64 protein-coding genes (1 of these 64 only partly in view) are annotated in these 57,671 nt (G+C 35.8%); 42 read left to right on the top strand and 22 right to left on the bottom strand.

Translation table 11 applies throughout. From position 1 onward, the window contains the following. Window positions 1-33 precede the first annotated feature (33 nt). The 6 genes from CGC58_RS08405 to CGC58_RS08380 form a co-directional block, all read right to left on the bottom strand. Window positions 34-243, bottom strand: coding sequence for a helix-turn-helix domain-containing protein (locus tag CGC58_RS08405; protein WP_095896319.1), 210 nt, complete (start codon window positions 241-243; stop codon window positions 34-36). A 4-nt stretch (window positions 244-247) separates the two neighbouring features. Beyond that, complete coding sequence (locus CGC58_RS08400) at window positions 248-727, bottom strand: DUF2975 domain-containing protein (protein WP_095896318.1); 480 nt, start codon at window positions 725-727, stop codon at window positions 248-250. A 265-nt stretch (window positions 728-992) separates the two neighbouring features. Next, window positions 993-3,734, bottom strand: coding sequence for a calcium-translocating P-type ATPase, PMCA-type (locus CGC58_RS08395; RefSeq protein ID WP_095896317.1), 2,742 nt, complete (start codon window positions 3,732-3,734; stop codon window positions 993-995). 82 nt (window positions 3,735-3,816) lie between these two features. Then, on the bottom strand, window positions 3,817-5,577 hold the full coding sequence (locus CGC58_RS08390; RefSeq protein WP_157909236.1) for a protein kinase domain-containing protein: 1,761 nt from the start codon (window positions 5,575-5,577) through the stop codon (window positions 3,817-3,819). A gap of 15 nt (window positions 5,578-5,592) precedes the next feature. Continuing rightward, a complete protein-coding gene (locus CGC58_RS08385) occupies window positions 5,593-6,468 on the bottom strand; it encodes a hypothetical protein (RefSeq protein WP_095896315.1) in 876 nt (291 codons plus the stop codon). A 15-nt stretch (window positions 6,469-6,483) separates the two neighbouring features. After that, window positions 6,484-7,323, bottom strand: coding sequence for a hypothetical protein (locus CGC58_RS08380; RefSeq protein ID WP_095896314.1), 840 nt, complete (start codon window positions 7,321-7,323; stop codon window positions 6,484-6,486). A 231-nt stretch (window positions 7,324-7,554) separates the two neighbouring features. Here CGC58_RS08380 and CGC58_RS08375 point away from each other — a divergent pair, with 231 nt between their 5' ends. From CGC58_RS08375 to dprA, 7 genes are all read left to right on the top strand, one after another. After that, window positions 7,555-8,337 carry a DUF4476 domain-containing protein gene (locus tag CGC58_RS08375; protein ID WP_095896313.1) on the top strand — a complete coding sequence of 261 codons (783 nt, stop codon included), beginning with the start codon at window positions 7,555-7,557 and terminating at the stop codon, window positions 8,335-8,337. A gap of 156 nt (window positions 8,338-8,493) precedes the next feature. Further along, on the top strand, window positions 8,494-8,916 hold the full coding sequence (locus CGC58_RS08370) for a SufE family protein (RefSeq protein ID WP_095896312.1): 423 nt from the start codon (window positions 8,494-8,496) through the stop codon (window positions 8,914-8,916). A 4-nt stretch (window positions 8,917-8,920) separates the two neighbouring features. Beyond that, entirely contained in the window at window positions 8,921-9,244 is a 324-nt protein-coding gene (locus tag CGC58_RS08365; protein WP_095896311.1) for a DUF59 domain-containing protein, read from the top strand. An 11-nt stretch (window positions 9,245-9,255) separates the two neighbouring features. Beyond that, window positions 9,256-9,762 carry a DUF2480 family protein gene (locus tag CGC58_RS08360; protein WP_095896310.1) on the top strand — a complete coding sequence of 169 codons (507 nt, stop codon included), beginning with the start codon at window positions 9,256-9,258 and terminating at the stop codon, window positions 9,760-9,762. Between the two features lie 31 nt (window positions 9,763-9,793). Next, window positions 9,794-10,663 carry a DUF3078 domain-containing protein gene (locus tag CGC58_RS08355; RefSeq protein WP_095896309.1) on the top strand — a complete coding sequence of 290 codons (870 nt, stop codon included), beginning with the start codon at window positions 9,794-9,796 and terminating at the stop codon, window positions 10,661-10,663. A gap of 152 nt (window positions 10,664-10,815) precedes the next feature. Further along, the gene (locus CGC58_RS08350) at window positions 10,816-12,198 is read left to right on the top strand and encodes a dipeptidase (protein ID WP_095896308.1); all 1,383 of its coding nucleotides are present in this window, start codon (window positions 10,816-10,818) and stop codon (window positions 12,196-12,198) included. Between the two features lie 113 nt (window positions 12,199-12,311). Beyond that, window positions 12,312-13,409 (top strand): DNA-processing protein DprA, encoded by a 1,098-nt coding sequence (gene dprA / locus CGC58_RS08345; RefSeq protein WP_095896307.1) that lies wholly within the window; start codon window positions 12,312-12,314, stop codon window positions 13,407-13,409. A gap of 72 nt (window positions 13,410-13,481) precedes the next feature. Here dprA and galE read toward each other — a convergent pair whose 3' ends face one another. The 15 genes from galE to CGC58_RS08265 form a co-directional block, all read right to left on the bottom strand. Then, on the bottom strand, window positions 13,482-14,504 hold the full coding sequence (galE, locus tag CGC58_RS08340; protein WP_095896306.1) for a UDP-glucose 4-epimerase GalE: 1,023 nt from the start codon (window positions 14,502-14,504) through the stop codon (window positions 13,482-13,484). A 27-nt stretch (window positions 14,505-14,531) separates the two neighbouring features. After that, complete coding sequence (locus CGC58_RS08335; protein WP_095896305.1) at window positions 14,532-15,374, bottom strand: mechanosensitive ion channel family protein; 843 nt, start codon at window positions 15,372-15,374, stop codon at window positions 14,532-14,534. 407 nt (window positions 15,375-15,781) lie between these two features. After that, window positions 15,782-16,705 (bottom strand): SPFH domain-containing protein, encoded by a 924-nt coding sequence (locus CGC58_RS08325; protein WP_095896303.1) that lies wholly within the window; start codon window positions 16,703-16,705, stop codon window positions 15,782-15,784. Window positions 16,706-16,839: 134 nt separating this feature from the next. Continuing rightward, a complete protein-coding gene (locus CGC58_RS08320; RefSeq protein ID WP_095896302.1) occupies window positions 16,840-18,264 on the bottom strand; it encodes a leucyl aminopeptidase family protein in 1,425 nt (474 codons plus the stop codon). Between the two features lie 58 nt (window positions 18,265-18,322). Next, entirely contained in the window at window positions 18,323-18,760 is a 438-nt protein-coding gene (locus tag CGC58_RS08315; protein ID WP_095896301.1) for a DUF5606 family protein, read from the bottom strand. Window positions 18,761-18,831: 71 nt separating this feature from the next. Further along, window positions 18,832-19,419: a peptide deformylase gene (def, locus tag CGC58_RS08310; RefSeq protein ID WP_095896300.1), complete on the bottom strand. Its 588-nt coding sequence runs from the start codon at window positions 19,417-19,419 to the stop codon at window positions 18,832-18,834. Between the two features lie 82 nt (window positions 19,420-19,501). Beyond that, on the bottom strand, window positions 19,502-20,779 hold the full coding sequence (locus CGC58_RS08305) for an efflux RND transporter periplasmic adaptor subunit (RefSeq protein WP_095896299.1): 1,278 nt from the start codon (window positions 20,777-20,779) through the stop codon (window positions 19,502-19,504). 64 nt (window positions 20,780-20,843) lie between these two features. Continuing rightward, complete coding sequence (locus CGC58_RS08300) at window positions 20,844-22,157, bottom strand: TolC family protein (protein WP_095896298.1); 1,314 nt, start codon at window positions 22,155-22,157, stop codon at window positions 20,844-20,846. Window positions 22,158-22,394: 237 nt separating this feature from the next. After that, complete coding sequence (rpmF, locus tag CGC58_RS08295; protein ID WP_018280292.1) at window positions 22,395-22,589, bottom strand: 50S ribosomal protein L32; 195 nt, start codon at window positions 22,587-22,589, stop codon at window positions 22,395-22,397. Window positions 22,590-22,592: 3 nt separating this feature from the next. Then, window positions 22,593-23,135 (bottom strand): YceD family protein, encoded by a 543-nt coding sequence (locus CGC58_RS08290; RefSeq protein WP_095896297.1) that lies wholly within the window; start codon window positions 23,133-23,135, stop codon window positions 22,593-22,595. A gap of 120 nt (window positions 23,136-23,255) precedes the next feature. Further along, window positions 23,256-25,853: a TlpA family protein disulfide reductase gene (locus tag CGC58_RS08285; protein WP_095896296.1), complete on the bottom strand. Its 2,598-nt coding sequence runs from the start codon at window positions 25,851-25,853 to the stop codon at window positions 23,256-23,258. 43 nt (window positions 25,854-25,896) lie between these two features. Further along, the gene (locus CGC58_RS08280) at window positions 25,897-26,640 is read right to left on the bottom strand and encodes a hypothetical protein (RefSeq protein WP_095896295.1); all 744 of its coding nucleotides are present in this window, start codon (window positions 26,638-26,640) and stop codon (window positions 25,897-25,899) included. Continuing rightward, window positions 26,627-27,019, bottom strand: coding sequence for a GntR family transcriptional regulator (locus tag CGC58_RS08275; protein ID WP_095896294.1), 393 nt, complete (start codon window positions 27,017-27,019; stop codon window positions 26,627-26,629). The genes CGC58_RS08280 and CGC58_RS08275 overlap by 14 nt, the downstream gene beginning before the upstream one ends. Before the next feature lie 2 nt (window positions 27,020-27,021). Beyond that, entirely contained in the window at window positions 27,022-27,801 is a 780-nt protein-coding gene (locus tag CGC58_RS08270; protein WP_157909235.1) for a hypothetical protein, read from the bottom strand. Continuing rightward, window positions 27,798-28,640 carry an ABC transporter ATP-binding protein gene (locus tag CGC58_RS08265; protein ID WP_095896292.1) on the bottom strand — a complete coding sequence of 281 codons (843 nt, stop codon included), beginning with the start codon at window positions 28,638-28,640 and terminating at the stop codon, window positions 27,798-27,800. The genes CGC58_RS08270 and CGC58_RS08265 overlap by 4 nt, the downstream gene beginning before the upstream one ends. Window positions 28,641-29,069: 429 nt before the next feature. Here CGC58_RS08265 and mraZ point away from each other — a divergent pair, with 429 nt between their 5' ends. From mraZ to CGC58_RS08125, 28 genes are all read left to right on the top strand, one after another. Next, window positions 29,070-29,525 carry a division/cell wall cluster transcriptional repressor MraZ gene (gene mraZ, locus CGC58_RS08260; protein WP_095896291.1) on the top strand — a complete coding sequence of 152 codons (456 nt, stop codon included), beginning with the start codon at window positions 29,070-29,072 and terminating at the stop codon, window positions 29,523-29,525. Continuing rightward, window positions 29,518-30,426 (top strand): 16S rRNA (cytosine(1402)-N(4))-methyltransferase RsmH, encoded by a 909-nt coding sequence (rsmH, locus tag CGC58_RS08255; protein WP_095896290.1) that lies wholly within the window; start codon window positions 29,518-29,520, stop codon window positions 30,424-30,426. The genes mraZ and rsmH overlap by 8 nt, the downstream gene beginning before the upstream one ends. A gap of 21 nt (window positions 30,427-30,447) precedes the next feature. After that, the gene (locus tag CGC58_RS08250; protein WP_095896289.1) at window positions 30,448-30,777 is read left to right on the top strand and encodes an FtsL-like putative cell division protein; all 330 of its coding nucleotides are present in this window, start codon (window positions 30,448-30,450) and stop codon (window positions 30,775-30,777) included. A 35-nt stretch (window positions 30,778-30,812) separates the two neighbouring features. Further along, window positions 30,813-32,825, top strand: coding sequence for a penicillin-binding protein (locus CGC58_RS08245; RefSeq protein ID WP_095896288.1), 2,013 nt, complete (start codon window positions 30,813-30,815; stop codon window positions 32,823-32,825). Window positions 32,826-33,116: 291 nt separating this feature from the next. Then, window positions 33,117-33,428 carry a DUF4298 domain-containing protein gene (locus CGC58_RS08240; RefSeq protein WP_095896287.1) on the top strand — a complete coding sequence of 104 codons (312 nt, stop codon included), beginning with the start codon at window positions 33,117-33,119 and terminating at the stop codon, window positions 33,426-33,428. Between the two features lie 3 nt (window positions 33,429-33,431). Continuing rightward, entirely contained in the window at window positions 33,432-34,352 is a 921-nt protein-coding gene (locus CGC58_RS08235; protein WP_095896286.1) for a hypothetical protein, read from the top strand. Window positions 34,353-34,386: 34 nt separating this feature from the next. Continuing rightward, window positions 34,387-34,740: a VOC family protein gene (locus tag CGC58_RS08230; protein ID WP_095896285.1), complete on the top strand. Its 354-nt coding sequence runs from the start codon at window positions 34,387-34,389 to the stop codon at window positions 34,738-34,740. A 50-nt stretch (window positions 34,741-34,790) separates the two neighbouring features. Then, the gene (locus CGC58_RS08225) at window positions 34,791-35,711 is read left to right on the top strand and encodes a hypothetical protein (protein ID WP_095896284.1); all 921 of its coding nucleotides are present in this window, start codon (window positions 34,791-34,793) and stop codon (window positions 35,709-35,711) included. 203 nt (window positions 35,712-35,914) lie between these two features. Further along, a complete protein-coding gene (locus CGC58_RS12950; RefSeq protein WP_111970139.1) occupies window positions 35,915-36,007 on the top strand; it encodes a YdeI/OmpD-associated family protein in 93 nt (30 codons plus the stop codon). After that, the gene (locus CGC58_RS08215) at window positions 36,004-36,357 is read left to right on the top strand and encodes a DUF4260 domain-containing protein (protein ID WP_095896282.1); all 354 of its coding nucleotides are present in this window, start codon (window positions 36,004-36,006) and stop codon (window positions 36,355-36,357) included. Before CGC58_RS12950 ends, CGC58_RS08215 begins: the two co-directional genes overlap by 4 nt. Before the next feature lie 112 nt (window positions 36,358-36,469). Then, on the top strand, window positions 36,470-37,195 hold the full coding sequence (locus tag CGC58_RS08210; protein ID WP_095896281.1) for a nitroreductase family protein: 726 nt from the start codon (window positions 36,470-36,472) through the stop codon (window positions 37,193-37,195). A gap of 17 nt (window positions 37,196-37,212) precedes the next feature. Further along, window positions 37,213-37,740, top strand: a complete 528-nt coding sequence (locus tag CGC58_RS08205; protein WP_095896280.1) for a dihydrofolate reductase family protein — start codon at window positions 37,213-37,215, stop codon at window positions 37,738-37,740. A 91-nt stretch (window positions 37,741-37,831) separates the two neighbouring features. Further along, window positions 37,832-38,248: an SRPBCC family protein gene (locus CGC58_RS08200; RefSeq protein ID WP_095896279.1), complete on the top strand. Its 417-nt coding sequence runs from the start codon at window positions 37,832-37,834 to the stop codon at window positions 38,246-38,248. Next, window positions 38,248-38,670: an EVE domain-containing protein gene (locus CGC58_RS08195; RefSeq protein WP_095896278.1), complete on the top strand. Its 423-nt coding sequence runs from the start codon at window positions 38,248-38,250 to the stop codon at window positions 38,668-38,670. Before CGC58_RS08200 ends, CGC58_RS08195 begins: the two co-directional genes overlap by 1 nt. Further along, on the top strand, window positions 38,663-39,100 hold the full coding sequence (locus CGC58_RS08190; protein WP_095896277.1) for a MarR family winged helix-turn-helix transcriptional regulator: 438 nt from the start codon (window positions 38,663-38,665) through the stop codon (window positions 39,098-39,100). Before CGC58_RS08195 ends, CGC58_RS08190 begins: the two co-directional genes overlap by 8 nt. Window positions 39,101-39,236: 136 nt before the next feature. Continuing rightward, entirely contained in the window at window positions 39,237-39,683 is a 447-nt protein-coding gene (locus tag CGC58_RS08185; protein WP_095896276.1) for a GNAT family N-acetyltransferase, read from the top strand. Between the two features lie 11 nt (window positions 39,684-39,694). Then, window positions 39,695-40,141 (top strand): GyrI-like domain-containing protein, encoded by a 447-nt coding sequence (locus CGC58_RS08180; protein ID WP_095896275.1) that lies wholly within the window; start codon window positions 39,695-39,697, stop codon window positions 40,139-40,141. Window positions 40,142-40,247: 106 nt separating this feature from the next. Beyond that, window positions 40,248-41,063, top strand: coding sequence for a DNA alkylation repair protein (locus CGC58_RS08175; RefSeq protein ID WP_095896274.1), 816 nt, complete (start codon window positions 40,248-40,250; stop codon window positions 41,061-41,063). 102 nt (window positions 41,064-41,165) lie between these two features. Beyond that, the gene (locus CGC58_RS08170) at window positions 41,166-41,699 is read left to right on the top strand and encodes a DUF1697 domain-containing protein (protein ID WP_095897170.1); all 534 of its coding nucleotides are present in this window, start codon (window positions 41,166-41,168) and stop codon (window positions 41,697-41,699) included. A 21-nt stretch (window positions 41,700-41,720) separates the two neighbouring features. Further along, window positions 41,721-43,172, top strand: coding sequence for a UDP-N-acetylmuramoyl-L-alanyl-D-glutamate--2,6-diaminopimelate ligase (locus CGC58_RS08165; RefSeq protein WP_095896273.1), 1,452 nt, complete (start codon window positions 41,721-41,723; stop codon window positions 43,170-43,172). Between the two features lie 63 nt (window positions 43,173-43,235). After that, the gene (locus CGC58_RS08160) at window positions 43,236-43,958 is read left to right on the top strand and encodes a CPBP family intramembrane glutamic endopeptidase (protein ID WP_095896272.1); all 723 of its coding nucleotides are present in this window, start codon (window positions 43,236-43,238) and stop codon (window positions 43,956-43,958) included. A 21-nt stretch (window positions 43,959-43,979) separates the two neighbouring features. Continuing rightward, window positions 43,980-44,516, top strand: coding sequence for a GNAT family N-acetyltransferase (locus CGC58_RS08155; protein WP_095896271.1), 537 nt, complete (start codon window positions 43,980-43,982; stop codon window positions 44,514-44,516). A 71-nt stretch (window positions 44,517-44,587) separates the two neighbouring features. Next, window positions 44,588-45,109, top strand: a complete 522-nt coding sequence (locus CGC58_RS08150) for a hypothetical protein (RefSeq protein WP_095896270.1) — start codon at window positions 44,588-44,590, stop codon at window positions 45,107-45,109. A 126-nt stretch (window positions 45,110-45,235) separates the two neighbouring features. Beyond that, the gene (locus CGC58_RS08145; RefSeq protein WP_095897169.1) at window positions 45,236-45,787 is read left to right on the top strand and encodes a transposase; all 552 of its coding nucleotides are present in this window, start codon (window positions 45,236-45,238) and stop codon (window positions 45,785-45,787) included. Window positions 45,788-45,904: 117 nt separating this feature from the next. Next, window positions 45,905-46,702, top strand: coding sequence for a hypothetical protein (locus tag CGC58_RS08140; protein WP_198540717.1), 798 nt, complete (start codon window positions 45,905-45,907; stop codon window positions 46,700-46,702). Between the two features lie 309 nt (window positions 46,703-47,011). Continuing rightward, entirely contained in the window at window positions 47,012-47,734 is a 723-nt protein-coding gene (locus CGC58_RS08135) for a hypothetical protein (protein WP_157909234.1), read from the top strand. Between the two features lie 128 nt (window positions 47,735-47,862). After that, window positions 47,863-49,077, top strand: a complete 1,215-nt coding sequence (gene mraY, locus CGC58_RS08130; protein ID WP_095896267.1) for a phospho-N-acetylmuramoyl-pentapeptide-transferase — start codon at window positions 47,863-47,865, stop codon at window positions 49,075-49,077. A gap of 69 nt (window positions 49,078-49,146) precedes the next feature. Then, entirely contained in the window at window positions 49,147-49,824 is a 678-nt protein-coding gene (locus CGC58_RS08125; protein ID WP_232748816.1) for a hypothetical protein, read from the top strand. A 15-nt stretch (window positions 49,825-49,839) separates the two neighbouring features. Here the strand turns inward: CGC58_RS08125 and CGC58_RS08120 are convergent, their stop codons facing one another. After that, entirely contained in the window at window positions 49,840-50,046 is a 207-nt protein-coding gene (locus tag CGC58_RS08120) for an ATP synthase subunit A (RefSeq protein WP_095896266.1), read from the bottom strand. Window positions 50,047-50,256: 210 nt separating this feature from the next. Between CGC58_RS08120 and CGC58_RS08115 the strand changes: the two genes are divergently transcribed. The 7 genes from CGC58_RS08115 to ftsA all read left to right on the top strand — a co-directional run. After that, window positions 50,257-50,739: a HEAT repeat domain-containing protein gene (locus tag CGC58_RS08115; RefSeq protein ID WP_095896265.1), complete on the top strand. Its 483-nt coding sequence runs from the start codon at window positions 50,257-50,259 to the stop codon at window positions 50,737-50,739. 30 nt (window positions 50,740-50,769) lie between these two features. Further along, window positions 50,770-52,104 (top strand): UDP-N-acetylmuramoyl-L-alanine--D-glutamate ligase, encoded by a 1,335-nt coding sequence (gene murD / locus CGC58_RS08110; RefSeq protein ID WP_095896264.1) that lies wholly within the window; start codon window positions 50,770-50,772, stop codon window positions 52,102-52,104. A 3-nt stretch (window positions 52,105-52,107) separates the two neighbouring features. Continuing rightward, window positions 52,108-53,361: an FtsW/RodA/SpoVE family cell cycle protein gene (locus CGC58_RS08105; protein ID WP_095896263.1), complete on the top strand. Its 1,254-nt coding sequence runs from the start codon at window positions 52,108-52,110 to the stop codon at window positions 53,359-53,361. Between the two features lie 33 nt (window positions 53,362-53,394). Next, window positions 53,395-54,483 carry an undecaprenyldiphospho-muramoylpentapeptide beta-N-acetylglucosaminyltransferase gene (murG, locus tag CGC58_RS08100; protein ID WP_095896262.1) on the top strand — a complete coding sequence of 363 codons (1,089 nt, stop codon included), beginning with the start codon at window positions 53,395-53,397 and terminating at the stop codon, window positions 54,481-54,483. Between the two features lie 262 nt (window positions 54,484-54,745). Then, on the top strand, window positions 54,746-56,095 hold the full coding sequence (gene murC, locus CGC58_RS08090) for a UDP-N-acetylmuramate--L-alanine ligase (protein WP_394336607.1): 1,350 nt from the start codon (window positions 54,746-54,748) through the stop codon (window positions 56,093-56,095). 18 nt (window positions 56,096-56,113) lie between these two features. Continuing rightward, window positions 56,114-56,827: a cell division protein FtsQ/DivIB gene (locus tag CGC58_RS08085; RefSeq protein WP_095896260.1), complete on the top strand. Its 714-nt coding sequence runs from the start codon at window positions 56,114-56,116 to the stop codon at window positions 56,825-56,827. Between the two features lie 144 nt (window positions 56,828-56,971). Further along, window positions 56,972-57,671: the 5' portion of a cell division protein FtsA gene (gene ftsA, locus CGC58_RS08080; RefSeq protein WP_095897166.1), read on the top strand. It continues 677 nt past the right edge of the window; the window shows 700 of its 1,377 coding nt (coding positions 1-700); it begins with the start codon at window positions 56,972-56,974; the stop codon falls past the right edge of the window.

Raw genomic sequence — 57,671 nt, 5'->3', positions numbered from 1 at the left:
AACGGAGTTAATCGCGTTCCCTTTTTTATTTTATTACTCTTCTTCCTTGTATTCCAAAATATCGGCAGGCTGACAATCAAGGGCTTTACAGATGGCTTCGAGTGTGCTGAATCGGATGGCTTTGGCTTTTCCTGTTTTCAAAATAGAAAGATTGGAAAGCGTTAAGCCTACTTTTTCCGAAAGCTCGTTTAACGATATTTTTCGCCTTGCCATCATCACATCTAAATTTACAATAATCGGCATAGTATCAAATCGTTAATTCGTTTTCTTCCTTCATTCGTGTGCTTATTTTAAGCACTTCACTCAAAGTCATAAATAACAAGCCTACAGCTATTTTAAACAACACAGGGTTTGTATCTAATCGGAATCCTATATTTTTATGTTCTATGGCACTATAAATCATTAAAGAAACGTCTGTACATATAGTTATGATTATCAGTAGAATTCCTATTTTATTCAAGTTCTTGATTACCTTTTCATTAAAAATTCGTACTCGGAGGAATAAATATGCAGTTTTTCTGAAAAGATAGATTCCATAGACAAACAAAAGATATCCAATATACCAAAAACACAGTACAATTTTGGCAGACAATGTGCCAGCAGTAACATTATAGCCGTTTACTTTAATAGTGTCTTCCATAAAGAATGAAATAAAACTCAAAACTCCGAAAAGAGACAAAATAAATAATAAATCAAGAATAGTTTTTAAAATAAATACTTTTCGCATAACTTAAAATATTAAAATTCATCACTGCAAATATAATAATTATTTATTGAAAAACAATAAATAATTACTCTTTATCAAAAAAAACAAGGTTTTAGCAATCTGATTTTTTTCTAATATTAAAACCAAGATTTAGATATTGCGTTTTTTCAGCCATAAATATCAATTTTCAGAATATAGATAGCCATCTCATTATGAGGAAAAAACAAAAAAAGAAAGCCTTGAAAAACTCAAGACTTTCATTGTATTACATTGTTTTTAACCAAAACTAATTACTTTTTTGTGATGTTTTTCCCTTGTTAAGAAAACGACCAATTTCTCCCAACCAAAGAACGAAACTTGTTCCTCCTATGATTATTAGCCAATCAACTGTTTTTAAAGGTGTAACGTTGAACATTTCTCCTCCAAAGGTCGTGATAAAAATTTGTCCTAAAATTATTATAAAGGCAATCAACATAAAACCTTGACTTTTTGACATTTGGTGCAAAGTGCTCTTTCCTGTCCGATAGGCTTTCGCATTGAACATATTCCAGAATTGAAGCATCACGAAAATAGAGAAAAACAGCGATAATTCATATGCACTAAGTCCGTTCGGCACTTTTGAAAAATCAAAAAAGTATCTGAAATAATCAGAAATAGAAAATTGCGTAAGCGACTGAATATCCGTATGCTTAAAGTATTGTACGAATCCGAAAAGCAGAACTACAAAAAATCCTCCCACTCCAAAAATAATTCGAGACATCACGGGAGTTACAATATTTGTATTTCTTTTTCTTGGAAGGTCATTCATTACCTCTTTACTTGGCGGAAGTGACGCCAATGCCAAAGCTGCAAAGGTGTCCATAATCAAATTTACCCAAAGCATTTGTGTAACCGTAAGAGGTGATTCTGTTCCTAAAAATGCCCCAAGAAGTACGATAATACAAGCTACAACATTGATTGTCAACTGAAACAATATGAAACGTTGAATATTCAAATATAGCGAACGTCCCCACATAACTGCTTTCCCGATACTGGTAAACGAGTTATCCAAAATGGTAATATCACTGGCTTCTTTAGCAACCGAAGTTCCATCGCCCATTGAAAGCCCTACTTGAGCCGCCTTGAGTGCAGGAGCGTCATTGGTTCCGTCACCCGTTACCGCTACCACTTCATTTTTCTGTTGTAACAAATTGACTAATCGGGCTTTATCTAACGGGCGAGCTCTTGAAAGTACACGCAAATCACCCAATCGCTGTGTTAATTCCTCATCATTCATCTCAGCAAACTCAGTTCCTGTAAGCATATTTCTATCGGAACAAGTTTCATCCCAAAGTCCTATTTGTCGGGCAATTTCTTTGGCAGTTCCTGAAGTATCTCCCGTTACTATTTTAACCTGAATTCCAGCATTTAAACATTCTTTTATTGCTTGCGGAACGTCCTCTCTTACAGGGTCGCTGATGGCACAAATACCAACAAATTGCAAATCATTTACGGCTAATTTTCCATTTTCAAAAACGGTCGTTTTTTCATCAAAAACCTTGTAGGCAAAGCCAATTGTACGCATTGCTTGCGATTGATATTGCAGCAATCGTTCTTCAAAATCTTTTTGCGAAACTGGGGAATTCAATCCGTTGGCTGAGTGGCAAAAACTCATCACAATCTCAGGAGCTCCTTTCACGTACAAAATACCTTTTCCAGCCTCGGGCGACTTCACGAAAGTTGCCATATACTTGCGTTCCGTAGAAAACGTTAACTGATTGATTATGTCTGCTTTTTCTCGAATAGGAAGATAATTTTTTCCTTGTTTATTTAACCATAACAGCAACGCTCCTTCGGTAGGATTTCCCAAAACTTGCGGTTTTTCTTTTTCGGAAAAATCAATATAAGCTGTGGAATTTATTGCCATCGACTCGGCTATAATTTGCGATAGTTTATCATCTCCCATTTCTTTAAAATTAGGAAAGAAAACTTCATAAATTTTCATCTGATTTTGAGTAAGCGTTCCCGTTTTATCGGTACAAATCACGGTAGTAGCTCCCATTGTTTCGCAAGCGTGCATCTTACGAACTAAGTTGTTGGTAGCCATCATACTACGCATACTATACGCTAAGCTCAAGGTAACACTCATAGGCAAACCTTCGGGAACAGCGACCACAATGATAGTAATCGCAATCATCACAGTATTAAGGAAATATCCCCCGAAGCTAATCCAATCAATTGGTAAATTTGCCGAATTTGAGAAATAAACTAACAATCGACCAATAATTACCATAAGAGCTATACCGTAACTCAATTTGGTAATGATACCTGCAAGCTTGTTAAGTTGCTCATTTAAAGGCGTTTTTACTGAATTATCTATTTGAACTCCCTCAAAAACTTTTCCATATTCTGTATTATCACCTACTTGTTTTACCTCAAAAATACAATGCCCATCTACAACCGAAGTACCTCGGCAAATGTAATTAGAAGGATACGTAGCCTCTGCCTCAAATTCTTCAGGATTTGTAGTTTTATGTATCACAGGTTCTCCCGTAAGAGTTGATTCATTGATTTGCAATGAAATAGCTTCTAAAAGTTCGCCATCAGCAGGAACTTCTTCACCGGTTTCCAAAACAATGATATCTCCTACAACTATATCATTTTTAAGCACTTGCGTAATATTGTCGTTACGAATAACTTTGTAGAGAATATCGTCATTTACTTTATTAAGAATTTCAAATTGTTTGTTGGCTTTTAGCTCAAAATAAAAAGCTACACCTGTTGCCAAAAAAATAGCAAACAAAATGCCTATAGGTTCCAAAAATACGTGAAAGCCTTCTCCTCCTGCAAAAAATTCATAGCACGAAACTCCGAAAGAAGCCACCAAAGCCACAAGTAAAATAATTATGATAGGATCGGAGAGTTTTTCCAAAAACTGCTTCCAAAGAGGCTCGCCCTGAACTGAGGTAAGTGAGTTATTTCCAAATTTTTGACGGTTTTCAAGCACTTGTGCATCTGAAAGACCTTTGTAATGATTTTTTTCTGTCATTTTAATTTAATTTTCGCCACAAAAATAGGCATTTTTTTGAAATAGAATGAAATAGGAATTGAAACGATGGATTCTACAAACTTTATTTACTGAAAAAATTTGTCATTTTTTTCACAATAGAAGTCTGAACATCAACACTTATTTTTTGGCTTTCCGCACTGAAACATTTATTTTTGGCTTCAATCCAATATTTTGTTTTCTTAGTTGGATTTATGATTATTTCTTTAAGGTTTGATACATCTTGGTCAGGCTCCTTGTCAGATTTCAAAATAATTTCAGAAGCATTCATCACATTCCAACGAAGTTTTGTGGGAGCTTCTTTTTTTGATGCGTCTCCTAAAATCAGCTCAAAATTAATTATTTGGACTTTATGATGTACTGCTATTTCAATCTCCTTTTCAAATTTTGTTTCGTTATCAAGAGCAATTACTTCAAGTTTATATTTGGTAGTTTTCGTTAAATTGATTGTGATTTCAGCTTTATTTTTAACCGTGTTACAAATCCCGCCAGACCAAATGTAGGCTTTCATTCCATTTTTGATGTTCCAAGCCAAAGTAATTATTTCTCCGCAAGTTACGTGACATTTATTTGGCTTAAAATTAATGATTTCAGGTCTTGGATAAACTTCTATTTCAATTGTTTTTAAATTTTCTGTTTGATTTTCAGAATTTTGAATCGGAACAGGCAAAAGGGTAAACAACGTGCTTTTAGTCATTTTTTTACGAACTTTTCCTCTTAAAGGAACCAATTTTTCTGAAATACTTTCAAAGTCATTGTTTTTGAACGAATTAACTTCCTGTTCATTTTCCAAAAGATAAACTTTAGAAGCATTTTTTACCTTCCAGCTCAGTTCAATTTCATCTCCTTCAAGCACAACGATTTTAGATGCTGAAAATCTAATCATAAGCGGACGAGGAATATTCAACTCAAAAGAAAGAATTTCGTTCTTAGCTCTCTGATTTAATTCCAAAAAGGAATATTCATCAATAGGTCGGATAGTTAAATAATTTGTATTTCTTACATAAACATCAAGAACAAACAACAAATCTTTAATTATTGGCGACAAATTCTGTAAATCTTTATAAATTTCAGAAGATTTCAGATTAAAAAAGTCATTTTCCGAAAAAAGTAAATATTCACTCTCTTCCAATCGGTACTTTTCCCACAAATCAGGATTCTCAATGATTGCCAAAACAGACAAATACACAATCAATTCAGAAAAATAATCTGTTGTTAAAGAAGATTTTTTGGCATCAAAACGCGACGGATGCTGATAGCCTTTTAGCCCCGAAACAACCTCTTCCTGCCCTTCAGTTTCCGGTATGCAAATGGAGTCGTAATCAATCAGACTAATGTTATTATTACTGTCTATCAATATATTACCGTGTTGCAAATCACCGTGGGAAATCTTATTTTCGTGAAGAGTTTTTACCATTTGCATAAATTTTCCGGCAAAATCCAGCAATTTCTCTTTATCATAAAGATTTTCCTTCAGATAGTCCTTAAGTAATTGACCATCAACCCACTCCATCCGAATAGTATCGTGCAGGACACCATTCACCAACAATCCTCTAGAATCGTAGAAAAACTCCCCAAAATAAGGTAATTTTCTACTATTCAAATAGTTAGAAATAGCTTGAAAGCGTTCTTTTTCTCCATAAGGAGTATGCCACACCCGAAAAGCCCATTTCTTTCCTTGATGCTCCAACTTAAAAACCATATTAAAGCCTCCCGTGTAACAGAAGGGTTGTCCGTTTTCTTTTTTAACGGCAACAGCCCCCTGTAAATCAGGAACTTTAAGAAATTTCTCCAAATTTTTAATTGAAGTAATTATATTTTGCATATTGATAGCCATCGTCTAAAACTTATCAAATACACTTAATGTTTGATTTTCCTCTTTTTTGTCCACCATTTCTCCATCAATTTTTTGCTCTCTGAAATCTTTACTTTCCAAATCGGTAAAATGGGTTACAGAATAACTGAATTCTTTCTGTTCATCATCTATAGCTTCAATTATCAAAACGGTGGAATCATCATTTTTTAACAGGTTTTCATCTCTTCGTTCTTGAATAATTTTCAAAAAATCTTCCTGATTTTCAATCCCTAACAATGAATCTACTGCTTTTCTGACATCTTTTTTAAGTTCCGAAATGAACCATTCCGAAACAGCGTCTGTCATAAGGAAAAAAGTTCCTTCCTTGATTTTTTCCTCAACCGACATACACAACTCTCCCCGCTGATTATTCTCGATACTCGCCAGATAATCAGGGTAATTATCAAAAATAAAATCTCTTTTGTTAGGATATTTCAGTACACGCTGAAAATCAGAACAGTGCTTTGGCACAAAGAATAAAAAACTATCCCCGATAAATTGTGCAATCCACTTATTTTCATCTTGTAAAAACTCCAAACCGATAAACGTTGCTGCTGCAAATTCCTTTTTGCTGTACTTTGTTTTTACAAACCACTTTACATTTGGCAACTGAACAATTTCATCAATGTTTTGTTGCCATTCCTTCTGACATTTATTTATAAATTCCGAATCTACCCAACCCGTGCCTTTCACGTAATTATCCACCAAAATTTGCGACCATATTTCTGAAAAAAAAGAAATTGATACCCCGTCAGAAACCGCAAAACGATGCCTTTCCGTATCGAAAGCATAACTGTCTGCACAATCGGAGTACAATTCTGATTTCTTGTTAGTTACAAATCCTTTTATGGTAAATCTCATTATAAAACGTATCTGTTATTTAGAACTTGAACCGAAGCTGATGAATTTGATGAAACTATCCGCACTTGCATTGGAAATGAAGCCTCGAGAATTAGGACGTATGTCAAAATCATATCTTCTTCCTACTTCTTTATAAGCTCTTGGCACTTTGCTTGAAATGCTAAACAAGAATTTTGCATTTTCGTCAGGCAATTCCAATGAACTTTCCTCAAAACGACATTCCCTTCCTATTCCCAAATGAATATTGAAAACCAAAGGATTACCGTCTTCCATATGCATACTCATTATTTCATAAGCTTTATTGGTTGTATTGCGGATATCCTCATCGTCATCGTCTTTCCCTGTAAAAGGAAACCCATCTGAAATGTTAATAATCACAGGTGCAGGATTTTTTGGTTTCTTTTCTATCCAAGCGGCAACAAGTTGTTTTGCAAACTCAAATGCCTCTGCCATAGGAGTAAGACCGTTTTCAGGGCACGTAGGCTCAATAAAAATCGGAACTTCCTCTTCTATTTCTATGAATCCGCCGTCGCCATCAGGAATATTTTTTTTGACAGCCTCAAAACGCAACGGGCTTTCGGCAAAAGAACCTATGTATCCGGAACGAATATCATCTACCGAAGTGCCTCCCTTTCCTCCGTAACCTATGAGAGAAATAAACAAACGGTCTTTCACCATATTTCCGCTACTGCATTGCAAAATCAAATCATTAATTGTTTCATTAATAACAGAAGCCGTGAACTCAGCTTTGTTTTTATCCGCAGTAAATTCCTCCTGCATTGAAGCAGATTGGTCTATCAAAAAAATAATAAAACCCGGCGTGGCCGAGCTCCACATTGTAGTGTAATTATCCATAATCCTTTCTTTAAAACATCACAAAGATAAAAATATTTTTGAAATATCATTGTATTTTTTATTTTTTAATTCATTTTCAAGCACATAAGCTCACTAAGTTTCTATGAAAAATACAGAAAAAACATTCTTCCAAAAATCATTTTTTTATCAATTTTGAAAGAAAAATCAGCAAAATTATGCGATTTGGCACAGATTTAGATATTCCGTAAACAAACCAAAAAAACATTTTTTATGCAAAAGATAAGTTTACTTCTACTATTGTTTGCCACCGTTGCAGGAAATGCTCAAGAAATTGGGAGTGCAGGACGTTGGCTAAAAAACGAAAACCGAAGAGATGTTGCCATTGACCGCGGAATGAACACAAGTTACAACTATCGTTGGGAAATGACTTACGATGCGGGTTATGCCGAAGTATTTATTCGTATTCCTGAAATGGGGCGTTTTACCATTAGCTTGGGAGACCAAGAAATTTCAAGCAGCACGGGAATGTTTCGCTTTTTTGATGTGTACGCCAAAACTCAGCAACTTAACATTTGGTATGGACGAAGTCTAATATATTGTGTTACAATAACTCCGCGTGACAACACACGTTTGGTCTTGGACTTTTTCTCACAAAGAGGATTATTCCTTTTAGAGGAAATAGACCTTAATAATGCCCGAGAAGTGTATTACGGCAGAAGATGGAATGACGTTTGGAATAACGCATACGGAAGAGGAACAATGAATTACAACAATTTCAGTTCTTTCTTCAGAATGTTTAAAAATCAAACATTTGACGATGACAAACTTAAGTTCTTCAGAATGCAAAAAAACACAACATCTTTTACTACAAAGCAAATCGCTGATATGATGAAGTGTTTGAGCTTTGACAGCAATCGTTTGATATTAGCAAAAGAAGCTTTCTATAATGTAGTTGACCCTCAAAATTACTACAAATTACACGAGAGTTTCTCTTTCAGAAGTACAGCCAATGAGTTCGCTGATTTTCTGGAAGACGCCAATGATGACGATTAAAAGCGAAAACTTTCGAAAAAAAATAAACTTCCTAACCTTGTTGTAAACAACCAAAAAAACAATGAGGTTAGGTTTTTATCTTTTTGAACTTCAACTTTTTTGTTAATTTTTTGCATACTTAAAAAAATTGATTACATTTGCCCACAAATTTTCAATATGTCAATTCAGCAAATTCAAAATGAGATTGTAGAAGAATTTTCTTTCTTTGATGATTGGATGCAACGATATGAGTATTTGATTGAACTTGGAAAGTCTTTACCATTGATTGATGACAAATACAAAACAGACGATTACACAATCAAAGGTTGCCAAAGCAAGGTTTGGTTATTTGCCGACCTTCAAGAAGGAAAAGTAGTGTACACCGCTGATAGTGATGCTATTATAACAAAAGGAATCGTTGCTTTGCTCGTACGTGTTTTTTCAAATCAAACACCGGAAGAGATTGTAAAGGCAGATACTGCTTTCATTGACCAAATAGGGCTGAAGGAGCATCTCTCACCCACACGTGCCAATGGCTTAGTGAGTATGATTGAGCAAATGAAACGCTATGCACTTGTTTATCAACTAAAAGAATCTTAAAAATATGTCAAATACAATTGATACAGAAGCCTTAGGCGAAAAAATTGTTGAAACACTAAAAACGATTTACGACCCGGAAATTCCTGTTGATATCTATGAATTGGGGCTAATTTACGATGTGTTCGTAAATGAAAATTTTGATGTAAAGATTCTGATGACACTCACTACACCTAATTGCCCGGTAGCCGAAATTCTGCCTGTGGAAGTTCAGGAAAAAGTGAAAAGCATTGATGAAATCAATGATGTAGAAGTTGAAATCACTTTCGACCCGCCTTGGCATCAGGATATGATGAGTGAGGTGGCTAAATTAGAATTAGGATTTTTATAAAACCGTTTCCTTTGGCTGACGAAATTATAAATAGAGTAACCAAAAGTCCGTTGGAAGTTTTTGATTTAGAAGACTTTTATCCGACAGAAAAGCGAGTTTTATTCGATTTGAAAGATTTTCTTTTTGAAGGACTCATTTTGAAGGAAAAAGACTTCAGAGAGCAATTAGAAAAACATCCTTGGACTGATTACGATAATTGCTTTGTTGCAATTGATAACTCGGCTGATGCAATTGTTCCAGCGTGGGCTTTTATGCTTATAGCTTCAAAGTTGCAACCTCACGCAAAAAAAATCGTACAAGGGAATTTAACCGACTTGGAAAATTCTGTTTTTCAGGAAATTATCTCTAAAATAGATTTTTCTTATCTCGAAGGAAAACCTGTCATAATCAAAGGATGTTCCAAAAAACCAATTCCTGAAAGTGCCTATGTTTTGGCTTTGCAGAAAATTCAGCCCATTGCCAAAAGCATAATGTATGGGGAAGCTTGTTCAACAGTGCCCATTTTTAAAAGAAAGTAAATAAACCAAATTAACTTAAATATTTTAACAGATGAAAAAAATTTTATTATCAGTATTATTTTTATCTTCATTGAGTGGTTTCGCTCAAGAAACGACAGAGCCTACGTCAAACTGGACACGTGGCGGAAATGCTTCTTTAATGTTCAGCCAAGCTGCCTTCAACAATGAGTGGCAAGGAGGAGGAACTAACAACGTTGCAGTGAACTTGGCTGTTAGTTACGCTTTTAACTACAAAAAAGACAGCTGGACTTGGGACAACAACCTTTTTGTTGATTATGGAATCACAAAACTAAAAGGTGATGAGTACACAAGAAAAACTACAGACCGTTTGGAATTCAATTCAGTTTTAGGAAAGCAAGCTTCTGAAACTTGGTTCTACTCACTTTTGTTTAACTTCAAAACACAGTTTGACAAAGGATACAACTACGGAAAAACAGACAGAACCCTTATCAGCAAATTCTTCTCTCCTGCATTTATTCAAGTAGGTCCGGGTATGTTGTGGAAAAAAAGCGATAACCTAAAAGTAAACATCGCTCCTTTAACATCAAAATTCGTTTTTGTTAATAAAGATTTCACTACTCCGGGAAATGCAGTTTATAAAAAAGATTATTACGGAGTTGAAGATAACAAAACTTTCCGTTATGAAATGGGTCTTTCGTTGGCTGGATATGCGAAATTCAATTTGATGGAAAATGTTTCAATGGAAAATATTTTGACTTTGTACAGCAACTATTTGGATAAACCACAAAATATTGACATTGATTACACTGCAAATGTGGCTATGGCAATCAACAAATATTTGTCTGCAAACTTCACATTCCAAGCTATTTATGATGACAACGCTGCTAAAGGATTCCAAATCCGTGAAGTATTAGGTTTAGGATTAAACTATAAGTTGTAATAAAAATTTATCAATCGTAAAAATGCTCAAAGCTTTATTGAAAGTTTTGAGCATTTTTTTATTGGTAACTTTCATTCTGTGAGTTTTCCTTAAAAACTTTGATTAATCTGATTTTATTTCTACCTTTGGGGAATTATTTTTATTTCAAATCTATGGACTCAGTAAAAAATTATATTGAAGAGAATAAGGAACGATTTATTTCGGAATTAGTGGAACTTCTTAAAATTCCGTCAATAAGTGCCGATTCAGCTTATTCCCAAGACGTTATTAACACCGCTCAGGCCGTAAAAAAAGCATTGGACGAGGCTGGTTGTGATATGACTGAAATTTGCGAAACTCCAGGCTACCCAATTGTTTACGGGGAAAAAATCATCGACCCGAAGCTACCTACAGTTTTGGTTTACGGTCACTACGACGTTCAGCCCGCCGACCCTCTCGACTTGTGGCTTTCTGACCCTTTCGAGCCTGTTATTAAAACCACAGAAAAACATCCGCAAGGAGCTATTTTTGCTCGTGGTGCGTGTGATGACAAAGGGCAAATGTATATGCACGTAAAGGCTTTGGAATATATGGTGAAAACCAATAATTTGCCTTGTAATGTGAAATTTATGATTGAAGGAGAAGAGGAAGTCGGTTCAGAGAGTTTGGGTTGGTTCGTTGAGCGAAACCACGAAAAATTAAAAAATGACATCATTTTGATTTCTGATACAGGAATGATTGCCAACGACACGCCTTCTATCACTACGGGACTTCGTGGATTAAGTTATGTGGAAGTGGAAGTAACAGGTCCTAATCGTGACTTACACTCAGGACTTTACGGAGGTGCAGTAGCAAATCCTATCAATGTGCTTACCAAAATGATTGCTTCTTTACACGACGAAAATAAACGAATAACTATTCCGGGATTCTATGATAAAGTTGAAGAACTTTCACAAGAAGAACGCAATGAAATGGCTAAAGCTCCTTTTTCGTTGGAAAACTACAAAAAAGCTCTGGATATCAATGATATATACGGAGAAGCAGGCTACACAACCAATGAACGCAATTCCATCCGCCCTACTCTTGATGTGAATGGAATTTGGGGAGGATACATAGGAGAAGGTGCAAAAACAGTTATCCCAAGTAAGGCTTTTGCAAAAATATCAATGCGATTAGTTCCAAATCAGGATTGGAAAGAAATTACAGAACTCTTCCAAAAACATTTTGAAAGTATTGCACCAGCGGGCGTGACCGTGAAAGTAAAACCTCATCACGGCGGTCAGGGTTACGTAACTCCTATTGATACAGCAGGTTACAAGGCTGCGGCTAAGGCTTACGCTCAAACTTTTGGGAAAGAACCAATCCCTGTTCGTTCCGGTGGAAGTATCCCGATTGTGGCTCTTTTCGAGAAAGAATTAGGAAGTAAATCCATTTTGATGGGCTTTGGTTTGGACAGTGATGCGATTCACTCTCCAAATGAACACTTCGGAATTTTCAACTTTTTAAAAGGAATCGAAACTATTCCGTGGTTTTTCCATTATTTTGCAAATAAATAATTAGCTATAAATCAACAAAATAATTTTTCAATTAATATCAACTCGGGCATCTTTTCTTTTTTGGAAAGGATGTCTGATTTGTTAGTTTTATAACCCAACATTTATCGTAAATAATGAAAGACGAGGAACTTCTCTACTTAATTGCTCTAAAAAAAACGCCTCTGATAGGTGACATCACAGCCAAAAAACTCATTGCCCACTTTGGGAGTGCAAAGGACATTTTTTCTCAGAAAAAAAACAAAATTGAAAATATTGATGGTATAGGAGAAAGAATTTCTCAAAATTTATTAAAGTCAGAATACTTACACGAAGCGGAAGCCGAGTTAAATTTCGCTCAAAAAAACAATATTAAAATTTGTTGTTTTACAGATGACGACTATCCTGATTTACTGAAACAATGTGTTGATGGCCCGATTTTTTTCTATCAACGTGGTAATATTCATCTGAAAAACAAGCGTATTTTGAGTATTGTCGGGACTCGCAACATAACTCCTTATGGTAAAGCTTTTTGCGAAAAACTAATCGAAGACTTAGCATCTTTGGATGTTGTAATTGTAAGCGGATTTGCCTACGGGGTAGATATCACCGCTCATAAAACTGCCATCAATCACAACTTACAAACTATTGCTTGTTTAGCCCACGGACTCAATATGATTTATCCGCAAGCCCACAGCAAATATTGCGAAACAATGGAAGAATATGGCGGATTTATAACCGATTTCGGGTTTCAATGTAAATTTGACAGAAAGAATTTTCTCAGCCGAAATCGTATTATCGCAGGACTATCAGAAGCCACTGTGGTTATTGAATCGGGTTCCAAAGGAGGAAGTTTGGTTACCGCAGACATTGCCTTCTCCTACAACCGTGATGTTTTTGCTGTTCCGGGAAGAGCGACAGACACTTACAGCGTAGGATGTAATGATTTAATCCGTGTGGAAAAGGCTCGGATTTTAACCTCCGCCAAAGATTTATTATATCATTTGAATTGGGATAAACCTGCATCGAAGCCCATACAACAACAACTTTTTATAGAACTTTCAGCAGAAGAAGAAAAAATTCACAATTACCTGAAAAACAACGGAAAGCAACTACTTGACACAATTGCTCTTGAATGTCAAATACCTGTTTATCAAGTTTCTAATTTGCTGTTTCAACTTGAAATGAAGAATGTAATTCGTCCGTTGCCCGGTAAAATGTTTGAAGTTATTTAAATACAAAAAACGAATCCCAAAATCAAGAAATATTTTCTTTTGATTTTGGGATTTACCTTCTTCTGTTACAATTTATTTTCCTCTAACTTTCTTTTCCCATTTCCAAGCCGAAGCCATTGCCTCATCTAAGGTAGATTTTGATTTCCAGCCAAGTACGTTATTGGCCTTGTCAGTATTGGCGTAAGCCGCAGTAATATCACCGGCACGCCTGCCCACAATTTGATAATTTAATTTTTCGCATGAAACTCGCTCAAAGCTGTTAATCACTTCCAGAACGCTACTTCCTGTTCCCGTTCCCACATTGAAAACTTCATAATTTTCAGCATTTTTGCCTTCTAACAGACGTTGCAACGCCACCACGTGAGCCTTTGCCAAATCCACCACGTGAATGTAATCGCGGATACAAGTTCCGTCGGGTGTTGGGTAATCATCTCCAAAAACGGATAATTTTTCACGCAGCCCGATGCCCGTTTGTGTGATGAACGGCACCAAATTTTGAGGCACTCCGATAGGCAATTCCCCAATTTCTGCGGAAGGATGTGCACCAATCGGGTTGAAGTAACGCAGTGAAATTGCTTGCAAATGCGGAGTTACCTTACACGTATCTACAATGATTTCCTCTCCGATTTGTTTGGTATTTCCGTAAGGAGATTCCGCCTTTTTCACAGGAGCGTTCTCTGTAATTGGAAGCTCATCGGCTTGCCCATAAACCGTACAAGATGAGCTAAATATGAAATGAGCTTTATCTTTTTTGCTCAACTCTTGCAGCAGATAAACCAATGTAGTTAGGTTGTTTTCATAGTACAACAACGGTTTTTCCACGCTTTCCCCAACAGCTTTTGAAGCCGCAAAGTGAATCATTCCGGCAATGTCGTGATGTCTTTGGAAAAAATCAATAACCGCTTGTTTGTCACGCAAATCGAATTTTTCAAAAATTGGTTTTTTACCCGTAATATTCACAATACGTGGCAATACATCCTCCGATGAATTGGACAAATTATCGATGATAACCACTTCAAAACCTGAGTTTTGCAACTCAACCACCGTATGCGAACCGATAAAACCCAATCCGCCGGTTACAACTATCTTTTTCATATCTGTCAAAATATATTTTATTCTTTTTTAAGATTTGCTGGTATCGCTCACAATATTGAGCACCCTCTGTGGGAAAGGAATTTCGATTCCTTCAGCATCAAATCGCAATTTAACTGCTTCAATAGCAGCAAAATAACAATCCCAATAATCATCGTTATTACACCAAAAACGTACTGAAATATTCACAGAACTATCCGCTAATTCTTCCACAAATACGGACGGAGCAGGCTCTTCAAAGGCTCGTTTATCGCTCTTGGCTATATCCAACAAAATTTCCTTAGCTTTCTGAAGATCAGAACTATACCCAATTCCTACTAAAACTTTTACTCGTCTTTTATCCTCCCGAGTGTAATTGATAATACTATCTCCGAAAAGAGGACCATTTGGGATGATAACTTCCTCATTGTTAAATTTATTTAGCGTAGTGGAAACCAGCCCAATGCGTTTTACAGTACCTCGTTCTCCTTTTGCTTCGATATTATCTCCTACTTTAAAAGGCTTGAAAATCAATATCATAATTCCGCCCGCAAAATTTGATAACGAACCCTGCAAAGCCAGCCCTACGGCAATACCAGCACTGGCTAAAATGGCAAAAAACTGCGTTGTCGGAATTCCAATAATTTGTACGATTATCAAAAATAATGCAATGTGAAGAATCCATTTAACTAATTGTAAGACAAAAGTTTGAAGGGTTATCTCTACCTCTCTTCGCAACATTATTCTCTGTATTAAATTCACCAAAAAACGAATTACATAACGTCCTCCGATGAAAATTAATAAGGCTCCGACCAATGTCGGAACAAAGTTAACCAATTCGGTAATCCAACCTTTTAGCAATTTTTCAAAATCTTCTGCTGTAAAATGATTCATCTATTCTTATTTTTATTTTATAATTAATTTTTTTAGTTATTTTGAATTTAAAAAGTTACGTCTATTTTCCCAAAAAGATTAGAAAAAACGGAATTATAAACATCAATATTAAGCCCCAACGCACTTGCTTTCGGTAATCTTTAAAATGAGCGTAAAACACTGATATAAAAACTAAAACTCCAAATAATGAAAGTAAAGTACTGTGATAAGGCACATTAAAAAATCCTAAAAAGGCGAAGCACAAAACAAAGAGGTAAAAATAATTCAACATCTTTTCCATAGCTTTTTTTATTTACTTGAAGCAAACAAAGATACTTAATAAATATTTATTTCACAAACGTATGAAAAAAAATAATTCAGCAGGAAAAAACGTTTTTCTTGGAATTATACCATTATTAAATTTGCTATTATAAATTTTTGTCCTTGTTTTTCATTTTTTCTGCAATTTGATTAGATGCGGTAAATGAAGTTATCATATTATTAAGCATATCACTTCCCGCTTGCGGAGAATTTGGCAACAAAATCAAATTACTGTTAGTTTCCTGACCTACAGCCTGTAAGGTGTCGTAATGCTGTGTTACAACAATCAAAGCCGAAGCCTCTTGCGAACTAATTCCAACCTTATTAAGCACATCAACGCTTTCTACCAATCCGCGTGCAATTTCACGACGTTGGTCGGCAATACCTTGTCCTTGCAAACGTTTGCTTTCCGCTTCCGCTTTTGCCTTTTCCACAATTAAAATACGTTGAGCATCTCCTTCATATTGAGCTGCAACTTTCTCACGTTCAGCTGCATTAATTCGGTTCATCGCTGCTTTTACTTGTGCATCAGGGTCAATATCTGTCACAAGGGTCTTAATAATGTCATACCCGTAAGTTTCCATCGCTTCTTGCACCTCACGTTTTACAGCGATTGCAATGTCATCTTTTTTAACAAAAACATCATCCAAACGCATTTTCGGAACCTCAGCACGTACCACATCAAACACATAGCTTGTAATTTGGTCGTGAGGATATTCAAGACGATAAATAGCATCGTACACTTTGTCCTTAATTACCACATATTGTACTGATACTTTGATTTTTACAAATACATCATCAAGAGTTTTTGTTTCAACAATAACATCTAACTGTTGAATTTTCAAGCTAATACGAGCAGCAACTTTATCAATAATCGGAATTTTCATTTGTAATCCCGAATGCCGAATACTTTGAAATTTACCGAAACGCTCAACAGAAACCGCAGTTTGTTGCTTAACCGTAAAAAATGTTCCGAAAATAATAAATACAACTATAAGAATAAAAGGAACGGATGTGAATAAATCTTGCATAGTTTTGAATTTTAAAATTTATTTGGCTAATATACAACTTTCTGCGGAAAATACAAATAGTTTTTGTTTACAGAAAAAAATTCCAAGTATGAGGAACTTCTCTAACACTTGGAATTTTTCTTTTCTTGAAATGCTTATAAAATATTTTCTTCTTTTTTCAGAAAATGATATAACAATCGGATACCTACACCCGTTGCACCAGGTTTGAAATACCGATAAGGTGCTGTTAGAAAGGCAGTTCCTGCAATATCAATATGTAGCCAAGGGTAATTCGTGAAATGCTCCAAGAATTTTCCTGCTGAGGAAGCTCCGCCTTCGGGTTTTCCTAAATTTTTGATATCGGCAATGGGCGATTCCAAGTCTTCAGCAAACTCTTCCCAAAAAGGAAGTTCTACCAACCTCTCAAAAACCATTTCCCCTGATTGTTGCAAACTTTGCTTAATTTCCGCAGAAGCATTCCCCATAAAAGCACTTCCGTAGTGACCTGTAACCCGAGCAGCCGCTCCGGTAAGCGTAGCCAAATCAATCACTATTTTAGGATTCAAATTTTGGGCATAAACCAAAGCATCAGCCAAAATAAGACGCCCTTCAGCATCTGTATTTTTTACCTCAACAGTTGTTCCGTTCATCATTGTCAATACATCATCAGAAACAAAAGCATTGCTGTTAATGCGATTATCCGTAGCAGGAATTAGCCCTATTACGTGTATTGGCAGTTTATTTTGAGCCACAGCACAAAGCAAACCAACTACCGCCGCTGCTCCCGCCATATCCGATTTCATTGTATCCATATAACTACCCGGCTTCACATTGTAACCTCCTGTATCATAGACAACTCCCTTCCCTACAAAGATATAAGGTTGCTGATTTTTAGCATCTTGAGGACGCCAAGTAAGAATATTGAATGTTGGAGGCACATCACTTCCTGCATTAACGCCAAGCAATCCTCCCATTCTTAGCTTTTTGATTTGCGATTTACTAAGTACATTTACATCAAACCCGTAACGATTGCCCAAATTTGTAATCTCCTCCGAAAATCGTGTTGTTGTCAAAACGGAAGGAGGCTCATTCACTAAATTGCGAGCAATGGATACCGTTTCCAATAAACCTACAAGCTCAATTATTTTATCCTCAGCAATTTCCGTATATACTTGAATATCTTTTTCTTTCTTTTCTTCTTCCTTAGTTTTGTATTTTGTGAAATGATAATCACTCAAAAGCATACCTTCAAGAACCATCAAAGCCATTTCATCTTCCACTGCTGAAATGATACGAGCTGTGAGATACTCTTCTTTTTTCAACAGTGTAAGTATTTCATTTCCAATCAATCTTGCCTTTTCATTATTAACAGATTCCTTTTCGGATTTTTCTAAAATTAATGCTATTACCAAAGGCTCTTCAAGTGTAGGAATTGAAATAACAACATTTTTCTTTTTTTCAAAATACTTTTCAAGATAGGGATAAAGCGTGGCCGGCAAGCTATTTAAGCTTTCTGTAATATAAATAGTTACATCTATTAACTGCTCTTCCTCAATGTTTTTAAACAACTGAATTTTCATCTTTTTCTCTTTTAAAGTTATAAAAAAGACGATGCCAATGCATCGCCTTCAAAATAAATTATCCTTTAACAACTTCTTCTTTTTCAGAAACTTCCTCTTTATTCTCTGGAGTTTCTTCTAAAAATCCTTTTTCAAGAAGCAAATTGTACCATTGTATTACTTTTTTAATGTCACTTGCGTACACACGGTCTTCATCGTAATTAGGCAGAACACTGAAGAAATATTCCTCCAATGTTGCATCATCAGATTTGTGAGAAATGCTCGTTTTTCCGTTATTTTCTTTTTGTTTAATATTTTTAAATACCTCAGCTAAAGGAACTTCTGTTTCCAATGTATATATAGCGATTTCTGAAAGTAAGCTCACGTTATTTCTGATTCCCACCGAAACTCGTTTTCCGTCCAACAATGATGTTGCCAAAAATCCTGTACGTGTTTGCGACTCTAAATGATATAATCCTGGTTTGCCCGAAATGGCTAAAATCTTGTTTAAATTCATCTTTCTGTATTATAAAAATTAATCTCTAATTCTCTATCTATTAAACTTTTATATTTATAAATTCTATTTTTCTATCTTTTCTTTGCACCTGGGAAACGCATTCTGTAATCCACATTTACTTTTCCTTTGCTAATGTCCGTAAGTTTTCCTTTTAACAATCGTTTTTTGAAAGCCGAAAGTTTGTCTGTGAACAAAATCCCTTCAATATGGTCATATTCGTGCTGAATAATTCGTGCAGCAAGCCCATCAACTGTCAATTCTTGAGGAGTAAAATTCTCATCCAAATAACTGATTGTAAGTTTTTTGTGACGAAGCACATCTTCTCTCACTCCGGGAATACTCAAACAGCCTTCATTGAAATTCCATTTATCTCCCGTTTCTTCAAGAATTTTTGCGTTGATAAATGTTTTTCTGAAATTCTTCAAAAATTCTTGTTCTTCCGCAGTTAAATCCTCGTCCTCACCAAATGGCGATGCATCAATGACAAACAAACGAATTGGCAAACCAATTTGGGGAGCAGCCAGCCCAACACCGTGACTTGCTTCCATCGTTTCAAACATATTGGCTATCAATTCTTTCAAGTTTGGATAATCCGCTGTGATGTCTGTCCCTACTTTTCTAAGTACAGGGTCTCCATAAGCAACAATAGGTAAAACCATAGTTTTTTAGTATTAAAGCCTGCAAAAATAATAAATAAAGTTGATATTTGTGAAATCAGACGAGTTTAACTTTTATTTTAGATTAATTTGAATTTTTCTTTTCCTCGTCTTTTTTGTCTTTAGCTTTCTTGATGACTTTGTCTCCTTTTTTCAAAGTTTTGCCTACCAGATTGTAAGGACCTATTATGATTTGTTCTCCTTTTTCAATTCCTGACAAAACTTCAATGTTCGTATTATCCTGAATTCCAGTAGTAACAGCTTTGAGTTCTGCTTTTCCATCTTTCAGAACGAAAACAGCTTCTTGTCGTTTTTCGGCTTCCTCTTTGGATACTTCAGGATTAATTTCTGACATTTTTTTAACCACAATAGCACTTATTGGCACTGCAAGCACATCTTTTTTACTTTCAGTAAGTATATCCACCGTTGCTGTCATTCCTGGTCGGAAAGGCGAATAACCTGCTTTCTTGTCTTTCAATAAATCCTGATAAGAACTCTCCTCTATACGAATTTTTACTTTAAAGTTTGTAACCTGATCAACACTCGTTGTTGCATTTGCCGTATTTGCGATATTGGTTACAGTTCCTTTAAATACTTTTTTCAAATATGCATCAACCTCAACATTAACGCTATCACCTACACTTACTTTTACTATATCATTCTCATTTACATCAACTTCCACTTCCATTCGGCTTAAATCTGCAACACGCATAATTTCCGTCCCCGTCATCTGAACCGTACCTACAACCCTCTCACCCAATTCTACGCTAAGTTTGGAAATAGTTCCGTTAGTTGGCGAAAAAATGGTTGTCTTTCTTAAATTATCTCGAGATTCCGTTACACTTGCCATTGCACTCTGAACATTATAACGAGCTGATTCTCTGTTTGCTTTAGCAATATCATAGGCAGATGTAGCTTTCTCCCAATCCGATTTTGAAATTACGCCTTTTTCATACAAAATCTTGCTGCGTTTGTAACTCTCTTCACTTTCTTTCAGGCTTGCTTCGGCTTGCTGTAATGAAGCTTTCACTGTTTCAAGTCCTGCTACACTTCTATTTACAACAGATTCGTAAACATTGGGATTAACACGTACCAGCAAATCGCCTTTCTTTACCATTTGTCCCTCAACCACAGGAAGTTCAATAATTTCACCTGATACTTCGGAAGATAATTTGATTTCCAATTCAGGTTGAATTTTACCCGTAGCCGAAACTTTTTGCGTTAGTGTTTCTAAAACAACTTCTTGAGTTTCCACTTCTTTACCCTCAGGTTCTCCTCCAAACCACCCGGCTTTTTTGCCTACAATCAGCAATATTAAACCCAGAACAACCGCTATAATTATGAATAAAGTCTTTTTTTTCATAGTATTTCACAAATTTAAAAACAACTATTTATATGAAAATCTCGAAATAATAAAAAATAATTTTTTATTTATTGATATTCAACCCATTGAAATAATATTGTAATACTTTTATTTTAAAAATATATTGATATTTCGCCTTAATACTTTCGTTTTCAGCATTTTCATATTGATATTTTGCTTGATTAAAATCAAAAGTATTCATCAAACCTACATCATAACGCTCTTTAGCATAAGCGTACGATTGCTTTTTTGCCTGCAACGTTTTTTCGGTAGCCTCAAAAAGTTTTTTAGCATTCGATGCATCTGTATAAGCCTGATAAACATTCTTTTCCATAGTAAGTTCTGTTTGTTGCTTATTCCATTGGCTTCTCAACAAATTGATTTCCTGACGTTTAACATTTCCCACAGTTGAAAAACCATTGAATACCGGAATGGTTAGCGATAATCCCGCGTACATTCCTTTATTTTGGTCAATCTGTTTCCAAAAATTTTCAGGATAATTCTTCGACCAACGTGAATTATATCCCCACTGAGCCGAAAGCCTTGGAGAATAAGAGGAACGGGCTAATTGCAGACTTTTTTCTGCCAAATCTACATTTGCCTGAGCAATTTTCACATCTTGAGTAACTTCTTTTGCTTTTTCGAAAATTTCGGCAGGCGTTTTTGAAAGAATATCAGTTAGGGGAATTTCAAGAGAAGTATCTGCAATTTCAAAATCCTGATAATTTTTCAGCAATAACAACTGTGCCAATCCCATTTTTGAAATAAAAAGAGCATTTTCAGTGGCGATAATTTGCTGTTCCTGAGAGAAAAACTGTGATTCAGCCTCGTAATAATCTCCTTTGGGAAGTGAGCCTGCTTCAATTAAATCCTGAGTACGTTTCAAATTTTCTTTGGAAACCTCAAGCTGAGTTTTCAATTTTTTAATTTGCTCTTTGTTTGATAAAATTTCAAGATAAGCATTGATTACCATCAAGATAATATCATCTTTCATCTTATCGAGCTTGTATTGAGAGGCGATTTTGTTAAGTTCGGCAAGCTTTAATCTTCGCCAATTCTGCAAACCGGCAAAAACTGTTACATCCATATTTACCCCACCTGAAGCCGATTGAAAAAAAGCATTTTCATATTGATTGGTCACAGGATTGATATTTTTTCCTTCGTTAAGGTTGTACGTAACATTTCCGTTCAATGAAGGAAAAAAAACTCCTCTTGCCTGCAACTTATCAATGTCCGTTGCCTTCAAATCAATTTCTGACTGCTTAATAGAAATGTTATTTTGCAAAGCATATTCAATACAATCCTCTAAAGTCCAAAGCTTTTGTGAATATGCTGAAAAAGAGGATATTAGTAAAACGACGTGTAATAACTTTTTCATTTTTAATGGATTACAAGAGAAACAACAAAAGAAATTCAACAATTAAGGCTTTTTTAGTAAGCTAAATTGAAATTTGTCTGCCAAGATATTAATTTTTTTCAGTATTACTTACATATTTTCAAAATTATTTTCACGCTATTTTCATAATAAGCTATAAATCAAATAAAAAAAGAAATCACCCTTGCGGGTGATTTCTCCAGTTTAATTTTAAAAATGTTTATTATGAAATCAAAATCTTTATTCGCTTTTTTCAGTGTTATCCACTAAAACTTGACCACGATAGTACAATTTTCCTTCGTGCCAATGAGCTCTGTGGTACAAGTGATTTTCACCCGTTGTTGGGTCTTTTGCAATTTGAGGAACAACTGCTTTATCGTGTGTTCTTCTCTTATCTCTTCTTGTTCTTGACTGTCTTCTCTTAGGATGTGCCATTTCTTATTTTTCTTTATCAGTTATTATTATTTTCTTTAGATTTTCCCATCGCGGGTCTATATATTCACTTTCTTCAAGTTCTTCTCTTGGGCTTAATTCTTCCAATTTATCCAAAACGTCGGAATGTAATGTGCCTTTTTCAACTTCAGGATGAACACGTTTCGCTGGTATTGAAAGCACAATAAGCTCGTAAATGTACTGTGCTACATTTAGTAGATGCTCTCCGTGAGGCAAAATGAGTAATTCATCATCTTCATCATTGTATTCCTCTCCGAACTTCACCACCAAAAAAAGCTCTCCTTCAACTTCCATATCAAAAGGCTCGTTGGATAAGTCACAATTAACGTTTACAACTCCCTCATTTTTAAAATGTAGCTCAAGTAAGGTACTTTTTTTATCTAACTCAACAGTTACAACCTGACGGATGTCATTCACATCATCATACCCGAATGAATCCAAGAACTTTTTATCAACCTCATAAACGAATTGATGTTTTCCTTGTTTCAGCCCTGCAAAAGAGATATCGTATTCTTTTAACTTCCTCATTTTCTACAAGTTTATAAAACCAAATCGTTTTTTAGCGAGTGCAAATATACTACTTTATTCTGAATATCAAATATTTTTACTAAAAAAATTATTATTTTTTAGATTTGGCATATTTAGCAACTATTTCTCAATCCATTTAAGGAGTTCTTTGACTAACACTCCTTTACTGCTCGGAGAAGGTGCATCTGCCGATACTACATTTCCTTTTTTGTCAATAATCATATAGGTTGGGAAACTATTGACTCCCAAACGGCGTTCCAACATACTTTGTTGCTGTTCAGGAAGATTGTAATGCACCACATTTTCGCCCGTAATATTGTGTTCTTTTATAATATTTTTCCACGAATCTTCGGGGGAACGATTTGCAAAATACATAAATACAACATCTTTCCCCTTTAATTCCTCTTTTATCTTGCTTACATACTTCATTTGCCCACGACAAGGAGCACACCAAGTACCCCAAAAATCCACATAAATTACTTTTCCTAAATAAGGTTCTGTTAGTTTTTTGAAAAGCTCATCAGCATCTTTGGCATCTTTTAAATGCTCGGTACGTTTTAATGATTCAGCGTATTTAACATCTTGATTATTAAGTGTGTTAAATTTATTTTGTTCTCCTCTTAAAACGTCTAACATTTCGCTATTTTTTACATTCGAAGCAAAAAAATCCCATTCTTTTTGTGTTAACGGACGACTTTCGTTTTCATAAATATTGTAAGCCATTCCTACATACATTATTTCCCTAATTGTTGGCGAAACTTTCAATGAATCCAAAGTTGAAAGTCTTCTTTTTAGCATTGGGATAGATATAACTTCATCTTTTATTTTAGGAAGTTGTTCATCAACCAGTTTTTCATATGATTTTGTAAAAGCAAAAGCATTAAAATCATCAATATAAGGTTTAAATAAGGTAAAATGATTCGCAAGTGTTGTTGAATCTGCTTTTTGCTTGCGAAGTTCAAATGTTTTCTGAGTCATTTCTTCTAATTTGCGTATTGCTGTGTACTCTTTTTCGGATAAATCAACCATTTTATGCTTATCAAGATACTTCATTATCTCTAATCCGGCTATAAAATCAGGTTTTAGGATAACATTTTCATTGTAATAATTTATATAATCATTCAAAAATGTATTTGCTCGCATTAATGTTAATGGTTTTGGCAAATTTTGAAATACAGAATCGGCAACTGCCATATAATCAGCTGTAAAACTGCTTCTTTTTCGTTGTATTTCAAATCTTCGCTGCATCATATCTCTTCCCATCCCTGTAAGATTGAATTTTTCAATGAAATATAAAGTTCGTTTGGAAACTACTTTATTTAGCTCTGAAAATTTTTTCATCTGACTTAGTACATTTTTCAATGTTTCTCTACTTTTGCTTAGAAACACATCGGAAGGAAGATTTTTATCAATATGAGGGAAGAAATCTGATTTTGTAAAAGAAAAATAGCTTGTCAATTCCCTGTGAAAACGTGCATTTTTTCCCATTTGCCAAATATTAGCTTCTTTATTGCCTCTAAAAGGTTTATTTTTATAATCGATGTATAAAAAATACTCTTCTCCAGGTTCAACTACATCAAGCAAATGGGTTCTTCCCCAATCCATTAAAATTAATGAAGTGTTCAATACCTCAAAAGTGATTGAAAAACAGCCATTTTTATCAATATCGGCAAAAAAATCATCCTCTTCATCAGTAATAAAATTAGGAACGGTTACTTTAAAAGGCTTATTATTAGGCATATTTTGTAAAAAACCTTTAATCGTTACTTTTCCTTTTTTGTAATTATTATCCAAAAACGGACGATTATCTTCTGTTGTGTAGGGTTTAGGACGATATTCATATCTGAGGCTTGTTTTTTCATTTCCGTCAAGAAGAATAAGTTCATTTTTATCCTTCCCTACAACAGAACATTCTATCGTTTGTTTTTTATCTCCTCTTGATAAAACAACCTGATATGTATCTTGGTTTTTCTTGCTATACTCATACGTCCAAGATTCGTTTTTATACACAGCTATCTTATCAAAAAATCCGATAACCCATTCATTAGTGTTGGCGTAGCACCACGTACCGTACAGATAGTTTGATTGGATTTTGTTTGTTGGCTTATAAAATTCGTGGCTGTCCTCGACAACAAATTTTATACTATCATCAGAATGTGTGATATACATCATTTTGAATGTATTATCTTTTTCAATCAGACCGCGATATTCTTTGCCTAAATATTCTCCCAGCCAATGGATTTTCCAAGTTTGATTATCCCAATTAAGTGTATTTTTGTTGATAAAAAGCTGTTTTCGAGGATTATTTCCTTGTTCCCAAACTCCTTTAATTACTTTTTTGTACTTTGAAGGTTTTAGCAGTACGATATCAGGGTCGGCATCGTACTTAGTGCATTCGAATTCTTTTTTACCAAACAGAATTTTGGCTTTTTTATCTGATAACAAAGTGATTTTTGCATTTAAAAACCTGCCATCAGCATTTAAAACCAACTGATATTCATTATCTTTCCGATTGATACTTTCTACCGGAACAAGCCTATAAGTAACTTCAACATAATTTTTCCCGATATGGATTCCGTTCCATTCTCCTTTCTTTTCCACTTGAAATTGCCAAAATCCGTGAAGATTTTCAGGAACTTCATTCAGCGATTGTGCTTTTATATTCCATTGAAAAATAAAAAATAAAAGCATCGTTTTTACTAAAAATAATTGTTTCATATTTAATTTTATATTTGACTAATTGATTTGGCAAACAATTTTTTTATTCAATGTTTATATTATTGTCATTATTATAATAAATTTTAGTTTCTCTGCTTACATTTCCTGAAATATCATTGTAAATAGCTCTTGAGGAAAACGACGAATTTCCTTTAATATCCACTTTAATGGTATCACTTCTCATTTCGTTTAATATAAATTCACTATCTATCCCTTTTAAGATTATTTTTTGATACGACATCTCGTTTTTTAATTGGAAATATTTATAATAATCATCTTTGTAATCATCATCATCAAAATAAATTCTACTCTTATTTAAATTAAATGTTGCAATTGTTTTATTTCTATGCTTAGAAAGTGTATTAACTCTAAATTTTACATTCTGAAGAGATACTGACTCTAAAATAGGAGAGTGAATACAAATGAAATGTAAATAATTACAATTACCTCCTATATTTTTATCAAGTTTAAGTGTTAATGTATCATTATTTGAGGTAAATAACATACTTTCTCTATTTAAACTATAATCAACAAATGCATATGAAGAATCTTTATAAACAAACAAAATTTCACCAATGGCATCTAACATTTCTTCTTCTCCTATTATTTTTAAATGTTTGAAGTCAGGAAGCTTTTTTATCTCTAATGAATCTTTTACATATTCCCATCTGTACTTTACAGAAGGTATTTTTGTTTCTTTCATTGATTTTATAATGAAAAATTCTATTATTGGAAATATAACAATTATCGAAAAAGCCAATAATAATAATTTATTACTTGTTTTCATTCTGTTTTTGATTTAGAGTATTTTTAAAATTTTCGTAATGTTGTTGTAATTCATTAAGTTCAATCCCCAATGTGTAAAGGGTATTGAAAAATACGGGAAGTTCGTTTTGCAAAAATTCTTGCTGACGATATTTCCGCGATTGTTCCACACCGTTTTTTTCCACAAAATACCCAATACCACGTTTGTCAATGATAATTCCACTATTTTTTAGGAACTCATAGCTTCGGGCTATCGTATTTGGATTGACACTAACCTGTATTGCCAATTCACGAACGCTTGGTATTTTAGTTTCGGGCTGCCATTCACCTAACAATATCTTCTGACAGACATAGTCAACGATTTGAAGATAAATAGCTTGCCCATTATTTTTAATTTCCATAGTTATCGTACTTCTTTTTCTTTAAATTTAAAATAGGAAATCGTATAAAATAATAAGGGAAGCCCTATTAAAAATAAATTTCCTTTCAAATATTGAAAAGCATCAGGTGTTTTGTAATAAATATGGCAAGAACCATATGAATCTATTATTAATTCATTTGCAAGAAAGAAAGGATCTTTCCCTCCTAAAATATTCGCAAGTTGAATGTTATACATTACAAATAAAAATATACTTAATGAAATTACTACAAGTGATTTTAGGAAGGTAAAACGCTTAAATGTTAGTATTGCTGTATAGAAAAAAGATTGTATCATAAAGTAGAAAATAATGAATATGACAATAAAATTTTCTAAGTTATCCTCTCTCCAAATATTAGACGCTTCTAGTTTAACATCATTACCTTTTTCTACTATAAAAATACCTATTTTATACATTAAAAGGAATAATAACGAATATAATATCAGATGAAGAATGGTGTATACGATAAATTTTACTAACCATTTTTGAAAAACATTTGCTGGGAGATTTACTTCTGCAATAATTTTATTTCTTTTTTCTACAAAACGAAATGCCAAATAAGAAGATAGAATTCCAATGATCAAAATCATAAATGGATAAATTGATAAAAAGTCCATTTCGTAAAAAATCTCTTCTCTTACTCTTATAAAATAAGAATATGCCATAATAGCAGGCACTATTAAGGTTGTAGCAATGAAAATATAAATTAAATTTTTTGCATTTTCATTCAATTCTCTCCTAAATAAGTTACAAAATTGTTTCATATTTTCGTAGTATTAGCGTTAAACCAATCGTTTACCTTTTTAGAATTTGAAATCACGGCTTTGTAAAGCAATTCCAAATCTACCTTATTTTCAGCATCACCCTCATTAGGCAATACCAAGATATTTCCAAAGAAATTTTCCTCAGCATAGAAAGCTTTTTCTGATTTATCAGAAGTTATTTTAAATGATAATCGCCTCGAAATTTGCTCTATAGATTCGTTGAAAAGTATATTTTTCTCATCTAAAACAATCACTCGATCAATAAGGTTTTCCAAATCTTTTGCCTGATGTGTACTGATGATAAAACAACGCTCATCGCCCATTATTTCTGCCATAATCTTTCTGAATTGACTTTTCCCCATAATATCAAGTCCGTTGGTAGGCTCATCCATCAGTACCAGCGAGGTATTTGCTGCCAAAGCGAATGCAACAAAAACTTTTTTTCTTTGACCATAACTCAATTGATTGAGTTTTCCGTCTTTGGGAATTTCAAATCCTTCTAGAAATCTGTTGAATTGCTCCAAACTGAATTTCGGATAAAAACACGATAGCCTTTGTTGGTATTTTTCCACCGAAGTATCGGGCAAATACACCTCATCGGGAATTACAAAAATTTCCTGTAAAAAGTCCGTTTTTCGGTCTTTCGGGGTGAATCCTAAAACCTGAATCGTCCCTTGATTTGGGAAAAGCAAACCCGCAAGATTATACAAAAACGTGGTCTTCCCTACTCCATTCTTCCCAAACAAACCACAGATTTGCCCTTGCTCAATATGCAAATTCAAATCCTTGAAAATGTTTTTCTTACGGAAAGAAAAATCTAAATTTTTAACAGTTATCATAAAAAAGTGTTTTAGTGTATTACTTAACTATTACACTGCAAAAGTAATACAAAAAACTATTTGTGCAAATTTTTGAACGAAAATAATACGGTTAAAATTCTTTTTCTCATCAAATAAACAGATTTTCAGCAGATTAATTTTCATTTGGGCTAAAAAAATGATATAAAAAACTCAATTTTAAACTTTAACTCGTTTAACGTTTATTTCACATCAGTTCAAAACTTCAAAAAATTGAAAATTAAATAGTTAAAAAAATCAACTTCATCCACTTAACGTTAATTTTATAAAATATTTAACTAAATACTTAATTATGAACATTTTGATTATTCCTTGCCGGAACAAAAAACTTATCAACAATGTGGGAAAAAGTGGTAGAATGTGGGATTTTTTTTCTACTTTTGTCCTGTAATTATTTAGAAACGTATTTCAGTGGGAATTCTTATAGGTACATATGAATGTAAAATCGACGCCAAAGGACGGATAACACTTCCGGCTCCTCTCAAAAAACAATTGGGGGATTTGGAAGCCGGATTCGTGCTTAAGCGTTCTGATTTTCAAAGATGTATAGACTTCTATACAATGGACGAATGGAATTTGGAAATGCAAAAGGTAAACAGCTTAAATCGGTACGTGAAAGAAAATAATGATTTCATCCGAAAATTTATGTCTGGCGTGAAACTCATTGAAATTGACTCAGTTGGGAGAATGTTAGTACCGAAAGATTTGTTGGAGTACGCACAAATTGATAAAGAAATCGTGATGTCGGCATTAGGAAATCGGGTTGAGATTTGGGACAAAACAGCTTATGAAACAGCTATTTACACAAGTCCGGAGGATTTCTCGGCGTTGGCTGAAAAAGTTATGGGAGGCTTAGGAAATGACTAATACGGAAGGATATCACAAGCCTGTTTTGTTACACGAAAGTGTTGACGGGCTGGCAATTAAGGAAGATGGAATCTATGTAGATGTAACTTTTGGCGGTGGAGGTCATTCGCGTGAAATTCTAAACCGATTGGGCAAAAACGGAAGGTTGTATGCCTTTGACCAAGATGCCGATGCTGCCAACAATGCTATTGATGATGAGCGGTTTACACTTATCAATCAGAATTTCAGATATATAAAACGATTTTTGAAATTCTACGGAGTTAAAAAAGTAGATGGCGTTTTAGGAGATTTTGGGGTTTCATCGCACCAGTTTGATGTTCCTCAACGCGGATTTTCAACTCGTTTTGATGGTGTTTTGGATATGCGAATGAACCAAAATGCAGCCATTTCAGCCCAAAACATACTAAACGAATGTTCTGAAGATGAATTAGTTAACATTCTTTTCAAATACGGAGAACTGAAAAATTCCAGAGCCATCGCAAAAGCCATTGTTTCTGCTCGTGCGGAACAAAAAATAGTAACAGGCAATCAGTTACAGCAAATTCTGAAGCCTTTTTTACAGAAATTCAAAGAAAATAAAACGCTGGCTCAAATTTATCAAGCCATTCGTATTGAGGTGAATGAGGAAATGCAAGTTTTGGAAGAATTCTTAACGCAACTTCCTGATATTGTGGAAACAGGCGGGCGAATTAGTTTAATTAGTTATCATTCGTTAGAAGACCGATTAGTAAAGCGTTTCATTCGTGACGGACAGTTTGAAGGAGCTCCCGAGAAAGATTTTTACGGAAATGTTTCCGTTCCTTTTAAAAAAGTAGGCGGATTAATCGTTCCGACAGAAGCAGAAATCGCAGAAAATAGCCGTGCCAGAAGTGCCAAACTTCGAATCGCAGAAAGACAATAAACAAAACATTCTACCAGAAAAATGGGTAAAGCAACAAATGAAATAAAAAATATCCTCCGAGGAAAGTTTTTGGTAGAAGGCAAAGAAGCTACCAAAAATTGGACATTTATTGCTTTTCTGTTTGTTTTGGCAGTGATTATGATTACCAGTTCTCACAATGTAGATAATAAGGTACACCAAATTGCAAAACTCAATGAGGAAGTAAATGAACTAAAGAGCCAATTTGTGGACGTTCGTTCGCAATTGCAAAAAGTAAAGCTGGAATCTTCTTTACTTAATAAGCTCAAAAGCAAAGGTTTAAAACAACCTGAAAAACCTCCTCAAAAGATAAAAGTAATCATTAAAGAATAAAATTAAAATTTCATAGTAAACCTAAATTGTAAAAAATGGCAACAAAAAATGACAAAAGAATATTGGCTCGCACATACATTGTTGCGACTGCTATGCTTTTGTTGGCAATTGTCATTTCTGTGAAACTTGTAAAAATTCAGATTGAAGGCGATGAATATCGGGCAAAAGCGGACGAAACCACATTACGAGAAGCTGAAATTATTCCCAACCAAGGAAATTTATATTCCGATGACGGTAGCTTACTTGCCACATCGGTAGTGCGTTACGATGTACGATGGGACGGAATTGCTCCATCGGAAAAAAACTTCAACACGTACGTAAAGCCATTGAGCGATTCGCTTTCAAAAATGTTCGGGAAGCCAAGTTCGTACTACCAAAATTTGCTAAAAAAAGAACGCAAGTTAAAAAATCGCTATTTGTTAATCGCTCCTCAATTGGGATACAGTGATTATCTGCGTATTAAAAAATTTCCGCTTTTTGAAAAAGGTCCGTACAAAGGGGGGCTTATTATTGATAAAAAAGTAAAACGTGAATATCCTTTAGGAGGAATTGCTCATCGGAGTATCGGATACGAACGAACTGACGAAAACGGATACACCATCCGTGTTGGTTTGGAAGGTGCCTATTCTGATTATATTATGGGGACAAAAGGACGTCGTTTGGAGCAAAAAATCGCTAAAGGACAATGGAAACTTGCCAATGGTTTCAACATCATTGAACCGAAAGACGGATATGATGTGGTTTCTACCATAAATATTAATATTCAAGATATTGCACACCACGCTTTACTTGCCCAGTTGGAAAAGTTCAAAGCTAAACATGGTTGTGTGATAGTAATGGAAGTCAATTCGGGAGAAATAAAAGCTATTTCAAATTTGGAATTGAATTCCAAAACCAACACATATTCCGAACGATTTAATTACGCCATCGGAGAAGTTCACGAGCCTGGTTCTATTTTCAAGCTAATGTCAGTGGTTGCTGCCATTGAAGAACGTGGCATTGACACTACATATGTGGTTGATATTAAGAATGGTAGAGCCAATTATTACAAAGAAACAGTTGATGATTCTCAAAAAAGATTCACAGGAAAAATAAATATAGCTAAGGCTTTCGCTGTTTCGTCAAACGTTGGGATGACAGAAATGGTTCATCATTTGTTTTCCAAAAATCCGAAAGATTTCACTGACAAACTCTCGCAAATGGGATTAGATCAGCCTTTAGGGTTGCCCATAATGGGAGAAAGAGCTCCGTACATACCAAAACCGAAGGATAAAAACTGGAGTGGTATTTCTCTCGAATGGATGGCTTTCGGATACGGCTTGCACTTGACTCCTTTACAAACGCTAACGTTCTATAATGCAATTGCTAACGATGGCGTAATGGTAAAACCGCGACTTATAAAGGAAGTCCGTGAATGGAATAAAACCATCGAGAAATTCAATGTGGAAATTATCAACGGAAAGATTTGTTCAAAAGAAACAGCTCAAAAAGCAAAGGGATTGCTGGCAAGCGTAGTGGAAAAACCATACGGAACTGCACATAAGCTATACTCATCCGATTTTTCAATGGCAGGAAAAACAGGAACAGCTCGGAAGAATTACGGCAGTAACGATAAATCAAAATGGAGCTATATTTCCTCATTTGCAGGTTTTTTCCCTGTTGAAAGTCCGAAATATTCGTGTATCGTGGTAATTCACGAACCTGACAGAAACGTAGGTTATTACGGAGCCGATGTTTCCGGTCCTGTGTTCAAAAGCATTGCTCAGAAGATTTATACAAATTCTCTTCTTATTGATACAATTGAAGATGTGGACAATGCTTCGGATAAAACCAATATCGATTATGACCAATATTACACAAAAGCCCAAAAATATAAAACTATCATTCCCAATGTTGTAGGAATGGCAGCAATGGACGCCGTGGCTCTATTGGAAAACATCGGGCTGAAAGTGAAATTAGTCGGTGAAGGAAAAGTGATTCATCAGTCAATCCCAAGTGGTCAAAAAATAAATGATAACAGACAAATTTTACTCTCTTTAGGAGGTTAAAATCAATAAAATATAAATCCCGAAAGTTTTAAAAACTCAGGGAATATTCTCAAAAACAGAAATTTCATCATTCGAAGTGATTTCTGATTTGAAAATAAAAACAAAGTTCATTGACATATTGGGAAAATATCGGTGCAGACTTAATATATAAATCACAAATCAGCGTAAGAAACTAAAAAATAGCTTTTTACGCTGTTTTGTGATAATTTACAAAACATAAAAAAACAGATTTATAATCAAAAATATAATTCCTAAAAACATTTTTTACAAATATCAAAATTTCAAAATATTATGACTGAAGAAAGATTAAAAAATATCCAAGAAATGGAGGAAATTCTAAATAAAACAGAAGTTTTTACCTCCGAAGCCAAGCAATTTTTAGAAAAATGGGAAAATTTGCTACCTGAAATCAAAAAATTATCCGATTATTACTACGAAGGCGGATGGAAAGACGATTATGATGCTTCCAACCGAGGAGAAATCCCCGAAGGAATCCCGCACGGGGTACTTTCTGAAGATGCCATTTACAACGCTACAGGAGAACACTACCTTATTGCAGTTGAGTTTCTAAAAACAGTTACAAAAGTCATTGCAAATGAGTAAACAATGAAACGAATCACCTTACTTTCGGCAAGTCACAACGATTATCATCTCGGATTTGAGGTGCAATCGCCCGAACCGAAGTTCTTTTCGTGGAACGCTACCTACGAGGAAGTTATCGCATCGCCTTTGGTGGAGTGGGACAGCCCTTTTGATTTGGATTATGAGGTGTATGAATATTACTATTTTAAATATCCGGTGCGGGTGGGCAATTTGCTATTTTCCAAATTTGAATTTCGCATACACAACACCCAGCGTAGGGATATAGCCGTACGAGAATACTATGCCAATGGAGACACACAGGTAGAGGAATTTGATTTTTGGCAAGTGCATCAGCAATTAGAAAAACATTTACCCCTTGATAAACACTATAAAACTCGTGAAGACCTCTATTCATTTTTTCAGAAAGACGAAATGACATTTCTTAGCGTTTATTACGGAGAACCTCAGCATCAATATGTGTTTTTTAATATTATCAATGCCCGTAAATATTCCGAATTAATCACTCCAATTGAAAATGAGGAGAATATACAACTTACCGATTGGGTGTTATTTCCGAAAGAATATATCGGAATAGAGACCGACTATCAAGAAAACGAAATCGTAAAACGCCGTCCACCTTTACTGACGGAAAGGTTTGGCGACCAAGCCGTATTGTGGCGAGATGAAGTAAATAAACAACTCGGGGTAAGTAAGGGTGAATTTTGCAATATTTTTCCGCTATCGAATATTAAAAAAGTGGACATTGACCGAATGCTTCCTGCCAAAGGCGGTGGTGCCGATACTCTGCGAGTGTATTACAAAAAACAAAAATACCCAACGCCAATTTTCAGTACCAAAGAATATGATTTGAACAATTATTTGCCTCAATTGGAAAAATTTTTCGGTAGGTCTATTGAAGTAACAGGGTTTTATTATAATTGTTAATGAACAGATTTTATGACATTTAAAAAATTAAATTATGAATTACGATAACTTTTTTCTTCCTGCGGAAGATTTCGAGAAAAGCAAACATTTTTTTGCTGAGATTTTGGGCTTGGAAATCAAATTTGATTTTTCACCAATGGGAATGATTGCCTTTAAAGTGGGTAATGAAGAGGCTGCTATTATCTTAAAGGATAAGAAAAAATTTCCGAATGTAAAACCCACTATTTGGCTTGAAGTAGATGATGTAGTGGAAGTTTATGAGAATTTAAGGACAAAAGGCGTGGAATTTTTAACACCACCTTTTCCCATAAAAACAGGTTGGGCGGTGGAGTTTTTAGACCCTTCTGGCAATGTAATGGGTTTTACGGATTATCGTGCTAATGCTTAAAAACTATAAATCCACGAAACAAGCCCCCTCACTAAAAAACAAATGAAACTATGAAACAAATCACCTTACTATCAGAAAACCACACGGATTATCATTTGGGATTTGAGGTGCAATCACTTGAAAAACAATTTATTCCGTGGGATACGACTTATCAAACCCTTATGGCTTCGCCTTGGGTGAAACAAACAGACTATAAGGATTATGGCGAAGGGGCGTTTGGTTGTATATATGTGTTTCGCTATCCTGTGCGGGTGGGCAATTTGCTGTTTTACAACCTTGAATTTGGTTTTATCAGTAGGCAACGCACCGATATTGCCGTGAGAGAATACCGATTTACGAGCAAAAAAGGGACTTCTTCTAAACACGATTTTTTACGGATTTGTGAACAACTTAATAAAGACTTGTCGCACGAGCAAGTAGATGAATATTTAGAAAATTTATATTACAATAACCATACGAGCGACATCTGTTTTCGTATGCAATATAACGGCGAGGTACGGCATCGAGATTTCTTTTTATCTATTTATAATACAAGGGATTATGAAGAAATTATCAAGCCTATGGAAAACGACATACAACTTGCCGAATATTTGGTTTTTCCGCCGAAAACCATTCAGATAGATGACAATTATCGAGAGGATATTTCCGTGAAACGCCGTCCGTCTCTGCTGACCGAAAAGTTTGGTAATCAGACTGTTTTGTGGCGAGATGAGGTCAATGGGCAAATCGGTGTGAGTGTGGATAAATTCGTTCGGATTTTTCCGCTTTCAGGCATCGAAAAAGTGTACATCGAGCGTATGCTTCCTGCTAAAGGTGGCGGTGCGGATTATATTTTCGTACAATATAAAAACGAAAAATATCCCACCAAAATCCTTGAAGGCAAGAACAATCTTTTTGATAATCATATTGTTACATTGGAAAAAATATTCGGTGTGACCATCGAAATTACAGGGTTTTATTATAATTGCTGAATGATTTTAAGAGAAGACAAAAAAATAAGTTTCAAATATAGAAAAGTATGGCTGCCTCAAGGTAGTTTATCGTACTAATCCCCTTTTTTTAAGGGGGATAGGGGGGGGGTAAATCTTAAGAAAATATCTTAAAAGAAACCCCTGAGGCGTACAATGTGTTTCAAAAGATGCCACTTTCTCACAAAAACGAGTATATCCAATGAATAAACGAAGCCAAAAAGCAGGAAACCAAAGAAAGGCGTTTGGAGAAAATGATAAGTATGTTACTTGAAAAAATAAACAAGGAAAAACAATGAAAACACTTTTAAAATTAGAATACATTGCTCTTTTTGTGTTGGGCGTTGTGATGTTTGGGCAATCAGAATACGAATGGTGGTGGTTTTTAGTGCTATTCTTCGTGCCTGATTTGTCTATGGTGGGCTATTTGCTAAATCCTAAAATTGGGGCAATGTTTTATAATTTTGCTCATCACTTCGGGACGGCTGTTATTGCTTTTGTGTTAGGTAGATATCTATCTATAAATGAATTGACATTGGTAGGAAGTGTTTTATTTGCCCATTCGGCTTTTGACAGAATGTTAGGTTTTGGCTTAAAATACAGCGATGATTTTAAAAACACCCATTTGGGGAAAATTGGCAAAAAATAAACAATGAACACCTACATCATACTTTTGCGTGGCGTAATGACCAGCGGAAAAAATCGTATTTCCGAAGATGATGTATTTGAAAAAAATTGAAATAATTTAAAAAGGAACATTTATGAAATTAAGAGAAGTATTAGAATTTAGAAGAGCCGTTCGTGATTTTGATTCTGCCAAATCGATTGACCCAGAAATGGTTAAAGAATGCTTAAAAGAGGCTCAACTTGCCCCAACCAGTTCCAATATGCAACTTTGGGAAGCCTATCACATCACCGACAAAGCGGTTTTAGAGAAATTAGCCAAAGCCTGTCTTTCGCAAAGTGCTGCAACCACCGCAGGACAAATGGTAATATTTGTTACACGGCAAGATTTACACCAAAAAAGAGCGAAAACTGTTTTGGAGGTTGCAAAACAAGGAATACAATATATTCCTGATGCCCAGCAACGAGAACAAATTCTGAAAATAAATCAGTGGTATTATGGGCAATATATGCCATTTGTCTATCGTAGATTTTTTGGTTTATTTGGATTATTTCGTAAAATAATGTCTTTTGTTGTCGGTTTCTTTCGTCCAATGGCAAAACAAGTTTCAGAATCTGATATGCGAGTGGTTGTCCATAAAAGTTGCGGACTTGTGGCACAAACTTTTATGATAGCAATGGCTGAAAAACAATATGATACCTGCCCAATGGAAGGCTTTGATGGTGGTCAAATTAAAAAAATACTAAATCTGCCATCAGGTAGCGATATAAATATGGTGGTTGCTTGTGGTATTCGTTCGGAAAAAGGCGTTTGGGGCAATCGATTCCGTGTGCCTTTTGAGGAGCAATATCATCGCATCTAAAATGTAAAGTTATAATAATGAGTAAAGTAATTCTATACATCTCAATGAGTTTGGACGGGTATATCGCCAAGCCCAATGACGATTTAAGTTTCTTATCCATCGTGGAAAAAGAAGGAGAAGATTATGGTTTTGAGCGTTTTATATCAACGGTGGATACGCTGATTATCGGACGAAAAACATACGATTGGGTAGTGAATGCGGTAGGGGAATTTCCGCATAAGGAAAAAACGGTTTATGTACTGACGAAAACCGAAAGACCTTCCGCAGGGAACATTCATTTTTATACGGGAGATATATCACTGCTCATCGGAAAATTGAAAAAAGAAAGTCGCAAAAACATCTATTGCGACGGCGGGGCTCAAATCGTGAATGAACTTTTGAAGGGCGATTTATTGGACGAACTCATCATTTCCGTCATTCCGATATTGGTGGGCAACGGCACAAAATTGTTTAACGACAACAGACCCGAACAGCCACTAAAACTCATCAGCGTAACCCCTTACGACACAGGACTTGTGCAATTGCATTACAAAAGAGCATTCTAAATTTTATTATAACGAATTCTATTTAGTAATCATACTTATTATATAAAAACTTATTATTATCTTTGTCCCCAAATTTTTAAATAGATAAAATATGTGGACAAAATCGTATTCGGTTGTTACCCAAGAAATTACAAAAGAGCAAATTTGGAAACTTTTCACAGATATTGACAATTGGAATCGCTGGAAAACTACCATAGAATATGCAAAATTATTGGGCGAACTGAAAGAGGGAAGTTTCTTCATCTTAAAACCTAAAAAAGCTCCCAAAGTGAAAATGGAAATCGTTGAATTAGAGCCTTTTAGAAAATTCACGGATTTAACGCGATTTCCGTTGGCAAAAATGTACGGCGAACATTTGTACGAAGAAACGCCTAACGGACTGAAAATCACCGTAACGATGAGTGTAAAAGGTTTATTATCAAAACTTTGGATAAAGTTAGTTGCCAAAGATATCGTAGAAAATCTTCCGAAAGATATTGAAAATCAAATCAAACACGCTAAAAATTGATGACGCGATATTGGATTATTGTTGCCAGTAAAGACCACACGCAAAAAGGCGTAGCGGAAGGTTTTGCCCAAGCCTGTCACGGAAAGGCAACTCCCTTAAAGCTAATGAAAAAGGGCGATTTTGTGATTTATTATTCGCCAAAATTAATCTTTGGCAAATCCGAGCCTTGTCAGAAATTCACCGCTATCGGGAAAGTTGCTGATAATGAGGTGTATCCGTTTCAAATGACGGAAACTTTTTGTCCGTATCGGAGAAATATCGAGTTTTTTAAAAGCAAAGAGGTTTCTATTTTGCAACTTATTGATTTATTGGATTTTATATCCAATAAAAAGAGCTGGGGTTATCCTTTTCGATACGGATTTTTGGAAATTAACGAAAATGATTTTAATTTAATCGCTTCAAAAATGCTTGAAAATGAATAATATATTCCAATTAACAACCGAAAACAGTTCCGGACTTTTACTTTTGCAGGTAACGAATTTGTGGCAACGCGAAATCAAAAAAATATTGCAACCTTTCGATTTAACGCATCCGCAATTTATGATTTTGGCAAGTATTTACTGGTTTTCTTTAAAAAAAGAAGAAATTACGCAGGTTTTATTGTCAAATTTCACACAAATTGACCCGATGACCACTTCGCAAATCGTCAGAAATTTAGAAAAGAAAACTTTCATAATACGGAAGGAACACCAAACCGACACACGAGCTAAAATCGTGAAAATGACAGACAAAGGCGAAGACTGTATCAAAAAAGCAATTTTTGAAGTGGAGGAATTTGACAAGCGTTTTTTTGCGAAACTCAATGGAAAGCAATCGGATTTTAATCAAATTTTACAACAGTTACTGATTTAGAATTGAATATATATAATTGAAAAACAACGATATGAAAACAAAATCGTAAATTTTTAGAAATGTCGCCCTGTTTGGCTTAAAATACAGCGATGATTTTAAAAACACCCATTTGGGAAAAATTGGCAAAAAATAAACTATGAAACTAACCATCAAAATCGCAAAAAATACAGCAGAGTTTAAGGGGCTGCTTTGGGCATACGAAGACGCTTTTGAATGGGAAAATTTTCAAATACCCAAGGAGGATTATCTTGAAAAAATTATCCGAGATGAGTGTTGTATCTTATTGATTGCCAAACAAAACAACGAAGTTATCGGCGGACTTACGGCGTATTTATTGCACAATTATCAAATCGCAAAATCAATGATTTACATCTATGATTTTGGTATCAAAAAAGCATTTCAAAATCAAGGAATTGGCATTCAAATCATCGATTTTTTAAAGCAATACGCCCTTGAAAATGACATTGAAGAAATTTTTGTTTCCACCGAACAAAACGACAATGCACAAGCCTTAGCCTTTTACCGAAAAAGTGGCATTAGCGAGGAATTTAACACGGTGAATTTTAATTATTTTATTGCATAAAATCTAAATATATGACACACGCATTTAAAATTATCGGCATTGCGGTACGCACAACCAATGCCAACGGACAAGCCGCAACAGATTTGGGCAAACTTTGGGGACAATTTATGAGCGACACCATCGCAAAAATCCCCAATACCATTTCAGAAGAAATTATTGCGATTTACACCGATTATGAAAGTGATTATCAAGGGGCTTATACCGCGATTATCGGCAAGAAAGTCAGTTCGTTAGATGAAATTCCAGCGGGAATGATAGGGCGAGAATTTCCTGAGGCAAAGTTTCAGAAATTCATTGCCAAAGGACAAATGCCCAATGCCATTATGCAGACTTGGAAAACCATTTGGGAGCAAGAAGCCACACTTCATCGTGCCTACCAGTACGATTTTGAGGTGTATGGCAAAAAATCCCAAAACGGCGATGAGTCCGAAGTGGAGGTTTTTATAAGCGTAAAGTAAACAACAAAAAAATGAACACCTACATCGCACTCATTAGACGCTTTATACTAAAAAGAGCCTTCTCCTATGGGGTATATACATCGTTTAATTTTTAAAAGGAAATAATATGACGCACGAAATACAAAACCGTAAAGGGGCAACCAAACTTGAAAACATTCCAGAACAAGTACTAAAATTATTGAACGAAGGTACGATAGAAAGCGTTAATTTGACCGAGTGGCTTGCCGTAAATCATACGACTTTGGTGGCTACGGTGTTTCCCAAAATAGGGATTTCAAATGCCTATATTTCTGAAATTCAGAAGCTCATAGAAAATCAAAAAAAGCCGTCAACGATGAATACCATCAAGTTGATTGGAGCGTTTCTTTACGAAAAATACGCAAAATCAACAGATTATTTAGCCGTTTTTGAAAAATTATCCACACATTTGTCTGATTCGGTGCGTTGTTATGCCACGTATTTTATGGCTCTGAATACCGATTTTTCGCTTGAAAAAAAGCTCGGCTTGTTACAGCCGTTGGTGGCAGACAAGCATTTTGGGGTGCGTGAAGTGGTTTGGATGGCACTCAGACCTGAATTGAGCGAAAATTTGGCATTTTCAATTAATTTTCTATCGGTTTGGGCAGAAAATAAAGATGAAAATATCCGTCGTTTTTCTTCGGAAGCCTTGCGTCCGCGTGGGGTGTGGTGTTCGCATATCGAGACCCTGAAAAATTCGCCTGAATTGGCATTGCCTATTTTGGAGAAATTGAAATCGGATTCTGCTAAATATGTGCAAGATAGCGTAGGCAATTGGCTCAATGATGCGAGTAAATCTCGTCCCGACTTTGTGCAGGAATTGTGTAAGCGTTGGGAAAAAGAAAGTCCCACAAAATCAACAGAGTACATTATTAAAAAAGCTTTAAGAACACTTTCAAAATAGAAAGGTAAAATATTGTAAGAGCGCATTGCGTACGCCCGATAATGTAAGGGCAAAAAATATTTTGCCCCAACAGTGAAATAGTAAATGGTAAAAACCAAAAATATGAACACCTATATCGTCCTTTTGCGTGGTGTGATGCCCACAGGAAAAAATAAAATTCCGAGTATGTCTTTTCTGAAAGAAATTTTGGAGAAAGGCGGTTTCGTAAATGTAAAAACTTATATTCAGAGTGGAAATGTGGTCTTACAAACGGAGCTTTCCCCTGCGGGGGTGAGCGGGAAAGTACATCAGCTTATCAAGGAAAACATTGGAGCGGAACTTCCCGTGATTGTAAAAACCGCCGATGAAATTAGGCAAGTTTTAAACGAAAATCCGTTTACTGAAAATCACGACATCAAACGCGTTTTCTTTACCCTATTTAACGATGAGCTACCGCAAGCACTGGCAAACGAACTCAAAAAGCAGGACTTCGGAGAGGAAAAATTTGACTTCACCAAAAAAGCGATGTATATATATTCACCCAAAGATGCCAGCCGTAGTAAACTCAGTAACAATTTTTTAGAAAAGAAACTCAACATCACTGCCACCACACGCAATTTCAATACACTGAGTAAGTTGGTGGCAATGGCGGAGTAAAATATATAAACAACTGAAACTATGAACCTAAAAGACATATTACAAAACATAGAAATCATCTCTGCCTCAGGAGATTTGAATATACAGGTAGGCAATTTGGTGCAAGACTCGCGGTTAGTTAAGCAAGGCGATGTATTCATTGCTATAAAAGGTACGGCATCAGACGGGCATCAATTCATTAGTAAAGCCATTGAAAAGGGAGCAAAAGTCATCGTTTGTGAGGAAATTCCGCAAGAAACTATTTCGGAAATCGTTTATGTAAAAGTAAAGGATAGCGTTTCCGCTTTGGCAACGATGGCGAGTAATTTTTATGGAAATCCGTCGGAAAAACTCAAGTTAGTGGGGATAACAGGTACAAACGGAAAAACCACCACCACGAGTTTGCTGTATCAATTGTTTAGAAAAGTGGGGTACAAAGTGGGGCTGATTTCTACCATTGCCATTTATGTTGATGAGCAGAAGTACGACACCAAAAACACCACACCTGACATTCTTACGCTAAACAAGTACTTGAAAATGGTGGTCGATGCAGGTTGTCAGTATTGCTTTATGGAAGTGAGTTCGCACGGCGTGGAGCAACGACGCATCGAAGGGTTACAATTTGCTGGGGGCGTGTTTACGAATTTGACACACGACCATTTGGACTATCACCAAACCTTTGCCAACTATCGCGATGCTAAAAAGAAGTTTTTCGACCAATTGCCAAAAACAGCCTTTGCTCTTACCAATATCGACGATAAAAACGGTAATGTGATGTTGCAAAATACCAAAGCTCAAAAGAAATCATACGCCCTGAAATCGTTTGCAGATTATCGTTTGCAGATATTGGAAAATCAATTTTCGGGCTTGGTTTTAAAAATTGACGGACAGGAAGTTTGGACAAACCTTATCGGGCAGTTCAATGCTTATAATCTGTTGGCAGTCTATGCCGTTGCCGATTTGCTCGGAGTTGAAAGAATCGAAAACCTCACGGCTTTGAGTACTTTGCGGTCAGTGGGTGGCAGGTTTCAGTATTTTGTTTCAAAAGATAAAATCACAGCGATTGTGGATTATGCCCACACGCCCGATGCCCTGCAAAACGTGTTGGATACGATTAACAACATTCGTACCAAAAATGAACAACTTATCACGGTGGTGGGTTGTGGAGGCAATCGCGACAAGAGCAAACGACCTGTAATGGCGGATATTTCCACGAAGGAAAGTTCGCGAGTGATTTTTACCTCTGACAATCCGCGAGACGAAGACCCACAAACCATTTTGGACGAAATGGAAGCTGGGGTTCAGGCAGAAAATTACAAAAAGTTCGTAACCATAGCCGACCGCCGTCAGGCAATAAAAACCGCCTGTCAGTTTGCTCAGTCGGGAGATATTATTCTCATTGCCGGCAAAGGACACGAAACCTATCAAGAAATCAAAGGCGAACGCACCCATTTTGATGATATGGAGGAAATTAGACAATTTTTGACCCCGTAGGGGCGTATCGCATACGCCCAATAATGAAAATAATAGGCATACGCCTAATAACAAGTTAAAAAAATGATAAAAATTTTAGCCGAATCTTTTTTGCAAGTTGCTCTGTTGCTTCCTTTTGCAATTTTATTTCTGAAAGAAAAAAGCAAAATCAATTTTCTGCGATTATTGATTTTTGTAGGTTGCTATATGGTGTATCAGCTTTTTCTCGTGCTTCCAAAAATCTTAGCGTTTGACATAGTAGAAAGCCGTTGGAATTGGGAAGGAAAAGCATTGGGTGTGATTTGTGGAATAAGTTGTTATTTGATTTTCAGAAGGTATTTTAGAGAAAATGATTTTTTCACAATAAGACAAAATAAAGAAAATTTTAAACCAACTCTCGTTGTAGCGGTGGGAGTGGTATTATTATCAACTGTGGTTTGGTTTTTATTGGGTAAATCGGAATTTGATATGGAAACATTGGCTTTTCAAATATCCTTACCAGGGATTGATGAGGAGATAATGTTTCGCGGAATATTACTTGGACTTTTGGCTTCCTCATTGAAAGAAAAAACAGCTTTTGTAGGAAATCCGAGTGTTTTATTAACAGCAATTTTGTTTGGATTTATGCACGGTTTGACTCTTGATAAAAACTATGCGATTGATTTTGAACCTATTTATTTTATACAAACTGCTTTTGCAGGATACCTTTGGGGATGGATAACCCTAAAAAGCCAAAGTATATTGTTAGCGATTTTGTCCCATAATTTCAGTAATTTTTTGGGAACATTAGCCACAATGATTAAATAACCCATTCATTATAAACAAAATATGAAACTAATCATAAGTGAAGAAATATATCTCGAACTGGTGAAATTATCCGATGCAGATGAAATTTTCAATACCATAGATTCACAAAGGGAATACTTAGGCGAGTGGCTTCCGTTCGTTTCTTTTATAAAAAGTGTTGCTGATGAAGAAAATTTTATAAAATCAGCTTTGGAAACGATGGAACAAACCAAAGAATACATCTTTTGCATCCGAAAAGAAGGCAATTTTGTGGGGCTTATCAGTTTTATCAAAACGGACAAACTCAATCAGAAAACGGAAATCGGTTATTGGATTTCAAAGGATTATCAAAAACAAGGCATTGCAACCCAAGCCACTAAACGAATGTGCGAATTTGCTTTCGCTGAAATGGAAATGAACCGCGTACAAATCCGTTGTGCTGTTGGAAATATCCCCAGCAAAAGCATTCCGAAGCGATTGAACTTCATTTTTGAAGGCATCGAACGGCAAGGCGAACGAGTAAACGAAAATACTTTCCGCGATTTGGAAGTGTACAGCAAACTGAAAGAGGAATTTTAAAATCGTAGGGACAAAAAAATTATCCAAAAACAATTTTTCGGATATTTGTTTAATCTATAAAATTTTGTAAAATGATGAAAGTAAAGAATTTATTATCAGGTGTATTTGCCCTTGTAACGGCAATTTTTCTGCTGACGGCTTGTTCAGGAGATGGCGGTTCTGACGGCGGGAACACAGGCGATTTTTATATGCGTTTTAAGGTTGATGGTCAGCAAAAGGAATACAAAACCGCACTGCTTACAACCTATAAATACCACAAAACTCGTGGGAATCACTTTTTTTTAAATATAGGCGGCAGAAAAGAAAAATCTATTGATTCTGAGTCGATGACTTTGGATTTGTATGTTCCTGAAACTTCCAATTTTAATTTGGACGTTGGGGATTATGCTCCTTCCCAAAGTCAATACTATCTGGATGTTACCTATTTTTTTAATAATGAAAATCATTACGATAATCCCAATAATTTCGTGGTGAATATCACTCAAATAGACAAAAACACCGCAAAAGGAACTTTTTCAGGAAAATTAGAATCAGGGCTAACCATCACCGAAGGGGAATTTTACACCAAAGTACGCTATGAAGAGGTAAAATAAATTTCACAAAATATGTTTTTATAAGGTTTGTAAAACGCACCGTAACCATAGGTGGGCAAATTACCATTTACGAATGTAGGGGCGTATTGCATACGCCCCTATGACAACAAAAAAAACAAATCAACGATGAAAAAATACAACCCCGACATACACAAAAGGCGTTCAATTCGTCTGAAAGGATATGATTACAGCCGTGAAGGATTGTACTTCATTACGATTTGTTGCCAAAACAGGACGCATTATTTCGGGGAAATCATCGATGGGAAAATGCAATTGAATGCAATTGGGGAAATTGCATATAATGAATGGATAAATACAGAAAATGTTCGTAAGAATATCAAAATACACACATTCATAGTAATGCCCAATCATTTTCACGCCATTATAGAAATCGCCCACCAATGTAGGGGTGTATTGCATACGCCCAATGATGTAACATTGCATACGCCCAATGATGATGAAAAGGGCGTATGCAATACGCCCCTACGGTCGCCATCGCAAACATTGGGGGCAATTGTTCGCGGATATAAATCGGCGGTGTCAAAAAAAACAGGGTTTTCCCTTTGGCAACGCAATTATTACGAACACATTATCCGAAATGAGGAATCGTATTTCAAAATTCACGAATACATCGAAAATAACCCTACAAAATGGGAAGCAGATTGTTTTTATTCATAAATAACGAAAAGGTCAAAAAGGCTTACGCAATTACTCACGTCAATTCGTTACGCTGAAGTTGCTCTTACAAAAAACTGAAATAAAATAAATTACAAACAAATAGCAATTTATTACAAAATGAAACTAAAACTAATAATAATTATGGCTTTACTTCACGCAAATGGTTTGGCTCAAAATATTAGGGACAATGTATTTCATAATGTTATTCATATAGATGACAGAAATATATTTTACGAAGAATATCAACATTCGCATAATAAAAACAATAACATATTGACGGACATCGCCATTCCGTCATCACATAAAAAACCTGTGATTTTTGTGGTTCCTAACATTCCCTTCAAGCGATTGCAACACATTTATCCCGAGTTTTCGGAAATAATTCTCATTACGCCCAATTACGAACTTTATAAAAAGATGAGTCCATCACGAGGAGAGCCCTCTGCAAGTTCGGTTTTGTATCATATTCAACGAGATAAAGGGACTATAAAAATAGATAGTTTGGTCATAAGAAACGGATTTCCAGAGATGAATTATTACGAAAATCTGTTGGAAGGGGATTATTCGGAAGATTTTGAATATCATCAGCAAGAAAAGGGAAAAATAAAAGTTTTCCATCAGGATAGAGATTTTTTAGAGCCTCAAAACGAGGTGATTCCGCTGAAAGAATCCATAGCAGAATACGAGAAAAAGTTTAATAAAAAGATACATTATTATCAGGTTTTCCACCAAAAGCATCGTTTCTTTGAGAATTATTACACTTTGGAAGGCTTGACCAAAGAAGAAAAATTGACATTTATTTTGCACAGAAAGTGGGCGGTAATAGCCAATAAAAGTACTAAAAACATCGTTTTTTCGCCCATATTGGTTACACCCTATTGGGTAAAAACAGACAAAACGTTTATAAAAAGATGATAAAATAATCAAGAATCTGTGCATACTTAATTTTTATATCTCTCCGAGTGTATTTGGGAGATGATTTGGAAGTATACAGCAAACTGAAAGAAGAATTTTAGGTAGTGTTATAAAAAGTATGATGATTGTTTCGATTGTCAGGCTGAGCGAAGTCGAAGCCTCATTATTAACAGGGCTTCGACTTCGCTCAGCCTGACAGAAATACCCTCTTTTTTAAGGTATCATACTTTTTGCATCACTTCCGAATTTTAAAACCTGCTTTCCTTTCAGTATAAAAACAATTATAAAACCTTTAAACTAAAGAAAAATATGATGAAACATAAAATCAAAATTATCACACTTTTGGGGCTTTTTATAGGACTCTTGCAATCTTGTACCGTAAATATGGAAATGACCTTCCACAAAGATGACGCTACAAGTATTCTTATGGAGTTTGATGCAAAGGAAGCGATGGAAATGATGCAATCGGCGTCCGATTCTACAAGTAAGAAATCAAGCCTTAACAAACTTTCTAAAGAATGGAAAAGCATTTACCAATTATCTGAGGAAGAAGGAAAACCTATCGATAAAGATTCTGTGGAAATAGCTAAAAAAATCTTCTTGAAAGGGATTTTTGACAAGGAACAAGAAACCGGTTTTGCTATCAAAATGGAACGATTAACCAAAAAAGAATTAGAAGGATTTTCCGATTCCAAAAATGAAGAGGCTAAAATGCTCTCTCCGTTCGTAAAATCGGGAACAGACTGGGATGGAAAGAGATTAGTTATCGATATGAAAGACCTCACCTCAAAAGAAGAGAAAGAGGGGCAAGAAGATAACGAGCTAAGCGATAAAATGCAAAACTTTATGAAAATGATTGACATACAGTTCAATGTTACATTCAAATTTGATAACAGAATAGAGTCAATTAAAGGAAAGCACAGTAAGTTCAAAAAGATTGATGACCACACCGTTCAAGTGAGTTTAAAGCTCAATGAAGAACTTGATAAAAATGAAAAAAATGATGACAAAATCATCGTTGTAACTGAGTAATTTTTTGTAGAAACTATCAATTAATTGCTCGGAAAGAAGCCACATCTTTTCTATTGTATGGGCATAAAAGGCAAAAATATTAATCCCGAATAGGAACAAACCCCTATTCCCTAATTACTGATAACTAAATGTTATATTATTTATTTGATTATTTAGAAAAAGAATACAATTTGGCGGGAGCAGGATTGTTTCAATACTTATCGTTCCGTGCGGGCGTGGCGGCGATTCTTTCGCTTTTGATTGCTACAATTTTCGGAAAGAAAATTATCCGCAGGCTGTACGCTTTGCAGGTGGGCGAAACCATTCGCGACTTAGGTTTGCAAGGGCAGAACGAAAAAGCCGGCACACCAACAATGGGCGGGGTTATTATCATCTTGGCAACGCTTGTTCCGGTGCTACTGTTCGCCGAACTGGCTAACGTGTACATCATTTTGCTTATAGTTTCAATGGTTTGGATGGGAGTTATCGGGTTTGCGGATGATTACATCAAGGTTTTTCGCAAGAATAAAGACGGACTTAAAGGCAGATTCAAAGTTCTGGGGCAAATAGGCTTAGGGCTTTTCGTCGGGGCGATGCTTTATTTCAACCCGAATGTAACCGTGAAGAACGAAAACGTAAAAGCAAGCACAGTTACTGAGGTACAAGCCCAAACCGAAGAAATAAAATCCACAAAAACAACCATTCCTTTCCTGAAGAACAACGAATTTGACTATGCCGAACTCATTTCGTGGGCTGGTGAAGGTAGTAAAAACTATGTTTGGTTGGTTTTTATTCCCATCGTGATTTTAATTGTTACGGCGGTTTCCAACGGAGCTAACCTCACCGACGGAATTGACGGACTGGCGGCAGGAAGTTCCGCCATCATCGTGCTGACACTCGGGATTTTCGCTTGGGTATCGGGGAACATCATTTTCTCCCAGTACCTTAACATAATGTATATCCCCAACGTGGGAGAAATAACCATCTTTATCGCAGCATTTGCCGGGGCACTCATCGGATTTTTGTGGTACAACACCTATCCGGCTCAGGTTTTTATGGGCGATACGGGAAGTTTAACCATCGGGGGCGTAATTGCCGTGATTGCTATCTCGGTACGTAAGGAATTACTCATTCCGTTGTTGTGCGGTATCTTTCTGGCAGAAAATCTATCGGTAATGTTACAGGTTTCGTACTTCAAATACACGAAAAAGAAGTATGGCGAAGGCAGACGCATTTTCCTAATGTCGCCACTACATCATCATTACCAGAAAAAAGGCTACCACGAAAGCAAAATAGTGATGCGATTCTTGATTGTGGGCATCATTTTGGCGATTATGTCATTCGTAACCTTAAAAATTAGGTAATCAAAGTTCGGAAAGAAGCCTTTTTCATCTGTAAAGAAGAGAAATAAGGTCGTAAAATAGAAAAAACAAATGATAAATCTGTTCAAATATTCATCTTTAACCGAAAAAATGTTTTCCGATGCGAGGAAAAAGGAGAATATTATTTACAAAAAGCATACAGATATCATAAAATACGCGGGTTTTTCTTCCCAAAACGAATTAATCATCGTCGGAAAGAAGTTTTATTACCACTTTAACAAGGTAAAACCCGAAAATCAAAAGGAATTGGAAAGCATTTTCTTTTCCAAATGGAAAAATGAGTTGTATTATGGCTTTGCAAAGTGTTATGCGGAGAGTATCAAGCAGGAAAATATGCTCAGTATGTTAATTCTTTTGGGAATAAATCCTGAAAAACTCTCTGAAAAGAGCGTACAAGAGACTAAAAACATCGGATTTTGCAAAAAAGGTAATGTTTCTTGCGAAGAAGACACGGGAAATTTCATCTATAAGTCGATTCACATTGCCGGAGTGTTCGCACCGAAGCAAAAATTGAAAGAAAAACTAAAAAATGAGTTTTCGCTGAAGCAAAAGATTGAATTTACAATAAAACAAAAATCCAAACTTCCCAAAATAGGAGCTTATACAAAAGCCATCGTGTTGTTGCCTTTTACCTTATTGTACGATTTACTAATAATTGTCTTATTATACGCAACAATAGGTCTGGTTTTTCTCATTTTGAAGCTAAAAAAGCTCTTCAGAATGGATTAAATTGACAAAAATATGTCAGTACAGCACAAAATTGAGCTTGTATGACATAAAATGAAGTCCGTACAACACAAAAGAAAGTCGGTACAGACCAATATAAAGCCCGTACATAACAAAATGAAGTCCGTACAACACAAAATAAATCAGGTACAATACAATATGAAGTGCGTTCGGAATAAAATAAAGCAAGTTTATAACAAATTTAACATTGTATAGAAGAAACATTTTTAATCTAAAATAAAAAAGACAAATGATATAACTGACCTAAGATAGTTTTTTACACTAATTCCCCCTTTGAAGGGGGTTAGGGGGATGTAAATCTTAAAAAAATATACTCCGCCCTTCGAACATCTCCTTCAAAGTAGGATTTTATAAAATGACAGTTTAAAGCGAGTTAGCTATAGTTTATTCTTAAATAGAAAAAAACACAACATTATGAAAAATATATTTATCGAAAAACTAAATCAACTTGATGATGACCAAAAATATGATTTTATCAGAGAAGTTGAATTCGAAGAAACCGATGAAAAATGGGATTTTTTCAACATAATTATCGCAAATGAAGCAGAATATGATTTAGCACGCATCGAAGCATTGAAAATTATTGCAATTTATGACATCCCAAACGATAAAAAGCCAAAAATTGCTCAAAGTTTAGAGCATATCATCACAAATGAAGAAGATTATTTGGTAAGAAACTATGCCATAATGGCTTTACGGAACTTTATTGAATATCCGACATTGATTAAACTGGCAAAAACTATCGTAAGTGATAGCAATGAAGATGAAAATTGCAGACATAATGCTTTATCTGCCATTGAAAAAATGCCTAATGAAGCTAAAAAAGAGATATTAACATCTTTACTTACTGACAAATATATGAAACCTTACGTCCAACAAATTTTAGATGAGATGTAGATTTCTAAAACTATAAAAAAACAACAAAAAATGAAGAAATTAGTCATTTTAGGAGGAGGCGAAAGCGGCGTTGGGGCAGCCATTCTTGGAAAAAAGGAGGGCTGGGACGTGTTTTTGTCCGACAAAGGCAAAGTAGCTATCAAATATACCAACGTACTCAATCAACATAACATTCGTTGGGAAGAAGGCAAGCACACGGAGAGCGAAATTCTCTCCGCCAGTAGCATCATAAAAAGTCCAGGAATTCCTGACACGGTGGAAATCATCAAAAAAGCAAAGGAAAAGGGCATTGAAATCATTTCCGAAATTGAATTTGCCTATCGCTATACCAAAGGGAAGATTGTTGCCATCACCGGAAGCAACGGAAAAACAACCACAACCAGTTTAACACATCACATTTTGAAGGAAAGTGGGCTGAATGTGGGCGTAGCGGGCAACATCGGGAAGAGTTTTGCTCAAATGGTCGCCGAAGATGACAAAGAATACTACGTTCTGGAAATCAGCAGCTTTCAACTGGACGGTATTACGAGTTTTAAGCCGCACATTGCCATCTTGCTGAACATCACCCCTGACCATCTGGACAGATACGATTATAAAATGGAGAATTACATCGCGTCGAAATTCAGAATTACCGAAAATCAGGACGAAAACGATTATTTCATCTACGATGCTGACGACCCTATTATCGAACAATACTTGAAAAACCATTCCATTAAAGCTCGAAAGATTCCATTTTCCTTAGAAAAGGAACAAAAAGAAGGAGCATTTTTTAAAAATAATACAATTTATACTATGATTGACAATAAAACTATTGAATTTGAAGTAGAAAACGCCTCGCTAAGAGGAAAACACAACGCCAAAAACTCAATGGCAGGTTCCGTTGCCTCCCGATTATTGAACGTTAGGAAGCAATCTATTCGCGAAAGCTTAAAAGGCTTCGTGGGTGAGCCGCATCGTTTGGAAGAAGTGAAAACAGTGGAAGGCGTGACCTACATCAATGACTCCAAAGCCACGAATGTGAACTCAGTGTTCTTCGCTCTGGACACAATGAAAACGCCCGTAGTATGGATTGTTGGCGGCGTGGACAAAGGCAACGACTACTCTCCCCTACTTCCTTACGTACACGAAAAGGTAAAAGCCATTGTATGCTTAGGGAAAGACAACCGAGTGATATTGAACTCCTTCGGGAACATTGTAGAGCAAATGGTAGAAACACAAAGTATGGCTGATGCCGTAGCTTTTGCCAAACGTTTTGCAAGTAATGGAGATACGGTGCTACTTTCGCCGGCGTGTGCAAGCTTCGATTTGTTTAAGAATTACGAAGATCGAGGAGATGAATTCAAGAAAGAAGTAGAAAAACTATAACAAATGCGAAGTTGGTTAGCACGAAATATAAAAGGCGATAAAGTCACTTGGGCTATCATACTGATATTTACATTATTCTCATTTTTGGCTGTATATAGTGCCAGCACAAATTTGGTTTATGTTATCGGGAAGGGTACCACGTTCGGGCATTTTCTCCGACACGGAATCATTGTATTTATTGGCTTCGTCATCATTTATATCACTCATAAGATTCCGTATCGTTTTTCACGCCCGATTTCAAAAGTAGGATTATTCCTTTCGGCTTTGTTTCTGATTATTGCCGCTCTGAAAGGAACCACCATTGATGGAGCCAATGCCAGCCGATGGATTCAAGTGCCTGTAGTAGGTATTTCGTTTCAGCCTTCTACCTTCGCTTTGGTTATGCTAATGACGTATGTAGCCTCGTATTTGGCTGAAAATTACGGGAAAAAGCCCACATTTTCTGAATCTTTCCTTCCCTTGTGGTTGCCTGTGGCGGTTATCATCGGGCTTATCGTGCCTTCAAACCTTTCTACGGCAGTGCTGGGAGCAGGTTCGGTCGGGATTTTAACCTTTATCGGTCGGCATCCTCTGAAGAATATCCTTACTGCTTTATGTATTGGTATTGTTCTTATGGCGGTTTTCGTGCTTACGGTAAAAGCATTTCCTGATAATTTTAAAAATACGCGGGTAAGTACTTGGGTAAGCCGTATCGAATCTTTTACGGCAGGAGATGACGAGAAAGAAGGTTACCAAATTGAGCGTGCAAAAATGGCAATTGCCAAAGGCGGACTGATGGGCGAAGGAGCCGGAAAAAGTACAATGAAAAACTTTCTGCCACAGAGTTCTTCCGACTTTATTTACGCTATCGTTACGGAAGAATACGGCTCGTTCGGAGCATTAGTGATAATGGCTCTTTACGTGCTTTTACTTTTACGGATTGTAATCATCTCGCAAAATGCAAGAACGATATTCGGGCAATTGTTAGTGTTAGGAGTTGGCTTCCCAATCATCTTGCAAGCTCTCATAAATATGGGAGTTGCGGTGGAATTATTTCCGGTAACGGGGCAAAACCTCCCGCTTATTAGCAGCGGTGGAACATCCATTTGGATGACGTGCCTCGCATTGGGATTGATTCTGTCGGTAAGTACAAGCAAACGCAATAGCAAACAACAAGCTATGGAAAAAGATAAAAACTTAGCCGAAGTGGAAGAAGAACTTGCCGAGGAAATTATGGAAGAAATCCAAAAACGAAAAGAAAAGAAATTAGTAAAATAAATATTTACTTAATCCTTAAATATTCAAACCATTATGAAAAGATTCATCATATCAGGCGGAGGCACAGGCGGACACATTTATCCTGCCATTGCCATTGCAAATGAAATAAAACGTCGTTTACCCGATGCCGAAATTCTGTTTGTGGGAGCCGAAAACCGAATGGAAATGCAAAAAGTTCCTCAGGCGGGCTTCCCCATTAAGGGACTATGGATTTCGGGCTTGCAACGCAAACTAACGTTTGACAATCTGATGTTTCCGCTGAAACTTGCCAGCAGTTTATGGAAGGCTCGGAAAATCATCAAAAAGTTTCGCCCTGATGTAGTTATCGGAACAGGCGGATATGCCTCTGCTCCAACGCTTAAAGCCGCCGAGTGGTTGGGCATCCCAACGGTAATTCAGGAACAAAATTCCTACGCGGGTGTAACCAACAAATGGGTGTGCCAAAAAGCAGCAAAAATATGTGTGGCTTACGACGATATGGAAAAATTCTTCCCGAGAGAGAAAATCGTAAAAACGGGAAATCCTGTTCGGGCAGATTTGCTTGACATTTCCGAAAAAAGAAAGGAAACTCAGCTATTTTTCTCGCTCAATCCCGATAAAAAAACGCTTTTGGTTTTGGGAGGAAGTCTCGGGGCAAGACGTATCAATCAACTCATTGAAAGCAATTTAACTCTTTTTGAAAAGCTTAACGTTCAGGTGCTTTGGCAATGCGGAAAGTTATACTTTGAAGAATATAAAAAATACAATTCCGAGAGCATTAAAGTTCTGCAATTCATTGACCGAATGGATTTTGCGTATGCCTCGGCAGATGTGATTATTTCCCGAGCGGGAGCAAGTTCCGTAAGTGAGCTTTGCATCGTGGGCAAACCCGTGATTTTCATTCCGTCGCCCAACGTAGCGGAAGACCATCAAACCAAAAACGCACAGGCAGTGGCAAAAAAACAAGGTTGCATTTTAATCCGTGAAAGCGAGTTAGATAGCCAATTTGAAACAACATTTTCGCAGTTAATTCTTGATGAAAATCTGAAAAAAAACCTCTCTGAAAACATCAAAAAATTAGCTCAACCCAACGCAACTAAGGACATCGTGGATATTATTTTAAATTATTCAAAGATTAAATGATTGAAAGATTGAAAAAATTGAAAAAAATTGAAGAGAAAGAGATAAAAGAAATACAAAAAACAACAATTAATCATTTAATCTCTGGTCGTGTTATAAAAAGTGTGATAATCGTTTCGATTGTCAGGCTGAGCGAAGTCGAAGCCTGTAATAATAAGGCTTCGACTTCGCTCAGCCTGACAGAAACATCCTCTTTTTTAAGGTATCATACTTTTTGCATCACTACCCTAATCTTTTAATTTTTAAAACCTTAAATAAAAGCACTATGAAAATCAATTTCAACAACATAAAAAACGTATATTTCATCGGGATTGGTGGAATCGGGATGTCGGCTTTGGCTCGTTATTTCAAAGCCATCGGGAAGAATGTTTGCGGATACGACCGCACGCCAACAGAAATTACCGACACTCTTGAAAGCGAAGGAATTAAAGTCCATTTCACAGAAAATGAGGCAAATATCCCGACCGATTTCAGAAACATAGAAGATACGTTGGTGGTGTACACGCCCGCCGTCCCGAAAACGCACGCTGAACTGATATTTTTCCAAGTCAATGGTTATCAAGCTTTTAAACGTTCTGAAATTTTAGGTATGATTACCGAAAACAGCTTCTGTTTGGCGGTGGCAGGAACACACGGAAAAACCACTACATCAAGCATTTTGGCTCATATTCTGGTGGAAAGCGGGGCTTCGGTAAGTGCGTTTTTAGGCGGAATTGCTGAAAATTTCAACAGTAATTTGGTACTTCACGGAAGTGAATTTACAGTTGTGGAAGCTGATGAATTTGACCGTTCTTTCCTGAGGTTATCACCTGATATTGCGTGTATTACCTCAATGGATGCCGACCACTTGGATATCTACGGAAATAAGGAAGAATTTGAAAAAGGTTTCCGTGATTTTGCTGGAAAAATTGAAAAAGACGAAAACAGAATTGTGTGTAACGGACTGAAAATAAACGGAAAAACCTACGGATTGGAAGATAATTCCGATTTCAGTTTTCAAAATATTCACATCGAAAACGGAATGTATCACTTTGATTTCCATTATGCTAACAACGTTCTTAAAGATTATGAATTTCCAAAACCGGGCAGGCACAACTTGTCGAACGCTTTGGCTGCGGTAGCGATGGGCGTACGAGCAGGATTTCCCGCCGAAAAATTACTGTCGGCTTTGGCAACGTTCAAAGGAGTAAAACGCCGATTTTCGTACATCATTAAGGAAAAAGATTTCGTTTTCATTGACGATTACGCACATCACCCATCGGAAATCAATGCACTTTTTCAAGCGGTGGACGAAATGTATCCGAAAATCGAGAAAACCATTGTTTTTCAGCCACATTTATTCACCCGAACACGCGATTTTATGGATGAATTTGCCGAAAGTTTATCCAAATTCGACGATGTAATTCTGTTAGACATTTATCCTGCAAGGGAATTGCCTATTGAAGGAATCACTTCGGAAAAATTATTGGAAAAAATCCGAAGCAAACAAAAAGTTTTGGTATCGAAAGAAGGTTTAATTCCGCTACTGAAAGAAAAACAACCGAAGTTATTGCTCACCATTGGGGCAGGTGACATCGGGGCGGAAGTTGAAAGAATTAAAAAAGCTTTCTCATAAATAGATTTGTTGTAATAAATGAAACCCAAATTACGAAAAATATTAAAAATAATAACAATCATTCTGTTGCCTGTTTCATTACAGATTTTTGCATCAAGCAGAAATAACGCTCGGATTATCAAGGAAGTGCGTGTTGATCACCAAAGCTCGGATATGTACATCACGGATGAAACGGTACGCAGAATGGTTCTTAACAACTCGCACAATGCGAACCAATTGGGTGTGCTGAAACTCAATGAAATAGAAAAGTTGTTGGACAATCACGCAATGGTTGAAAAATCGGAAGTTTTTTGCACAATTGACGGGATTTTGAATGTGAGTGTAAAACAACGTCAGCCCATTGCACGATTTTATGAGGATGGAAAGTTCTTTTATATGGATTCACAGGGCAAAAAAATGCCTCTTTCCGACTCATTTTCGGCAAGAGTTCCTCTTATTACAGGAAATGTTGATGAAAAATATTGGGAAAACACATATGATTTAATAAAATTCATACAAAATGATGAATTTCTAACGAAAAATATTACTGAAATAAAGGTAAAACGCAACGGCGAATACGAATTCCATATGCGAGTAGCAAGTTTTGTTGTTATTTGGGGGGATTTGGAGGAAATGGAACAGAAAAAGGCAAATCTAAAAGCATTTTACAAACAAATGGAAAAAAGCAAAACCTTAAATGTTTATAAAATTGTTAATTTAAAATATTCAAATCAGGTAGTTTGTACAAAATAATTGTTTATTTTTGCGTTTTTGGAGTTTTTATGTTATTGAAAAGTAGTTAATATTTTCAGAAAAAGATTGGAATTTAACAAATAAATTCATTTACAGTCTGTAATTTAACATCTTAACACGAAAAAAAATATGAAGCATAATGATATGAAATATAAAAAATATTACGTTGGCTTAGATATCGGAACGACGAAGATTGTTGCGATGGTCGGGGTCAAGAATGAATATGGAAAAATTGAAATATTAGGCTACGGACAAGCCAAAAGTGAAGGAATAAACAAAGGTGTAGTTCACAATATTACAAAAACAACACAATCAATTCTTGAAGCAATCCGTGATGCGGAGGAAAAAATAGGATTAGAAATCAAAGAAGTGGTTGTAGGAATTGCGGGGCAACACATTTTGAGCCGTTCACACAGCGATTATATCATCCGTCCTGATGCGGAAAAACTGATTGATATTGAAGATATTGAACAACTGAAACAGCAAGTGTATCGCATTGGTTTGTCACCTGGTCAAAAAATAATTCACGCATTACCGCAAGAATACAAAGTGGACGACCAAGACGATATCCGAGAGCCTATCGGAATGATTGGTTCCCGCTTAGATGCTTCATTTCACTTGGTTATCGGGCAATTAAATTCTATCAAAAGCATTACCCGATGTGTGCAGTTATCTGGGCTGACATTCACAAATCTTACGCTTGAACCTTTAGCTTCTGCTAATGCCGTTCTCAGCGAAGAGGAAAAAGATGTGGGAGTAGCCTTGGTTGATATCGGTGGCGGAACTACTGATGTGGCAATTTTCAAAGATGGAATCATTCGGCATACGGCAGTAATCCCAATGG

The organism is Capnocytophaga stomatis (assembly GCF_002302635.1).
Classification (GTDB): Bacteria; Bacteroidota; Bacteroidia; order Flavobacteriales; family Flavobacteriaceae; genus Capnocytophaga; species Capnocytophaga stomatis.
Note: the sequence above shows the minus strand (reverse complement) of the source record. Positions and strands in the feature narration are given on the sequence as shown.

Bases quoted from the DNA above. Each gene is read 5' to 3' on its own strand.
- CGC58_RS08195 (WP_095896278.1), top strand. From the start codon at position 38,248: ATGACGCGATATTGGATTATTGTTGCCAGTAAAGACCACACGCAAAAA.
- galE (WP_095896306.1), bottom strand. From the start codon at position 14,504: ATGAAAAAGATAGTTGTAACCGGCGGATTGGGTTTTATCGGTTCGCAT.
- CGC58_RS08205 (WP_095896280.1), top strand. From the start codon at position 37,213: ATGAGTAAAGTAATTCTATACATCTCAATGAGTTTGGACGGGTATATC.
- rsmH (WP_095896290.1), top strand. From the start codon at position 29,518: ATGACTAATACGGAAGGATATCACAAGCCTGTTTTGTTACACGAAAGT.
- CGC58_RS08370 (WP_095896312.1), top strand. From the start codon at position 8,494: ATGTCAATTCAGCAAATTCAAAATGAGATTGTAGAAGAATTTTCTTTC.
- def (WP_095896300.1), bottom strand. From the start codon at position 19,419: ATGGTTTTACCTATTGTTGCTTATGGAGACCCTGTACTTAGAAAAGTA.
- CGC58_RS08210 (WP_095896281.1), top strand. From the start codon at position 36,470: ATGAAATTAAGAGAAGTATTAGAATTTAGAAGAGCCGTTCGTGATTTT.
- CGC58_RS08250 (WP_095896289.1), top strand. From the start codon at position 30,448: ATGGGTAAAGCAACAAATGAAATAAAAAATATCCTCCGAGGAAAGTTT.
- CGC58_RS08245 (WP_095896288.1), top strand. From the start codon at position 30,813: ATGGCAACAAAAAATGACAAAAGAATATTGGCTCGCACATACATTGTT.
- CGC58_RS08405 (WP_095896319.1), bottom strand. From the start codon at position 243: ATGCCGATTATTGTAAATTTAGATGTGATGATGGCAAGGCGAAAAATA.
- CGC58_RS08165 (WP_095896273.1), top strand. From the start codon at position 41,721: ATGAACCTAAAAGACATATTACAAAACATAGAAATCATCTCTGCCTCA.
- CGC58_RS08140 (WP_198540717.1), top strand. From the start codon at position 45,905: ATGAAACTAAAACTAATAATAATTATGGCTTTACTTCACGCAAATGGT.
- CGC58_RS08230 (WP_095896285.1), top strand. From the start codon at position 34,387: ATGAATTACGATAACTTTTTTCTTCCTGCGGAAGATTTCGAGAAAAGC.
- CGC58_RS08125 (WP_232748816.1), top strand. From the start codon at position 49,147: ATGATAAATCTGTTCAAATATTCATCTTTAACCGAAAAAATGTTTTCC.
- CGC58_RS08275 (WP_095896294.1), bottom strand. From the start codon at position 27,019: ATGGAAATTAAAAATAATGGGCAAGCTATTTATCTTCAAATCGTTGAC.
- CGC58_RS08085 (WP_095896260.1), top strand. From the start codon at position 56,114: ATGAAACCCAAATTACGAAAAATATTAAAAATAATAACAATCATTCTG.
- CGC58_RS08185 (WP_095896276.1), top strand. From the start codon at position 39,237: ATGAAACTAACCATCAAAATCGCAAAAAATACAGCAGAGTTTAAGGGG.
- CGC58_RS08115 (WP_095896265.1), top strand. From the start codon at position 50,257: ATGAAAAATATATTTATCGAAAAACTAAATCAACTTGATGATGACCAA.
- CGC58_RS08145 (WP_095897169.1), top strand. From the start codon at position 45,236: ATGAAAAAATACAACCCCGACATACACAAAAGGCGTTCAATTCGTCTG.
- CGC58_RS08180 (WP_095896275.1), top strand. From the start codon at position 39,695: ATGACACACGCATTTAAAATTATCGGCATTGCGGTACGCACAACCAAT.
- CGC58_RS08215 (WP_095896282.1), top strand. From the start codon at position 36,004: ATGAAAACACTTTTAAAATTAGAATACATTGCTCTTTTTGTGTTGGGC.
- CGC58_RS08380 (WP_095896314.1), bottom strand. From the start codon at position 7,323: ATGGATAATTACACTACAATGTGGAGCTCGGCCACGCCGGGTTTTATT.
- CGC58_RS08200 (WP_095896279.1), top strand. From the start codon at position 37,832: ATGTGGACAAAATCGTATTCGGTTGTTACCCAAGAAATTACAAAAGAG.
- CGC58_RS08160 (WP_095896272.1), top strand. From the start codon at position 43,236: ATGATAAAAATTTTAGCCGAATCTTTTTTGCAAGTTGCTCTGTTGCTT.
- CGC58_RS08135 (WP_157909234.1), top strand. From the start codon at position 47,012: ATGATGAAACATAAAATCAAAATTATCACACTTTTGGGGCTTTTTATA.
- CGC58_RS08335 (WP_095896305.1), bottom strand. From the start codon at position 15,374: ATGAATCATTTTACAGCAGAAGATTTTGAAAAATTGCTAAAAGGTTGG.
- murD (WP_095896264.1), top strand. From the start codon at position 50,770: ATGAAGAAATTAGTCATTTTAGGAGGAGGCGAAAGCGGCGTTGGGGCA.
- CGC58_RS08400 (WP_095896318.1), bottom strand. From the start codon at position 727: ATGCGAAAAGTATTTATTTTAAAAACTATTCTTGATTTATTATTTATT.
- CGC58_RS08320 (WP_095896302.1), bottom strand. From the start codon at position 18,264: ATGAAAATTCAGTTGTTTAAAAACATTGAGGAAGAGCAGTTAATAGAT.
- CGC58_RS08155 (WP_095896271.1), top strand. From the start codon at position 43,980: ATGAAACTAATCATAAGTGAAGAAATATATCTCGAACTGGTGAAATTA.
- CGC58_RS08190 (WP_095896277.1), top strand. From the start codon at position 38,663: ATGAATAATATATTCCAATTAACAACCGAAAACAGTTCCGGACTTTTA.
- CGC58_RS08285 (WP_095896296.1), bottom strand. From the start codon at position 25,853: ATGAAACAATTATTTTTAGTAAAAACGATGCTTTTATTTTTTATTTTT.
- CGC58_RS08365 (WP_095896311.1), top strand. From the start codon at position 8,921: ATGTCAAATACAATTGATACAGAAGCCTTAGGCGAAAAAATTGTTGAA.
- CGC58_RS08105 (WP_095896263.1), top strand. From the start codon at position 52,108: ATGCGAAGTTGGTTAGCACGAAATATAAAAGGCGATAAAGTCACTTGG.
- CGC58_RS08175 (WP_095896274.1), top strand. From the start codon at position 40,248: ATGACGCACGAAATACAAAACCGTAAAGGGGCAACCAAACTTGAAAAC.
- CGC58_RS08355 (WP_095896309.1), top strand. From the start codon at position 9,794: ATGAAAAAAATTTTATTATCAGTATTATTTTTATCTTCATTGAGTGGT.
- CGC58_RS08300 (WP_095896298.1), bottom strand. From the start codon at position 22,157: ATGAAAAAGTTATTACACGTCGTTTTACTAATATCCTCTTTTTCAGCA.
- rpmF (WP_018280292.1), bottom strand. From the start codon at position 22,589: ATGGCACATCCTAAGAGAAGACAGTCAAGAACAAGAAGAGATAAGAGA.
- CGC58_RS08170 (WP_095897170.1), top strand. From the start codon at position 41,166: ATGAACACCTATATCGTCCTTTTGCGTGGTGTGATGCCCACAGGAAAA.
- CGC58_RS08350 (WP_095896308.1), top strand. From the start codon at position 10,816: ATGGACTCAGTAAAAAATTATATTGAAGAGAATAAGGAACGATTTATT.
- CGC58_RS08280 (WP_095896295.1), bottom strand. From the start codon at position 26,640: ATGAAAACAAGTAATAAATTATTATTATTGGCTTTTTCGATAATTGTT.
- CGC58_RS08375 (WP_095896313.1), top strand. From the start codon at position 7,555: ATGCAAAAGATAAGTTTACTTCTACTATTGTTTGCCACCGTTGCAGGA.
- CGC58_RS08270 (WP_157909235.1), bottom strand. From the start codon at position 27,801: ATGAAACAATTTTGTAACTTATTTAGGAGAGAATTGAATGAAAATGCA.
- CGC58_RS08395 (WP_095896317.1), bottom strand. From the start codon at position 3,734: ATGACAGAAAAAAATCATTACAAAGGTCTTTCAGATGCACAAGTGCTT.
- CGC58_RS08150 (WP_095896270.1), top strand. From the start codon at position 44,588: ATGATGAAAGTAAAGAATTTATTATCAGGTGTATTTGCCCTTGTAACG.
- CGC58_RS08235 (WP_095896286.1), top strand. From the start codon at position 33,432: ATGAAACGAATCACCTTACTTTCGGCAAGTCACAACGATTATCATCTC.
- CGC58_RS08120 (WP_095896266.1), bottom strand. From the start codon at position 50,046: ATGTTTCTTCTATACAATGTTAAATTTGTTATAAACTTGCTTTATTTT.
- CGC58_RS08225 (WP_095896284.1), top strand. From the start codon at position 34,791: ATGAAACAAATCACCTTACTATCAGAAAACCACACGGATTATCATTTG.
- CGC58_RS08240 (WP_095896287.1), top strand. From the start codon at position 33,117: ATGACTGAAGAAAGATTAAAAAATATCCAAGAAATGGAGGAAATTCTA.
- CGC58_RS08390 (WP_157909236.1), bottom strand. From the start codon at position 5,577: ATGCAAAATATAATTACTTCAATTAAAAATTTGGAGAAATTTCTTAAA.
- mraY (WP_095896267.1), top strand. From the start codon at position 47,863: ATGTTATATTATTTATTTGATTATTTAGAAAAAGAATACAATTTGGCG.
- CGC58_RS08290 (WP_095896297.1), bottom strand. From the start codon at position 23,135: ATGAGGAAGTTAAAAGAATACGATATCTCTTTTGCAGGGCTGAAACAA.
- dprA (WP_095896307.1), top strand. From the start codon at position 12,312: ATGAAAGACGAGGAACTTCTCTACTTAATTGCTCTAAAAAAAACGCCT.
- murG (WP_095896262.1), top strand. From the start codon at position 53,395: ATGAAAAGATTCATCATATCAGGCGGAGGCACAGGCGGACACATTTAT.
- CGC58_RS08325 (WP_095896303.1), bottom strand. From the start codon at position 16,705: ATGCAAGATTTATTCACATCCGTTCCTTTTATTCTTATAGTTGTATTT.
- CGC58_RS08315 (WP_095896301.1), bottom strand. From the start codon at position 18,760: ATGAATTTAAACAAGATTTTAGCCATTTCGGGCAAACCAGGATTATAT.
- CGC58_RS08305 (WP_095896299.1), bottom strand. From the start codon at position 20,779: ATGAAAAAAAAGACTTTATTCATAATTATAGCGGTTGTTCTGGGTTTA.
- murC (WP_394336607.1), top strand. From the start codon at position 54,746: ATGAAAATCAATTTCAACAACATAAAAAACGTATATTTCATCGGGATT.
- CGC58_RS08265 (WP_095896292.1), bottom strand. From the start codon at position 28,640: ATGATAACTGTTAAAAATTTAGATTTTTCTTTCCGTAAGAAAAACATT.
- CGC58_RS08385 (WP_095896315.1), bottom strand. From the start codon at position 6,468: ATGAGATTTACCATAAAAGGATTTGTAACTAACAAGAAATCAGAATTG.